Source organism: Arthrobacter sp. ISL-65, from assembly GCF_018613795.1.
In the GTDB taxonomy this organism is placed as follows: Bacteria; Actinomycetota; Actinomycetes; order Actinomycetales; family Micrococcaceae; genus Arthrobacter.
On sequence record NZ_JAGGPN010000038.1, the window covers coordinates 115,344 to 173,014 of the forward strand.

Here is a 57,671-nt window from a genome sequence, read left to right on the forward strand (position 1 = left end):
CCTGCTGGACGTACTGCTGGCTGCGGCACTGCAACAGGTCTCAGTGGAAAGGTCCGCGCCCGCCAACGTCACGCTTGGGGGCACGGCGGACTCCGTGCTGACGCTGCATAACCGTGGCACGCGCAAGCTCAGGGCCGTGGTGCGTGACGCCTGGCAGCCCTCCGCCGGGGCGGAAAACCCGGTCCAGGCGGCAGAAGTTCCGGCCGGTGAACGACGCCGCCTGGGCGTCAGGCTCAAGCCCGTCCGGCGGGGTGACCTCAAGGCGCCCCACGTCACCGTCCGCTCCTTCGGCCCGCTCCGGCTGGCCGCCCGCCAGAAAACGGTACACGCTCCCGGGTCGCTTCGGGTGCTGCCGCCCTTTAATTCCCGGCGGCACCTGCCGTCAAAACTGCGTCGGCTGCGGGAACTCGACGGTAAGGCGGCAGTGCAGATCCGCGGCGCCGGAACCGAATTCGACTCCCTGCGCGACTATGTGCGGGGCGATGACGTCCGCTCCATCGACTGGCGCGCGACGGCGAGACGGTCCGCCGTCGTCGTCCGCACCTGGCGGCCGGAGCGCGACCGCCGCGTGGTAATCATGCTGGACACATCGCGGACCGCCGCTGCGCGCGTGAACGATGAACCCCGGCTGGATACCGGCATCGAGGCCGCACTGCTGCTGGGTGTCCTTGCCGAACGCGGCGGTGACCGCGTCGATTTTTTCGCCTTCGACCGGAGGATGCGCGCCCGGGCAGGCACAACGGCGGGCGGCAACCTGCTGGGGCAGCTGGTCCAGGCGGCGGCGCCGCTGCAGGCAGAACTCATCGAGCTGGACTGGGCACAGGTGCCTGCCCAGGTCCGTGCGGTTTCGGCGCACCGTTCGCTCGTGGTCCTGCTGACCTCACTGGATGGCGGCGCGCCGGAGGAAGGCCTCATTCCGATGGCGGCGCGCCTCGCCCGGCAGCACGTGGTTGTGGTGGCGTCGGTCCGGGACCCCCTGCTTGGCGAGATGCTCCAGGACAGGTCGACGGCGGCCCAGGTGTTCCGCGCGGCGGCCGCGGAACGAGCCCTGCTCGGGCGGGAAGCCGTGAGTGCCCAGCTCCGCCAATTCGGCGTCGAAGTGGTGGACGCCGAACCGCACCAGCTGCCGCCAGCGCTGGCTGATGCCTATATCCGGCTCAAGGCGGCAGGGCGGCTGTGAGTGTCAGCTGGAATGCAGAATCATCAGACCAGATATCAGGAGCCGCCGTGAACGCCCCGATCTACCGCCAGGCGCTGGGCGCCGCCTTCTTCCGGCTGCAGCCGGAACTGCAAGAGTACTTTTCGCTTGCCCCGGGTTCCGGCAGCTTTGGCGTCGGCGAGGGCGTTTTCGACGTGGTGGGCTGCAGGCAGCAGTGGTTGCGGCCGATGCTTCGGCTGACCGCCGGTGAGCAGGCCTTCTTTCCGGAGTACGGCGAGGGCGTGCCGTTCCGGATCGAAAACCATGCGCATCTCGATCCTTTCGGCCGCTCCAGCCTGACTGCCCGGCGCGAGATATTCTTTCCCGGCAGAACCAGGATCTTCCAGGACACCACCAGCGCGAAAGTAGGCGGCGCCGGTGACCAGGCATGCCTCGTGGACTATGTGGGCCGGTACCGCCGGCTGGTCACGGACCTGAACCTCGGCGTGACGGCCGAGGGCCGGTTGCGGGGAGTCTCCGAATTTTCGCGGCTGTTCCTCGGCCCGCTCCGGTTGCCGCTGCCGGCCGCCCTTGACGCGAAAGCGTACGCGGAGCAGTGGTGGGATCCGGCCGCGGGGGAAACCGGGCGGCACAGGATCCAGGTCAAGGTGATCCAGCCGCAGCTCGGCCTCGTCCTGGTTTATGCGGGGCACTTCGACTACCGGCTGGAACCGTATCCGCCCGGATGTTCTTCGGCTGGCTTCATTCCGGCGCGTGCCAGGCCGGACCGTTGGGAGCGACGAAGCTAAGGCAGCTCCAGCTTCCTCAACCGGGCGCTGATCAGCCGAGCGCCAGCTGGTTCAGTCCATCGGCAACCTGGGTCAGGCGGGTGAGGACTTCCGTCGCGGCGGCGGGTGACTGGCTTTCAAGGCCGCCCGACGGCGTGACCCGCACCGTGGCGAGCGCCGCGATCGGCAGTCCCAGCTGCTGCCACGGACGCCGGACAGATTCAACGACGTCGGATGCCTTCGGCACGCCGCCCGGCCCGTCAGCCTGCAGGGCCCCGGCCCAGAGCCGCTTGCCGGCTTCGACTGCCTCCGCGAGCTGTTCCCACTGCCGGGTGGTCAGGGCCCGCAGCGGAACCGCGATGGCGTCCGCGCCGGCAGACATGATCCTTTCGAACGGGGCCTCGATCTCCGGCACCGCAATGGCGATCTCGGCGGCGCCGGCCTCGCGAAGGGCGTCAACCACCACATGCCAGAGCTCCGTGACCTCGTGTCCGGGGATGGAGCGCAGGGTCCGGTAGCCGCTGGAGGTGGGAATGGTGCCGGCGAGGACCGAGGCTATGTCCGGTTCGTCGAGCTGCACCACGAGCCTGGCCCCGGGAACGGCGGCGGACACTTTGGCCAGGTGCGCGCCAACCCCGGCGGCGAGGGAGGCAGCGATATCGCGGCGGGCGCCATAGTCGATCAGGGCACGCTCGCCGTTGTGCAGGTGCAGGCCGGCAGCCAGGCTCAGGGGGCCCCGCAGCTGGACCTTGAATTCATCGGCGGCGCTCTCCTCTTCGCCGGCGACATCGGCCAGCACGTTGATGTCCGTGGACAGGGCAGACCTTGCCCGGACCAAGTCGCGCCCGGGCCGGTCAACGATCCGCCAGCCGTGCGGCTGGACGTCCACTGCCAGGTCCACCAGGAGTGAGGCGGTGCGGCCTATGGCGTCGGCACCGACGCCGCGATCGGGAAGTTCAGCCAGAAAAGGAAGGTGCGGGCTGCCGAGCTCACCGCGGATGATGCGGGTGGCCTCCACCGGGTCCTGGCCCGGCCAGGGTCCCAGGGCGGTTGCCGTTACCTGGGCCGGCAGCTGAAGGTTTGGGTCCGGCACGGCTTAGGCAGTAAGCGGTGCGGAGGGGCTGGCCGACCCATTGGCCGTTTCGCCACCGGCGTTGTGGTCCTCGGCGATCGCCTCGTGGTGCCGGATCACCTCGCCGATGATGAAGTTCAGGAACTTTTCCGCAAACGCCGGGTCCAGTTGCGCGTCCTCCGCGAGGCGGCGGAGCCTGGCGATCTGGGCAGTTTCACGGCCGGGATCCCCCGCGGGGAGGCGGTGGGCAGCCTTGAGGAAACCCACCTTCTGCGTCGCCTTGAACCGCTCCGCGAGAAGGTAGACGAGGGTTGCATCGATGTTGTCGATGCTTGACCGGATTGATAGCAGCTCCGCCATCACCGCAGGATCCACATGCCCGGCCAGGGAGCTGGCGGCAGGATTGTAGGAGTCGGTGTCAGGCAGATCATGGTTCAGCTCGGTCATGGTTCCAGTCTATGGGCACCGCAGGACTCTCTGCCCGTGTTAAGGATGCTGGCAGAGAATGTAAGTGTTCGCGCATATTGATGAGGGAGGATGCACATGAGGATCGCAGTTCTTGGTACCGGTGTGGCGGGCAGGACCCTGGCGGGAAAACTCGTGGAGTCCGGGCACGACGTCGTTCTCGGGTCTCGGACCGCCACCAACGAGGCCGCCGTGGGGTGGGCAGCGGCGGCGGGGCCGGGGGCCAAAGCCGCGACGTTCTTCGACGCCGCGGCGGACGCCGAGGTGGTCTTCAACGCGACTCCCGGCGCGGTTTCGCTGGAGGTGCTGGCTGCAGCCAGCACGAAGAACCTCGCCGGCAAGGTGCTGATCGATGTGGCCAACCCGCTGGACCATTCGGCCGGCTTCCCGCCTTCGCTCTCCATCTCGAACACCGACAGCCTGGCGGAAACCATCCAAAGGGCGTTTCCCACGGCCCGCGTGGTGAAGGCACTGAACACCATGCGCGCCGACGTCATGGTGGCGCCGGACCGGCTGGCAGGCGGGGATCACGACGTGTTCATGGCCGGGGACGACGCGGAGGCCAAGGAAGTGGTGGCCGGACTCCTGCGGGAATTCGGGTGGCGGACCGAACACATCAGGGACCTGGGCCCGCTCGAGGCGGCACGGGGCATGGAGATGTGGCTGCCGCTGTGGCTGCGGATTTTCCTCAAGCAGGGGGACAGCATATTCAACATCAAGGTGGTCTCTGACTAGAACAGCGCAAACTGGCGTCCCCGCCCTCTGCGGAGGGCGGGGACGCCAGTTTGCCGTGCCTTTTGTGCTCAGATGCCCAGCAGGGCGCGGTGGTCCTCCCGGCGCTTCGCCTGCTCGGCCGGATCCGGGACAGGCAGCGACGCGATCAGGCGCTTCGTGTAGTCATGCTGCGGAGAGCCCATGACGTGGTGACCGATTCCCTGCTCAACGAGTTTGCCCTTGTACAGCACCCCGACCCAGTGCGACAGCATATCCACCACCGCAAGGTCGTGGCTGATGAACAGCGCCGCGAACCCGAACTCCTGCTGGATCTCACGAAAGAGCTCCAGGACTTTCGCCTGCACCGAAACGTCCAGCGCCGACGTCGGCTCATCGGCGATGAGCAGTTTCGGGTTCAGGATCAGCGCCCGCGCCAGGGAGGCGCGCTGGCGCTGCCCGCCGGAGAGCTCATGCGGGAAACGGTCAGCGTACGACGCCGGCAGCTGGACTGACTCCAACAGCTCACCTACGCGCTGGCGCGCCTGCGCCGGTGAAGGGTTGGTGTGGATGACCAGCGGTTCGGCGACGCAGTCGCCGATGGTCAGCTGCGGGTTGAAGGACGCTGCCGGGTCCTGGAAGACGAACCCGATCTCCTTGCGGAGCGGCTTGAAGGTCCGTTCCTTGAAGTTCAGCATCTCGTAGCCCAGGACATTCAGGCTTCCGCCGGTAGTCCGGTTAAGGCCGGCGATGGCCCGGCCGATGGTGGTCTTCCCGGAGCCGGACTCGCCGACGAGTCCGAACACCTCGCCCTCGGACACCGTGAAGCTCACCCCGTCCACTGCCTTGAAGGCGGGGCTGCCAAGCCGTCCGGGATATTCGATGGTGAGGCCCTTGGCCTCCACCAGCACCTGCCCGCCCTGGTGCGCCCGCTCCGTCATACCTTCGGAGGCCGAATGCCGGCCAAGGTGCGGGACGGCGGCCAGCAGCTTCCGCGTGTAGTCCTGCCGCGGATCTGCGAAGAGGGATCTCGCGCTGGCTTCCTCGACGACGTTGCCCTGGTACATCACCACGACGCGGTCGGCGAGGTCTGCCACCACGCCCATATTGTGCGTGATCAGCACAATGGACGTCCCGTACTTGTCCCTCAGGTCCCGCAGGAGCTCCAAAATCTCCGCCTGCACAGTGACGTCCAGGGCGGTGGTGGGTTCGTCCGCGACGATCAGCCCCGGATTCAGGGCAAGCGCGGCGGCGATGACCACGCGCTGCTTCTGGCCGCCGGAGAACTGATGCGGGTAGTAGTTGACGCGCGTTTCAGGGTCCGGGATGCCCACTTTGCGCAGGGCCTCGATGGCCCGGGCCTTCGCCTCCTTCGCGGTGACCCGTTTGCCGCCGTCCCGGCCCGCGTGGGCGAGGATGCCTTCGGCGATCTGCCAGCCGACGGTGAACACCGGATTCAGTGCCGTGGACGGCTCCTGGAAGACCATGGCCACGTCCCGTCCGCGGATCTGGCGGAGCTTCCCCGGGCTGACGCTGATGACGTTACTGCCGTTGATCACCACCGCGCCGGAGCTGATGGCGGTTTCCGGCAGCAGGCCCAGGATGGTCTTGGCCGTCACGGTCTTGCCGGAACCGGATTCGCCGACGATGGCGAGCACTTCCCCCGCCTTCACTTCAAGGCTCACGTCCCTCACGGCGTGGACGTCCCCGGCGTCGGTGGCGAACGTGACCTTGAGATGGTCAATATCCAGCACCGGTCCGGTGCCGGCGGCGTGCCGGTCAGAAACAGATCCAATATTGATGGTCATGAGCTTCTCACATCTGCTGAAATGGCTGCCTGGGCCGCCGCGGTCGAGTCCGGTCCGCCCTTGTTTCCGGCGCGCTTGCGCCCGCGGAGGCGGGGATCGTTGAGGTCGTTGATGCTCTCCCCCACCAGCGTGAGGCCAAGCACCGTCCAGACGATGGCAAGGCCCGGGAACACGCCGGTCCACCAGATGCCTGACGTGGTGTCCGCCAGCGCCTTGTTGAGGTCGAAGCCCCATTCGGCGGCCGACGAGGGTTCGATGCCGAATCCCAGGAAACCCAGGCCGGCGAGGGTCAGGATCGCCTCGGACGCGTTCAGGGTGAAAATCAGCGGAAGGGTTCGGGTGGCATTCCGGTAGATGTGCCTGCCCATGATGCGGATGCTGGAGGCGCCCACTACCTTTGCCGATTCGACAAAGGGTTCGGCCTTGAGCCTGATGGTCTCCGCCCTAATGACCCGGAAGTACTGCGGAATGAACACCACCGTGATGGAGATCGCCGCGGCGAGCACGCCGCCGAGGAGGCTGGACTCGCCGCCGCTGATGACGATGGCCATGACGATGGCCACCAGCAGTGACGGGAACGCGTAGATGGCGTCTGCCACCACCACGAGGATGCGGTCGAGCCAGCCGCCGAGATACCCGCTCACCAGACCGAGGATGACGCCGGCGAAGATGGACAGCACCACGGCCACAAGGATCACGAGGATGGCGGTCTGGGAGCCCCAGATGACCCGGGACAGGACATCGTAGCCACCCACGGTGGTGCCCAGCAGATGCTTTCCGCCGGGAGCCTGCTGCGTGGGGAAGCTGCCGTCGGCGTCGGAAAGTTGCGCAAATCCATAGGGGGCGAGGAGCGGCGCGAAAATGGCGGTCAGGAGGAACGTGCCCGTCAGGACCAGGCCGACGACGAGCATGCCCCGCTGGAGTCCGACGCTTTTGTTGAAATGGGAAATGACGGGCAGCCGTTTGAGCAGCGGTGCTTTGCGGTGCACGGCGGCTTCCACTGGAGGGATGGTGCTCATTGTCAGTACCTCACACGGGGGTCGATCAGCGCGGCCACGATGTCCACGATGAAGTTGGTGATGGCGACGATGACGGCCAGGAGGACTACGATGCCCTGGACGGCCACAAAGTCGCGGGCCGTCAGGTAGTTGGCCAGCTGGAAGCCCAGCCCTTTCCACTCAAAGGTTTTTTCCGTAAGCACGGCGCCGCCGAGCATCACCGCTATCTGGAGGCCCATGACGGTGATGATGGGGATCAGGGCAGGCTTGTAGGCGTGCTTGGTGACCAGCCGAAATTCACTGACGCCCCGCGAGCGGCCCGCTTCGATGTAGTCGCGGCCCAGCGTGCCGATGAGATTGGTGCGCACCAGACGGAGGAAGATGCCTGCCGTCAGCAGGCCCAGGGCAACAGCGGGCAGGACGGCATGCGCCATCACGTCGCCGAGGGCGGCCATATTGCCGCTTCTGAGCGCGTCCAGCCAATAAATTCCGGTTGGTGCCTGGAGCCCGGTGAGGGCAAGTTCGCTGGAGGTTTTCGCCCGACCAGCCACGGGCAGCCAGCCCAGCCACACGGCGAAGGTCAGCTTCAGCAGCAAACCGGCAAAAAATACGGGTGTGGCATAGCAGAGAATGGCAAAAACGCGCAGTACCGCGTCGGGAAGATGGTCACGCCGGTGCGCGGCGATCATCCCGAATGGAATGCCCACCAGAAGCGCGACGATCAGTGCATTAATGGTGAGTTCGAGAGTGGCCGAACCATAGGTTGCCAGCATCTCAGTTACCTGGCGGTTGTCAGAGAGGGTGGTGCCGAAATTGCCGGTCACCAGCTGGCCCAGGTATTCGAAGTACTGGACGGGGAGCGGCCGGTCGTATCCGGCGTCGTGAATCCGCTGCTGCAGCTGTTCCGGAGGCAGGCGACCGCCCATGGCAGCCGTGATGGGGTCGCCGGTGATCCTCATGAGGAAGAACACCATGGTGACCAGGATAAAGATGGTTGGAAAGATCAGGAGGAACCTGATCAGAATGTACTGGCCCAGTCCCCCGCCGGACTTCTTTTTCTTTGTCGGCAAAAGGCCGTCTGCGTCGCTTGGCGGCGCCTCAATGAGAGTTGTCATTACTGCCTGATTCTGTGTTTCCGGGTCCGTCACGGATCCGGAATCCGCTGTTCACCGGCCAGCAAGGAGGCGGAACGCCCGGAAGGCGTCCCGCCTCCTTGGCTGGTCAGGACCTGATGGGGTGGTGGAGCCTTACTTCGAGATCACTCCGAGGCGGGTCTTGAATGACGGGTCCAGCGTCTGTTCTACGCCCTTGACATCCGCGCCGGCCACCATCAGCTGGGCGCCCTGCAGCAGCGGTAACGTAGAAAGATCCTTGGCGACGGCCGTCTGCGCGTCGCCGAGAGACTGTTCGCGCTCGGTCTTGTCAACTGTGACCAGTTGCTTCTTGATGATGTCAGTGACCGCCGGGTTCTCGTAGTGGTTCTTGAGGAAGTTGCCCGGGATAAAGAACGGCGTGAGGTAGTTGTCCGCGTCGGAGTAGTCCGGGAACCAGCCAAGCTGGTAGACCGGGTAGGCGTCCGCGGTGCGCGCCTTGGAGTAGGTCACCCACTCCGTGGACTGCAGGTCCACCTTGAACAGGCCAGACTTTTCCAGCTGTTCCTTGATCATGGCGTATTCATCGCCGGAAGACTTGCCGTAGTGGTCCGGGTTGTACTGCAGTTTGATGTTGACCGCGCCGGTGATGCCGGCGTCGGCGAACGCCTTCTTGGCCTTGTCAAGGTCGGGCTTGCCGTTGCCGTCGCCGTACATCTCCTTGAGGGGCTGCGCTGCACCTGGCAGTCCATCGGGAACGACGGAGAACGCAGGAAGGTAGGTGCCTTTGTAGACCTGGGTTGCGATGGCGTCTCGGTCCACAATGTCGGCCATGGCCTGGCGAACGGCGAGCGCCTTCTTGGCGTCGGCGTTGGCAGTCTTGGCGCCGAAGGGCATGGTGTCGAAATTGAAGACGATGTAGCGCAGTTCGCCGCCGGGGCCCTTGTGCACCTTGACCTTCGAGTCCTTTTCAAGGTCCGCGGCGTCGGTGGCTGTCAGGCTGCGGCCGGCAACGTCGATGTTGCCCTGCTGCACGTCCAGCTTCAGATTGTTGGAGTCGGCGTAGTACTTGATGTTGGCGCCGTCGTTGGCGGGTTTGCCGAGCAAGCCGTTGTAGTCCGGGTTGGCCTTGAGGCTGACAAGCTCGTTCTTCTTGTAGCTCTCGATCGTGTACTGGCCCGCAAAGGGCTTGCCCTTGACGATCTCGTCATCGCTCATGATCTTGTTCGCCGGAAAGACTTCTTCATCGACGATGGGACCGGTGTTGGTACCGAGGACGCTCGGGAAGACCTGGTCGTTCGCCGCCTTAAGCGTAAAGACGACTGTGGAATCATCCTTGGCTGCCACCGATTTCAGGTTCGCGAGCAGTGACGCCGGCCCGTTGGGGTCCGCGATTTTGACGACGCGGTCGATGGAGAATTTGACGTCCGAGGACGTTAGCGTATGGCCGTTGGCGAACTTGAGGCCCGGCTTAAGCTTCACGGTGTATTCCGTGGGGCTCGTGAAGGAGGCGGATTCCGCGATGTCCGGGCTGGCCTCGGCTGATCCGGGCTTGGAGTTCATGAGGAACGGATAGATCTGGTTCATGACCATGAACGAGCCGGCGTCGTAGGAGCCGGCAGGGTCAAGGGTGACAACTTTGTCCGTGGTCCCGTAGGTGATGGTCCCTCCGCCGGCGCCGCCGGTGGATGTTCCCCCGCCTCCGGACGGGCCTGTGCAGGCCGTGAGTGCGAAAGCGGAAACGCCTGCCAGCGCGATAGCGCTCCGCAAGGCCCTCTGATTCTTTGCCATCTGTGAACTTTCTGTTCGATGAGTACGCGCGGGGTGCCCGATCTGACTCGTATGCGGGCAGCCCGCTGATGCCTCTGATTCAACCAGAAGGTTGCCCGGTGAAACATTGCATCGTGTGAGTTGAGACACAAAATTTATCAGACGGGGTTGCGCTCGGCTGACCACACGGGCCGGGAACGGGAAACGCCGAACAAAAAACGGCCGGCGGATCATCCGCCGGCCGTTCCTACTCCGAGAACCGGAGCACGGTTAGAGCTGCGCCCGCTGCAGGGACCGCGCAGCGTCGATGGTCGCCTGGCCGAGGACCCTGCTGCCCTGGTAGAGCACCACGGTCTGGCCCGGCGAAACACCGCGCAGCGGATCGGTCAGGGTCACCACAAGGCTGCCCCGCTCGATCCCGGCGTCGTCGGCAATACGCTCCATCCGCGCAATGGCAGGAACGGGGTCACCGTGTGCGCGCACCTGCGCATGGCAGTCAAAGTCGGCGCCGGAATCAACCTCATCGATGGGCAGGCCGGCCCAGGAAACCTTGATGCCGCGGATCTCGTCGATGGCCAGTAGGGCCTCGGGGCCCACCACCACCCTGTTTTCCTTAGGCCGGATCTCCAGCACGAACCGCGGCTTGCCGTCCGCCGCCGGCCGGCCAAGCTTCAGCCCCCGCCGCTGCCCGACGGTGAACGCGTTCGCTCCGCCGTGTTCGCCCACCTTGGCGCCGGTCTCATCCACGATGTCGCCGGTGGTCATGTCGATCTTTTCCGCGAGCCATCCGGCGGTGTCGCCGTCCGGGATGAAGCAGATGTCGTGGCTGTCCGGCTTGTTGGCCACTGACAGTCCGCGCCGTTCGGCCTCCGCGCGCACCTCCGCCTTTGACGGGGTGTCCGCGAGCGGGAACATGGAGTGCTTCAGCTGCTCATGGGTGAGCACGCCCAGGACGTAGCTCTGGTCCTTCGCCCAGTCGGCGGCACGGTGCAGCTCGGGGTTTCCGTCGGCGTCCTCGATGACCTTGGCATAGTGGCCCGTGCACACGGCATCGAACCCGAGGGCGATCGCCTTTTCGAGCAGGGCGGCAAACTTAATGCGCTCGTTGCAGCGCATGCAGGGATTGGGGGTGCGGCCGGCGGCGTACTCGTCGATGAAATCCTGGACCACATCCTCCTTGAACCGCTCCGAGAAGTCCCACACGTAGTAGGGAATCCCCAGGACGTCGCAGGCCCGCCAGGCATCGCGCGAATCTTCAATGGTGCAGCAGCCCCTGCTGCCGGTGCGCAGGGTGCCCGGCATCCTCGACAGCGCGAGGTGAACGCCAACGACGTCGTGACCCGCCTCGACGGCGCGGGCGGCGGCAACGGCGGAGTCAACTCCGCCGCTCATGGCTGCTAGAACTCGCATTATGGCTTTCTGTTGGATTTGGACCCATGACGCACGGGTTGCCGAACTATTCTACTTGCTGCCGGAATCAAGGCCTAAATTTCCTTGACGGTTCCGGTCGGCCCTTCTAAAGTCAAGAGTACCATTTTTAGAATGCGGGCCTTTGGCCTGCCGGCTGAATCGAGTAGCGCCATGGCCCCTGAAAGCATTGTCATCGCCGGCGCAGGGCTGGCCGGAGCGACGGCGGCCCGCACCCTGCGCGCCGAAGGGTACGCCGGGAACATCACCATCGTGGGGACCGAGCCGCACCCTCCCTATCTCAGGCCGCCGCTGTCCAAGGAATACCTGCTCGGCAAAGCCGGGGAGGATGCCGTCGAGGTCGCGCCGGAGAGCTGGTACGCCGAGAACAACGTCAGCCTCCGGCTGGACACACCGGTGGCATCGGTTGATCCGGCAGCCCACACTGTCCGCTTCGCAGACGGAACAATCCAGGGATACGGGGCGCTGCTGCTGGCGCCCGGCGCGACGCCCCGGACGCTGCCGTTGATCGGCAAGGAACTGGACGGCGTCACCACCTTCCGTACGCTCGATGACAGCCGCCGCCTGCGGGACCAGTTGTCGCCAGGCGGACGGAACGTTGTGCTCGTCGGTTCCGGCTGGATCGGGATGGAACTGGCCGCGGCGGCACGCACCTACGGCAACCAGGTCACGCTGCTCGGGCTTGAGGACATCCCACTTGCCGCGGCGATCGGCCCAGAGCTTGGCAGCTTTTTCCGCACCCTGCACGAGGACAACGGAGTCCACTTCCAGCTCCCCGCCTCCGCCAGGGAGATCACCGGACAGAACGGAATGGTGACCGGCGTGGTGACCGACGCCGGCGAGCGCCTGCCCGCGGACATCGTGGTCATCGCTGTGGGAGTGGTTCCGGAAACGGCACTCGCCACCGCGGCCGGGCTGGAGGTCCGCAACGGTATCCTCACGGACGCTTCGCTGCGCACCAGCGCTCCGGATATTTTTGCCGCCGGCGACGCCGCCAATGCACTGCATCCATTTACCGGCGAGCACCACCGCAGCGAACACTGGTCCAACGCGCTTAACGGCGGCAAGGTGGCGGCCAGGGCCATGCTCGGCCAGGACGTTGTGCTGGACACGGTTCCCTACTTCTATACCGACCAGTTCGACGTCAGCATGGAGTACTCGGGCTTCCCGTCGCTCGCAGCAAAGGCGGCTCCAGTCATCCGCGGCACGCTGGACAGCAAGGAGTTCGTGGCCTTCTGGCAGCAGGACGGGCGGGTTGTGGCCGGCATGAGCGTTAATTGGCCGCGGTCCGTCAAACCAAGTGCCCAGAAGACCATCAAGGCGCTCATCACCGGCCGGACCGAGGTGCCTGCCGAGCGGCTGGCGGACGTGACGGTTCCGCTCGACCAGCTGATGCCCGGGATCAGGTGATGGCAGGGACCAGCTGATACCAGATCAGCTGATGCCGGACCCCTGCCGGGCAACGGTGGCAGCCGTCTGAATGGAGGATTCATGTCCGGCCATTCCGGCCTGCCGCGCCCGGGCATAGGCACCTGGCAGGGCCGCGAGGAGTGCATCGACGTCCGCTTCCGTCGAAGGATGCCCCAGGGTGAAGCGCTGTGCACCGCGCGCCGTCTCCTCGTCCAGGCCCATGGCAAGGAGGACATGCGACGGACGCGGAACACCTGCCGTGCACGCGGAGCCGGTGGACGATTCGACGCCGGCCAGGTCCAGGAGGAACAGCAGGGAGTCGCCCTCGCAGCCGGGGAACGTGAAATGGGCGTTGCCGGGCAGTCGACCCTCGCCCTCCGTGCCGCGCAGCAACGCCGCTGGAACTGCGTCACGGACCCCCGTGATGAGTCGGTCGCGCAGCCCGGAAATCCGCGCCGCCTCGGCCTCGAGGTTCCTCGCGGCCGAGTCAGCAGCGGCGGCGAAGGCCGCTATGGACGCCGTGTCGAGCGTCCCCGAGCGGACGTCGCGCTCCTGGCCGCCGCCGTGCTGTACCGGGGTGAGCTTCACCGACCGCCCAAGGATGAGCGCACCGACGCCGACCGGCCCGCCGATCTTGTGTCCCGAGATGGACATGGCATCCAGCCCGGAGGTCCGGAAATCCAAAGGAATCGAGCCAAACGCCTGGACCGCGTCGGAATGCACCGGCACGCCGGCGGCATGCGCGAGCTCCACCACCCGGTGGACGGGCTGGATGCTGCCCACCTCGTTGTTGGCCCACATGACGGTCACCAGGGCAATAGACTCGGGCTCACGCACCAGTTCGGCCTGCAGCGCTTCGAGGTCCAGCACGCCGTCCTGGTTGACGGGCAGCCACGAAACTTCCGCCCCTTCGTGGCGTTCCAGCCAATCCACGGTGTCCAGCACGGCATGGTGCTCGACGGCGGAGCACAGGATCCGGCGCCGGCGCGGGTCTTCCGCCAGCCGGCACCAATACAGGCCTTTGACGGCCAGGTTGTCCGCTTCGGTGCCGCCCGAGGTGAAGATAACCTCCGAGGGATGGGCGCCTGCCGCGGCGGCGAGGGTTTCCCGCGCATCCTCCACGGAGCGTCTCGCCCGGCGGCCGGAGCCGTGGAGGGACGACGGATTTCCGGTCCGGGACAGCTCGCGCGTCAGTGCAGCCAGGGCTTCGGCGGCGATGGGTGTGGTGGCGGCATGGTCCAGGTAAACAGGCACGCTTAAATTCTAGACGCCGCGGGGTTTCCGCCGCCGCCGGGCATCAGTCAGGGCCTGATCCTGGCGCAGCAGCGCCCGGCCGTCCTGTCCTCCACTATTTTCTCCTCCGGCACCCCGCAGGCAGCGGCGGCACCACTCAAAAACGCCCCGTTCATGGCGCACACCACGTCCGCGTGCCCGTCAGCGAGCCGGTGGAAAGGACAGTTCATCAGGATGGTGCCGCCCTCGGCGTCCTGTTCGGGCATGTAGCCGATGCTCCCGAGCACTTCATCCAGGGATGATCCGCTCCCACCCAGGGCACGGCCCCGGGAGTAGGACGCGTCAGCCAGTGCCTCGCGCACCCCTCCCCCGCCGGCCATGGAGGATCCAATCGCGGTGGCCATCAGCTCTCCGGCCAGGTCGTAGCTCCGGTCCGGTACCGACGCTCCCACTTCTTCCAGCGCCGGGCGGTACAGCTTCGCCGGACGGCCCGACCCCGGGCCGGCTTTTTCGCCGAGCTTGCGGAACTCGACGGCGAGCAGCCCGTCGCGGACCAGCCTGTCCAGGTGGAAGGACACTGTAGACCTGGGCATGCCCAGCGCAGCCGCAGCGTCGTCCCGCCCCACTGACGACGACTGCCCGGCGACGTACTCAAAAAGGCGCCGCCTGCTGGCGTCACCGAGCGAGGCCAGGGCGGCCAGGCGACCGGTCCACGAAAGAGCGGTCTTTGACTCGCGGCTCTCAACTGGTCGGCTCATGAATCCAGCGTAACTCTAAAATCAAGATCCGTTGCTAAAGAAGGAGCGGTGGTTCTAAAATCAGGTTATCTACTTTTAGAAGGGAGTCCGTCATGAAAACCACGGCACTGAAGGAGACCGGAAGCCCGCACACGCTCGCAGCGGATCCGGCCCGCCAGGCGTTCCTGGTCCTGCGCACCGTCTTCACTGTGGCGCCCATCCTGTTCGGCCTGGACAAGTTCACCAACCTCCTGACCGACTGGACCGGCTACCTCGCACCGATGGTTCCGGCAACGGTTCATCTGCCCGCGCAGACGGTGATGTATGCCGTCGGCGTCGTGGAGATAATTGCGGGAATCCTGGTAGCCGTCCGGCCGCGGATCGGTTCGCTCGTGGTAGCTGCCTGGCTCCTCGGGATCATCGTGAACCTGGTCATCCTCGGCGCCTATTACGACGTCGCGCTGCGCGACTTCGGACTATTTGTGGGGGCACTGGCCCTCAACCGGCTGGCCACCGCCCCAGCACCTCATCAGCCGGGCGGAACCACCGTCAGCCACTGAGCAATGTCTGCCCGGGCGGCGGCGAGCGCCGCCGCCGTCGGGCACGACGCCGACACATACACGGACGAGCCGGCCGTACCGAAAACGCGGGCCAGCACCGCGGTGGCCCTCTCGGCTTTCTGACCTGTTGGTTTGGCGGCACGTTCCAGAACCAGTACATCCGCGGCCGGCCCGGGCTTGCCCCGCTCACCGCCCCACCGCAGCGATGCCGGCTTCAAATAAGCGGGCAGGACAGTGGGGTCCAGATAGGCAAAAAGCGCCGCCGTCGATTCCCTGTCATCGGCCGCCACCAGGGGCCACTGGTTCTGGCGTACCTCGGCCGCCACCTTGCAGCCGTCGGATTTTTGATAGCGGCTTGCGCCACCCGCATTACTGACCACCTGTTTCCATTGCGGCGCTTCGCCCAGGTCCTCCGACAGCCCGACGGGAACCCCGTGCGCCAGCGTGGCCCCTGCCGAGAACGGCATGTCGCGGGCGGCCACGGCACCGGCGTCGTGTCCGGGGGTAATAGTCGGCGTGCCCGGTCCACTGCTGAGAGGCGGGTTACTCGGGGCAGCCGGATCCGGGACACCAACACTGCAACCGCCGAGAAAGGCAGCGGCCGCAACGGCTGCCATCACCACGCGTGTACCGCGGGCATCACCGCGACCTGTCCGAACTCCCATTCGGAAAAGTCTAGATGTATTGACCACGGACGTTAGTGACGCTCGGCGTAGTTTGGTAACATGAAGAAGACCTCCGGGTGGAGTGGGGCTTGTCTAGAGTCCAATTCCACGCACGGAGGTCTTCGTGTCCCGCCCTAACGCTCTTCTGACGCCTCGTGGCCGGCTGCAGCGCGCGCAATGTGTCCGTTGACCAGTGCTGGAGTTGCGCCGGGCCGCCGAGCGGTTTCAGGTGTCGGTGCCAACTGCTGCGCGTTGGGCCCTGCGCTACCGCCAGCACGGCCCGGATGGGATGGAGGACCGCTCCAGCCGCCCGCATTCTTCTCCCCGGCGGATGGCAGCTTGTGCGGAGCGGCGGATCATCGCCGTGCGCGTGAACCGCCGGTGGGGCCTGCACCGGGCGGGTGATCCGCCGCTACGAACACGACGAGCCCGGGGACCTGATCCATGTCGACATCAAGAAACTCGGCCGGATCCCGGACGGCGGCGGACAACGGGAACTGCTACCGGTGCCGGGCCTTCGCTCAGGCCCTGGGCCCGGACATCAAGCACAAACGCACCCGCCCCTACCGCCCACAGACCAACGGCAAGGACCGAGCGTGTCGCAGCTTTCCCCGAATGGCTCCACGCCCACAATCACCATCGAGCCCACACTGCCCTCAAAGGTCAGACACCGGCCAGCCGCGTCACCAACTTCTCAGGTCAATACGACTAGCGGGAGGGTTGCCCCGACTGACCTGCACAACTCACGCAGCCTTGGGAAACACCCCGGCACCTGCCAGTCCTGAACGAGGCGCCGTCTCCACCTTGGCGCAGATCCAGCGGCCGAGTTCGGTGGCCGCCACAGGATCGATGGAGGTGCTGAACCCTGCGCGTTCCAGCATCCACACCAGGTCCTCCGTGGAGATGTTGCCGGCCGCACCCGGTGCAAAGGGGCAACCGCCCAGGCCTCCTACCGCGCTGTCGAAAACGCCGACGCCGGCCGCCATGGCCGCGTAAGTGTTAGCCAGCGCGGTGTGGCGTGTTTCATGCAGATGCGCCCGCAACTGCACGTCCGTTTCCGAGCGCAGCTCGCCGAACACATCACCGACCTGCCAGGGGACGGCACAGCCGATGGTGTCCGCCAGGGCAATCTCCGCCAGCGCTCCGCGCTGCAGCGCTGAGCGGACCACAGCAAGAGTCTGCTCCTTGGGCACGTCGCCCTGGTAGGGGCAGCCGAAGGCGACGGCAGCAGTCACGGTGAGGGGAATCGAAGCCTCGGCGGCGATCGAGGATACTTCCTCGAGTGAATCGAGGGCTGCGGCCACGGTGGTCTTCTGGTTCGCGGCGGCGAAGGCGTCTGTCACCGGCAGCACGTAGTTCATTTCGTCCACCCCCGCATCCACGGCACGGACGGCACCCTTAGTGTTCAGCACCAGCCCGATGAAACTGGCCCCGGCCTCCCGGGGCACGCCTGCCATGACCGCATCTGCGTCTGCCATCTGCGGGACCTTCCGGGGGTTCACAAAGCTGACCGCCTCAATCCTCCTCGCGCCCAGAAAGATGAGCTCATTGATGAGCCGCAGCTTGTCCTCGGTGCTGACCGGCACCTTTTCGTTCTGGAGCCCGTCCCGCGGACTGACGTCCACGATGGAAATTGGTCTCGAAGCCTGTACGTGATTCATCAGATTGCACCTTCATCCCTGGCGTCCTGCAGTTCCTTGGCGGAGAGCTTGAGCAGCCCCCCGTAAATTTCCCGGTTGTGGGAGCCCGGTGCCAAGGGCCCGCTCCAGCCGATCTCCCCTGTGCTGCGGGTCAGCCTGGGAATGATTCCGGGTTGCACCACGGTGCCCAGCTGCTCGTCCGGCACATCGACCAGCATTCCCCGGGCGCGCAGCTGGGGGTCCTGGAAAATGTCCTCGATGCTGCTGACCGGGCTGTTCGGCACGGAGTAGCCGTCCAACAGCGAGGTCAGCTCCTCATGGCTGAAACCGGCAGCCCATTGGGCAATCAGTGACTCCAGCTCATCCTGATGGGCGCCCCGGGCCGCGTGGTTGCTGTACCGTACGTCTGACGCCAGCTCCGGCCTACCCATGGCGGCAGCCAGCCGCACGAACACCGAGTCCTGGTTGGCTGCGATGACCACCCACTTGCTGTCCTTGGAACGGAAGATGTTCGACGGCGCGATCCCTTTGAGGCCGGAACCGCTGGGACCCGGGACCACCCCGGTTGCCGCATAATCAGGCACGGCACTCTCCAGGAGCGAGAAGCAGGCTTCCACGAGGGACACATCCACCACCTGCCCCGTTCCCCCGCGGGCGTCCCGCCAGTACAGGGCCAGCAGGATTCCCTGCAGCGCATAGAGCGACGCTAGGCTGTCCCCCAGCGAAATGCCGGTCCGCGGAGGCGCCTGATCGGGATAGCCGTTCAGGTACCGCAGGCCTCCGCGCGCCTCGGCAACGGACGCGTAGCCGGGTTTTTGTGCATCGGGTCCGGTCTGGCCGTAGCCGGACACCCGGGCAATAACGAGCCCGGGATTGACCTTCCAGAGTTCCTCGGGTGCAAGTCCCAACTTCTCGAGGGTCCCGGGGCGGAAATTCTCGAGGATGACGTCCGCCTCCTTGCAGAGCTCCAAGAACAGCCCGTGGCCGCGGGGGGACTTGAGGTCCAGCGTGACGCATTTCTTGCCGCGCGACTGCACCGACCACCAGAGAGTGTGCCCCTGGACCCTGGCCCGGCCCCACTCCCGCATTGGGTCCGGCTGCTCCGGCGACTCAATCTTGATGACCTCCGCACCGAAGTCGGCAAGCTGACGGCCGGCGAAGGGGCCCGCGATCAGGGATCCAAGTTCAAGGACGCGCACGCCTGCCAACGGACCGGCGGTGTGGGGAGGGCCCGGTCGGGGGTCAGAGCCCGGCTCGCCGCCTCGCGCGGTGGTCTCGGAAACCTTCGCCATCTTTGGAACTCCTGTTCTGCCAGCGTCGGCAATCCGGGACAGAGTCCACGGATTCGGTTAGCGGGAGCCTATTGAGCCGTTCCTCTTTGGCGCCAGACTCTTTCACATTGTGGACCTAAATCCACGATGCGGATAGTCCTTCCTGCGGAATTGCTCCTCCGATGACCCGGGTTGATTCCTCGGCCGCGGCGAGGACGGGTTCCACCCAGGAGGCGCACACGTCGTAGGGCATCCTCATCGCGGGACCCATGACGGTCAGGGCGCCGAAGAGTTCACCTTGCGGCCCAAAGATCGGTGCCGAGATTCCGCTCGCACCCGAAACGCGTTCACCTGTGGTGATGGCGAACCCCTCCACCCTGGTTTTGGCCACGGCCGCTTCAAGGCTGGAGGCATCCGTGATTGTCTGCTCCGTCAGCGAGTGCAGCCCCGAGCGGTAAACCTGTTCGGCCACATCCGGGTTCCACGCCAGGAGGACACGGCCGGCGGCACCGACGTGCAGCGGCATGATCTCCCCCACCTGCACCACTCGCCTCAGCATTCGGCGGGTTTCCGCAAGGGCAATGCACACCCGCTTCCCCTGGGACTCACGGAAAATGCAAGCCGTCTCTTCGAGTTCATCACGCAGCCGCCGCAGCACCGGCGTGAGCAATTCGAGGAAGTCGAGCCCCTGCGTTGCCGGGGCGGCCCAGTGGGCCATGCGGACTCCGACGCGGAACCGGTCCCCATGCCGGTCCAGGATGCCCTCCTGAACCATATTGGCAACCAGGCGCTGGACCGTGGAGTGGGGTACGCCCGTGGCCGAGCGGATTTCGGCCAGTGAAAGCTCAGGCTGGGTGAGCGAAAAGGCATCCAGGATGGACGTGATCTTCCGAAGAACCAGCAGCGGCGTAGCCGCGGTTTCGTTGGAACTCATGGACAAAGTGTATGAGCCTTCAGCCCGTTGAGTGTGACCCGGGTTACTGCTACCATCATGTCCACATCATGATGGAGAACCCACGATGTGGCAAAAGTCCAAGGCCTCGGAGAAGAGGCCAAGGACATCGGGGGCGACAACACGCACTCGCCCCACCAAGAGAATTAGCAGCGACAAGAAGCGGCCAGCGCCGGCCGGGAAGAGTGCAATGATGCCAGCTGCAAAGGCAGACACCCCGACGTACGCGGTGGAGCTCAACGGGTGTACTAAGCAATTCCCCACGCCAGGGGGTGAGACTTACTTCGCCGTCCGCGATATCGACCTCAAGGTCGAGCCCGGCCGCTTCGTCTCGATTGTCGGCCCCACCGGCTCCGGTAAATCCACCATCCTCAACATGGCGGCCGGACTTCTGAATCCCAGCGCGGGCACCGTGCAGAGCTTCGGCGAACCGGTGAGCGGCGTGAACCGGCGTGCCTCTTACATGTTCCAGCAGGACCCCCTTCTGCCGTGGAAGACGGTAATCGACAACGTGAGCCTCGGACTGACGATGGCCGGCGCATCGAAGGCGGAAGCCCATTCAGAGGCACGGCGCTGGCTCGAGAAGGTTGGACTCAAGAATTTCGCGGACCGCTACCCGCACCAGCTCAGCGGAGGCATGCGCAAGCGCACAGCCATCGCGCAGGCCTGGATCGTCAACCCGGACGTCCTGCTCATGGACGAACCATTTTCAGCACTCGACGTGCAGACCCGCCAGATCATGGAGAACGAACTCCTTCAGCTTTGGCAGGAATCCGGTAAGGCAGTCGTCTTCATCACTCATGACCTGGATGAAGCCATCGCCCTCTCCGACGAGGTGGTAATCCTCGGGGCGGGGCCGGGCAGCACCGTGGTGGGCAGCTACGAGATAGACATTCCGCGCCCGCGCGATCTGCTCGACATCCGCGATGACCCGAAGTTCGTGACCCTCCACCGCGAGATCTGGGGCAGGCTGAAGATCGAAGTTTCAAAGACGTACGAAACGGCAATGGCGGAAGAAGGCGAAGTCGCATGACGCTCGTGGGATCCAAGAAAAGCGGGCTCTCCGCGGCATTGGACGGCGGCACGCGCCGGCGTACCCGCAGGACGGAGATGTCCCCGCTGGCGATGCGAAGCACGCAACTCCTCCTCACCATCGCGGTCCTTGGCGTCTGGGAGCTTTCCGTGCGCGCCGGGATCGTTGACGAATTCTTCTTCCCGCTTCCCTCCGACATCTTCCAGACAGTCTGGCTGTGGGTGTCGTCGGGGTTCGTGTTCCCGCACCTATGGGTCACGATGCAGGAGGCCATTCTGGCTTTTCTCGTGGGTGCCGCCGCCGGCCTTCTCCTGGGCTTCCTCCTTGCGAGGGTCCGTTTTCTTGAGAGGCTCCTTGATCCGTTCCTGCAGATGTTCAACGCCCTTCCCCGCGTGGTCCTGGCACCGATCTTCCTGCTCTGGTTTGGACTGGGCATCTGGTCCAAGGTCGCATTCGGCTTCACGCTGGTGTTCTTTATCGTCTTCTTCAACACCCTGGAGGGCGTCAAGAGCGTTGACCGCGTGCTGGTGGACAATGCCCGGATGCTGGGCGCATCAGAGAAGCAGCTCCTGCGCCACGTGTTCATCCCCAGCGCACTGACCTGGATCTTCTCCAGCCTGCACATCAGCGTGGGTTTCGCCATCACAGGCGCCGTGGTGGGCGAGTACCTCGGCGCTTCAGCCGGGGTGGGCTACGCCATTGCTCAGGCTCAGGGCGTCTTCGACACCAAGGGCGTTTTCGCGGGCATGTTCATCCTGATGATCGTGGTCCTCATCATCGACCTCCTCGTCAACCGGCTGGAGCGGCACCTCCTCCGGTGGCGCCCAACCCAGTCGTCCTAAACGGCCAACTACCAGCACCACGAGCACTACTGCAGCCTGAGGCCTTCGGCCCCTGACCAACCAACACCACAGCCCAAGAAGGGACCCCCGATGACTCACAACGTAAACCGGCAAAGGCACCGCCGCCTTGTCCGGCCGCTCACCATCATCGCATCCGTAGCCCTGGCCCTTTCAGCCTGCGGCGCTCCGTCCGCTGCGCCACCCGGCCAGACCGGAACCGGCGCAGCGGGTGGTGACGGCGGAGGCTCCAAGGTGATTATCGGCATCGGCGGTCAAACACTCCTGACTTACCTTCCCACCACCCTTGCCCAGGAGCTTGGCTACTACCAGGAGGAGGGCGTGAACGTCGAGCTGCAGGACCTCCAGGGCGGATCGAAAGCCCTGACGGCCATGATCGGCGGCAGCACGCATGTGACCAGCGGATACTACGAGCACACCATCCAGATGCAGGCGAAGAACCAGAAGGTCAAGGCCTTCGTCGATATGGGTGAGTCCTCCGGTCTTGCCTTGCTGGTGGCGCCGAAGAATGAGGGCCAGATCAAGTCGATCGCGGATCTCAAGGGCAAGAACGTCGGCGTGACCTCACCTGGGTCGTCCACGGACATGTTCGTCAAGTTCCTGCTGGCCAAGAACGGCATGCGGCAGACAGATGCCGCGGTGTCCGCGATTGGCGCCGGCTCCTCGGCCGTTGCCGCCATGGAGCAGGGCCAGGTGGATGCCGCAGTGATGCTAGAACCGGACATCTCCGTGCTGACCAAGCGGATCGGCCACGAACCTGTGCTTCTGGAGGACGTCCGCACTGCCGAGGGGCTGAAAGAGGTGTTCCAGACCGCCGCCTGGCCGTCGTCGAGCCTCTATGCCAAGACCGAATGGCTGGACCAGAACAAAGAGACAGCCGGCAAGCTCGCCAGGGCCATCAAGCGCACCCTGGAATTCATCGCCGGGCATTCCGGTGAGGAGATCGCAGCGAAGATGCCGGAGAAGTTCTCGGGCGGAGACAAGGCCCTGTACGCCAAGGTGATCGAGGACCTGAAGCTGACGCTGAGCAAAAATGGCGCCTTCGCCGAGGAAGGCGTCCAGGCGGTGCTGAAGACCCAGCAGGTGGCAAACCCTGAAGTCGGGGACAAGGCCATTAAGCTCGAGGAAACTTACACGAATGAATTCGTGAAGTAGAACCGTGGCTGGCGGGCCCGGCATCCACAGCGGATGCCGGGCCCGCACCACATAACCGCGTCCCACTTATCAGCGCCCACTTATCACCGGAACGCACGCCTTAACACTGAACGCGGTCCCGCCAGCTGCAAACAACAGCAGGTGGGCGTCACGCCTCCGGCGTGTCGCGCCGTCGGAAGTCCCCGGGCCACTCGGCCTTGCGGATCCGCGCCAGCTCCTCAACTGGTCCGAGGTGCCCCCATTCGTCCCGCCCCAGCCGCGCAAGGGGCCCGAGGAGGTCGATCCGGGGGTGGCTGCCTTCCAGAACCCCGGTGGAGACGGCGGCATGGGTGACCTCGCCGAACACCAGGACGCAGTCGCCGATCTCCAGAGTGGAATGCAACCGGCATTCAAGGGCTACCGGAGACTCTGCAACCCGCGGCACAGTGACCGTCAATCCCGGTTCGCGGGTAACTCCGGCAGCGTCGAACTCGCTGACGTCGGGCGGAAAGCTGGTGCCGGTTGCATTGACCTCGGCCATGAATTCAGCCGGCGCGAGGTTCACGACGAACTCCCCGCGTTCGGTGATGTTCCGCAGGGAATCCTTCCTGCCCACGGAAGTGAACTGGATGATCGGCGGCGTCACCGAGGCAACAGTGAAGAAGGAATGGGGAGCGAGATTGTCCACGCCCTCCGCGGACGTGCTGGACACCCAAGCGATGGGGCGGGGCACCACAACGGCCGTGAGTAGCCGGTAGAACTCCGCCGAGGACAATTCAGCAGGCCTGGAAATCCTTGCGCATGGCCCCAGCCTAGCTGTATTGACCACGGACGTTTCCGCCGGCGGGAACCGGCAACCCTGCTGCGGTCGTTGTTCCAGAAGAGCGTCAAGACCGGCTTATATGCTTGGCACACCGGACAGCGCATGCACGCCGGCAACAACGACTTAAGGACCATGCTTGACCAAGGGCAGCAGTTCCCACTACGAAGTGCTCCGCGTGGCGGTGACCGCGACGGAGAGGGAGATCAAGGTGGCGTACCGCAAGGCTGCCCGCGCTTCGCATCCCGACCACGGCGGCGACGCCGCGACGTTCCGGCAGGTGACCCTTGCATATGAAACGCTCATTGATCCCCAGCGACGGGCCGCCTACGACCGCTCCTACGCGACCGGCCCGCGCAGGAGCCGCGCAGACGACGAAGCGCACTTCGACGCCCCGGCCGCCGGCAGCCACGCCTCGGCGACAATCCACAAACCGGGAACGCCCCGGAACACCTCCGGCGATGCCCCTGTCTACGTGCCGCCCTTCGACACGCCGGGCGCCGTTCCGCTCCTCCCGCCGGAGCTGGCCAGCCAGCAGGTCCACGGCATGCCCAGGAAGCGGGGCATCTTCGGCGCCGAAGCCAGGATCCAGCGCGAGCTGCGCACGGTACAGCTGATCAGCAGGCAAGTCCTGCCGGCGATCCCGGCGGCGCGCCTGATCAATGGGCTGCAGTCGCCGGCGGACAACAGCCACATCGACCACGCGCTGCTCTCGGGCTACCGGCTTGCGCTGATCGGCTCCATGCTGCTGCCCAAAGGCGCCTACGCCTGGGACGGAAACACGCTCAATCACGGCGGCAGGTCAGTCGCCCCGCCACAGCTGGCCCACGTGGTCCGGCGGATGCAGGACATTTTTCCCGAGCTCAACGTGACCGGGTGGACCGTGGTCCACAGCCCGGACGGCAACCTCCACGAACCCGTCATCGACCGCCACCGCCGTTCCCGCGGCGGCTCCGACGTCGTCCAGGTGGTCAATGCCGCCGGCCTGGCCCGCGGGCTCAAGGATTTCCTGGCCTCCGGTCCTGCGCCGAACACCGTCAATGTCCAGGTGCTGGCCAGGCTGCTCAGGGGCATGCACTAAGCCATGCACTGAGGTCCTGCCCGAAGAGTGCCGGATTTTCCGACGCTAGGATTGAATCGTGTTCCGCATCCTCTTCCACACGCCCGAAATTCCCGGCAATACGGGCAACGCCATCCGTCTCGCCGCCATCACCGGCGCCGAACTCCACCTCGTGGAGCCGTTGGGCTTTGACTTCTCCGATGCCAAACTCCGCCGCGCCGGCCTGGACTACCACGACCTTGCGGTGGTCACCGTCCACCCCAATATCGAGGCCGCCTGGGAGGCGCTGCAGCCGGAGCGCGTCTTCGCCTTCACCTCCGACGGCGAGGTGTCCTACACGGACATTGCCTACCGGCCCGGTGATGTCCTGCTGTTCGGCCCGGAGTCGGTGGGCCTGCCGGACGACCTGAAGCGCGACCCCCACATCACGTCCCGGGTCCGCCTGCCCATGCTGCCGTCGCTGCGGTCACTGAACCTGGCGAATGCGGCATCCATCGCCGTCTACGAGGCCTGGCGCCAGCAGGGTTTCACCGGCGCGCAGCTCTGAGCGCAGCCCATGGCACGGGCACCCATCCGAAGCCCGTTCCGCGCCGAATCCCTCCTGAGCACGTCCAAAGGGCGCGCACATCCACAGGGCGTAAGGAGCGGCAGGTGAAAACACTCCAACCGGGCAACGCGGCCTTCCGTTTTGCCCGGCATGATGCTGCCATAGCCCAAACCCGTGTGCAGCACCCGCCGGCAGGCAACCTATGCTTGAGAGTGATGGAAACTCCCAACGCGCCGAACTTTGACGCTCCCGCGCCGCCCGGCACCGCCGTCGACCTTAACCAGCAGCTGGCACGGCTGCTGGCGCGGATTGCCGACGGCGACCAGGCGTCCTTCGCCGAGTTCTACCGGCTGACGTCGCGGCGGGTGTTCGGCATGGCGCGCCGGGTGCTGATCGACCCGGAGCTCAGCGAGGACACCACGCAGGAGGTCTTCCTGCAGGTCTGGCAAAACGCCGGCAAGTTCGATCCGGCGAGCGGAAGTTCCCTGGCCTGGCTCATGACCATCTCGCACCGCAGGGCCGTGGACAGGGTCCGGTCCTCGCAGTCCGCGAGCGACCGTGAGGCGAGGTACGGCGCCAACAGCCAGGACATCGACCATGACTCGGTGTCCGACGAGGTGGACACCCGGCTGGAGGCCGAAGCTGTGGTGCGCTGCCTGGAGACCCTGACCGAGACGCAGCAGGAATCCGTGCGGCTCGCCTATTACGGCGGCCTCACCTACCGCGAAGTGGCTGAAAAGCTGAATGCGGCCATTCCGACCATTAAGTCCCGCATCCGCGACGGACTGATCCGACTCAAGACCTGCCTGGGGGTGAGCTGACAATGACCGATACGAATGATTCCCGCGGGCGCCAGCTGCCCAGGGCATTTGCTGCCGATATTTCCACCGACCTTGCGGCCGGCCGGGCAGTCGAGCTCGCTGAAATCTACGCTCTGGACGCCATCAGCGACGCAGAGCGCGAGGCCATCGATGCCTACGTCAGCGGTGCTCCCGAAGCTGAACGCGCGTCCTTCAACGACCGCGTCCGCCAGGCCAGGGAGACTCTGGCGTTGTCCTTTACGGCCGAGGAGGAGCCGCCTGCGGACCTGTTCGCCCGAATCGTCGCGCAGCTTCCCGCTGCTGCACCGGCGGCGGGGCCGGCCAGGGCACATGCCGCTACGGCAGAAACCGTCGCAGGTGCGCCGGAGGCCCTACCCACGGCGGAGCCGGCCCCCGCTGCTGACGAACTCTCCGCTGCGCGCCAGCGCCGTGAAGTACGACGCCGGACGTCCGGGCTCCGTAACTGGCTGATCGGTGTTGCGGCTGCTGCTGTGATCGCGCTCGGCGGTGTTGGGGTCGGGGCCTACCTGGCCAACCAGAACGATCCCTTCAACCAGGTCATCGAGGCACAGGACGCGCGGCAGGCGACTGTCGACGTCAATGGCGGAGGGACGGCAACGGTTTCGATCTCGCAGTCGCATGATGCGCTGGTGGTGCGGATGAAGGATGTGCCGCCGCCGCCCGCGGGCAAGGTCTACCAGATGTGGCTGATTCCCAAGGATGGTTCCACCCCTGTTTCACAGGGCCTGATGGACGCGGAGGCACTGTCGAAGCCGGCCCTGGTCAAGGGCATCGGCTCCGCGGCCGCGCTCGGCATCACGGTCGAGCCCGTCGGCGGGTCCGCTACGCCTACGCTCCCCACTGTGGCTGCCGCCCCGCTGAACACCTGAGCCTGGCTGACACCTGGACCAGAGCTACTTGTTGCAGGCTTGACGTTGACGTTGCGTCAACTTCTACGCTGTAGGGATGAAGCAGGAAGAACACCCGAGCTGGTCCATCGCCGAGCTGGCGAAGCTGAGCCGGGTCTCATCCAGGACCCTCCGGCATTACGACCAGGTGGGGTTGCTGCAGCCTGCCTACACCGGGCACAACGGCTACCGCTACTACACGCAGCCTGAACTGCTGCGTCTTCAGCGGATCCTGCTTCTGCGCGAACTTGGCCTGGGCCTGGAAACCATAGGCCAGGTTCTGGACGGCCAGGCAGACCAGCTGGATGCACTGAGCGTGCACCGGAAATGGCTGCTGGCCGAGCGCGACCGCCTGGACCGGATGGCCAGGACTGTCGGCGCCACCATATCGGCACTGCAGCGAGGAGACGCCATGTCAGGCGAGGAAATTTTCAAGGACTTTAACACCAACCCCTACGAGGAGGAAGCCCGCCAGCGGTGGGGCGACCGGGCCGTTGAGGACAGCAAGGCCCGGCACGCAGCGCTCAGCGCGGCCGACAAGCAGGCCTTCATGGCGGAGGCCGGGGCGGTCAACGAGGAGCTGGCCCGGTGCCTGGACTCCGGTCTGCCGGCGGACGACTCCCGGGTGCAGGCCGCCGTCGAACGCCACTACCGCTGGGTCTGCGTCAGCTGGACGCCGGACGCGGACAGCTACGTTGGCCTGGGCCGGATGTACGTCGAGGATCCGCGGTTCACCGCCTCCTACGACAAGAGCCGCGCAGGCCTCGCCTCCTACCTGCTGGAGGGGATCAAGGTCTACGCGGCGTCGCAGCTTAGGTAGCTAGAAGCCGGCGATGGTCCCCGGGCCATTGACCATGACCACGTGGAACGCCTCGGCGCTCCGGCCGGCGGGCAGGCCGGAGCGCTCGGCGTTCACCTGCATGCCGCGCCGGACGGTGGCCTCCATGGCCTCGGCATCGGGATGTTGGCTGACGTGCACGTGGATAGCCTCAAGCTTGCTCTCCACATGCTTCGTGACGTCCACAAAGTGGTTCTCCCGCTCCTCCGGACCGGCGTAGAGCCACAGCCACGGAAGCTTGAAGGCCTCAAGGCCGGCCTCGGCGAGGTCAGGGTACGCGAACGGGTTTTCCACTGCCGGGTAGATGGCACGGGTGACCGCCTCCCCCACCGCCAGATGGTCCGGATGGCTCTTCTGGATGCGCTTCCAGTTGCGCTCCGGATGCATGGAAAGCACGACGTCGGGCCGGAGTTCGCGGATCAGCTTCACCACACCGCGCATCACCTCGTGGTTCGGTTCAAGGTAACCGTCCCGCTGGTGCAGGTAGTGGATGTCCGTGACGCCGACGAGAGCCGCGGCGCGTTCCTGCTCGGCCGCCCTGAGGGCGATGATTTCGGCGCGCTGCGCAGGGTCGAAGCCGCCGGCGTCGCCGTCGGTCATGATGCAGTAGCTGACCTGGACGCCGGCCGCGGTCCACGCGGCGATGGTGCCGGCGGCGCCGAAATCGATGTCGTCCGGATGGGCTGAGAAACAGAGCACCCGCTCAATCCGGTGCTGTTCCGGATTGAACGGGCTCTGCGCTGGTGCAGCGTTTGGGGTCAAGGATTCAGCCCTTGCGCTTCTTGATCTCTTCAGTCGCCTGCGGCAGCACCTGGAAGAGATCGCCGATGATGCCAAAGTCCGCGATTTCGAACACGGGTGATTCCGCGTCCTTGTTCACGGCGACGATCACCTTGGCGGTCTGCATGCCCGCCTTCTGCTGGATGGCGCCGGAGATGCCGGCGGAAATGTAGAGCTGCGGCGAGACGGTCTTGCCGGTCTGGCCGACCTGGGCGTCGTGGTTGATCCAGCCGGCGTCCGTTGCCGCGCGGGAGGCGCCCACAGCCGCACCCAGTGCGTCAGCAAGTTCCTCCACGGGACCGAAGTCGCCGTCGAGGCCGCGTCCGCCGGCCACCACGATGCGCGCGTCGGTGAGGTCCGGGCGGCCGCTGGCGACCTTCTGTTCCCGGGAAGTGATGCGGGCTGCCGCGGCGGCTGCGTCGGCGGGGACATCAACAGTGAGGGTTTCCGCTGCGCCGGGAGCCGTCGCGGGTTCGGGGTCCACGGTGTTGGCCTTCACGGACAGCACGGTGACCGCGGTGGTGGCCTTCGCCGTCGTGGTGTACGAACCGGCGAGCACCGACTTATGGGCGGTGCCGTCGGCGTCAACCGCGACGACGTCGGTGATCACGCCGGCGCTCAGCCGGATGCCGAGTCGGGCAGCGATTTCCTTGCCCTCAGGCGAGTTTTCGAGCAGGACGGTGGTGGCACCGGACTTGTCCGCCACGGCAGCCAGGAAGGCGGCCTTCGGTGCGACCAGGTAATCGTCGAGGTCCGCCGCGGACGGACGGAAGACGGTGGCTGCGCCGTAGGCACCCAAAGTGCCGGCGACGTCGTCGGACAGTTCGCCGTTGACCGCCACGGCAGTTTCCCCGAGGGAGCGGGCGATGGTGAGGAGTTCCAGGCTGCTCTTCTTGAGAGCCTGCCCGGGGTTGTCAATGAATACCAGTACGTTTGCCATGTTTGTGGAGTCCTCTTAGAGCAGCTTCTGGGCGGCCAGGAAGTCAACCAGCTTGATGCCGGCGTCGCCTTCGTCCGTGATGATGGTGCCGGCAGTGCGCGGCGGGCGTTCCTCGGCCGCCGTCACGCGGGTCCAGGATCCGGCGTGGCCCACCTGGGAGGAATCCACTCCGATGTCAGCCAGGGACAGGGTAGTGATGCTCTTGCGCTTGGCCGCGATGATGCCCTTGAAGTTCGGGTAGCGCGGTTCATTGATCTGGTCGGTCACGGAAACCACTGCGGGCAGCGACGCCTCAACCGTCTCCGAGTGGGTGTCCGCATCGCGGCGTGCCGAGACGCGTCCGCCGTCGACCTCCAGGGAGGAGGCGAACGTAACCTGCGGAAGCCCCAGACGCTCGGCGAGCTGCGCGGGCACCAGGGACGTCTCGCCGTCGGTGGAGGCCATGCCGGTCAGGACGAGGTCCACGGGGGTGTCGGCGCCGAGGTGGCGGACGGCGGCTGCGAGCGCCAGGGAGGTGGCGGCCGCATCAGAGCCGGCGAGGGCCCCATCGGTGAGGTGCACGCCTTCGGTGGCACCGATCTGCAGGGACTTCTTGATGGCGTTCACGGCGCCGGCCGGTCCCATGCTCAAAGCGATCACCTTGTTGCCGGCCTTGGCACCGCCGCGCGCTTCGGCCAGCTGCAGCGCGGCCTCCAGGGCGTACTCATCCAGTTCAGACAGGATGCTTTCGTCGCGGTCCGTGGTGTGGCCCTCGCCGCTGAGGTGCCGGTCGAACTGGGCGTCCGGCACATGCTTGACCAGGACGACGATCTTCAATGTCTCTTCCACTGTATTTACAGCAGCCTTCCGTGCTTGTGGATAGCCAGCCGGGTGAGGTCGTGGCCGTGGAACGCCCGGGATACGGGTAGCTCCTAGCTAACCATATTGGGCCCGTCATATGACGTCCCGTTAACGCCTGTGTCAAAGGCCGGAGCCACAGGCAGGGACAACGACGGCGGGCCGCGCCCCAGGGGCGGCCCGCCGTCGTGCTGGGCGCAGTTATGCTCTGCGGCCGCCTATTGCTCTGCCGCTGCGCCGAGCGTGACGTCCAGTTGCTGCTCACGGTTGTTGCGCAGGACCGTGATCTTCACTGACGAGTTCGATGGCTGCTCGCGGACGGCTGCCGTCAGCTGGTTCGGGTCACTGATCGCCAGGTCGTTGAAGCGCGTCACCACGTCGCCCACCTTGATCCCTGCCTTGGCCGCCGCCGAGCCCTGCTCCACCGAGGCCACATCGGCACCCGTCGAGAACCCGGCGTCCGATGCCGACTTCGGCTGGACGCTCACGCCCAGCTGGCCGTGTGTGGCCTTGCCGTTGTCGATGATTTCCTGCGCCACGCGCCTTGCATTGTTGATCGGTATGCTGAAGCCCACGCCGATGTTGCCTGTTCCGCTTGCAGCGGAGCTGCCGCCGGCGGAGGCGATCGCGACGTTGACGCCGATTACTTCACCCTTGCTGTTCACCAGGGCACCACCGGAGTTGCCCGGGTTGATAGCCGCATCCGTCTGGATGACATTGATGGCGATCGATCCCTTGCTGGCCGAGCTCTGGCCCTGCCCCTGGCCCGGAGGAGCGAACTCGAAGCCCTGGTCGCCGCCCTGGGAGTTGTCCGTCCCCTGCTTCGGAGCTGCCGAGGACGCGACACTGATGGTCCGGTTCAGCGTGGAGACGATGCCGTCCGTCACCGTGCCGGTGAGGCCCAGCGGCGAACCGATGGCCACGGCCGTGTCCCCGACGTTCAGCTTGCTGGAATCACCCAGGGCTGCCGGCGTGAGCCCGGATGGGTTGTCCACCTTGATGACCGCGAGGTCGGAGAGCGGGTCGGTGCCAACGACCTTGGCGGTGAGGACGCGGCCGTCGTTCGTGCGGATTTGAATGTCTGCGTTCGCGGTGGAGCCGTCCAGCGTCACAACGTGGGTGTTGGTGAGGATGTGGCCCTGGTCGTCGAGGATAACGCCGGAGCCGGTGCCGCCTTCGCTGCCGCTGGTGGCTTTGATGGTCACGACGCTCGGTGACGCCTTGACGGCCGCGGCCGTGATCTCGTTGACCGAGTCCTGGTTGTTGACGATCACGGTGCCGGGCTGGCTGCCGGAGCTGACGGCCGGCGCGGTGCCGCCGGCATCGAACAGGTTGCCGGAGCCAACGGTTGCAACTCCGCCACCCACGAGGCCTGCCGCGAGGATGCTGGCCACGAGGGTGCCGACGCCGAACGTCGCCTTGCGCTTGGGCTGGCTGGAACGGTGGTCCTGGAACGCGGAATGCGAGTTGTGCTGGGAGTATTGGGTACCGATCGGCTGGGTAGCCGGTGCCGACTGCTGCCCGTAGAAGGGGGCGCGCTGGGGATAATCGGGATGCGGGCCGCCGGTCCCCTGCTGCTGGTTTGGGTCGTGCGCGGGCCGGTACAGCGGCATGGTGGGGTTCCTATCGGAGTCCAGGCGCACCGTGGGGTTCTCGGAAGCGTTGGCGGTGCGATGCTCGCCGTCCTGCTGCGCAGGAGGCTGGAGACCCTCGGCGGGCTCAGGCCGAGGGGTCGGATCAACAGGCCGCCCTGAAGGATCTCGGTTCTCAGGTGCTGCGCCCGGTACTGGGTGCTCAGTCATTGGACTTCCTTTCATCCTCGTCTGTATTAACTATGGACGATCCGACTGAAACTAAAACGGACGTTTGCTGGGAGGTTCCTGAATGGCCTCCGAGATGGTATTCCTGACCAGTGTTCTGGACAGCCACCAAGGTCTCCAGCGCTTTTCGCTGGTGGCATATTCCCCGCCGTGGACGCTCCCGCTGGTGCACCATAGAATCAAGAAGAATTGCCACAGCGACCTGCGGCTTTACACCCGGCGTGGGGGCGCTGCTGCATTCTACGACGGCTGTTCGTCCCGAACCAGCCGCGGCGTGCTGAAGGGTTGCCATGCGGTCAATGTTGAAACGTGTTCTCGCCGTGATCGGCCTGACGGGAATGCTGGCGGTTCCGGCCGCGGCAGCCTGGGCGGACGATCCGGTAACCATCCCCTCCGGCCAGAACATCGTCGACGACGCCAACGTCCTCGGCAGCCGCAAGGGCGAAGTTGAGGACTCCATCCAGAAACTCCTCAAGGACCACAAGTACAACCTGTACGTGGTCACCGTGAAGTCATTCGAAAATCCCACTGATGGCAAATCATGGGGACAGGCCGTGGCCACCAAAAAGGGCATGGGCAGGGCGGACGTTCTGCTGGCGATCTCCACCGATGGGCACTATTACTTCGCCCCCAACACGGCGAGCTCCATAGCGTCGAAGACGGGGAACATCACGCAGAACGCCATCGCGGCCAACCTCGGCGGCGGCAAGAGAGACTTTGCGCAGGCCGCCATTGATACTGCGGCCGCCATCGGCGACGCAGCAGGCGGCGGAAGCGGCACAGTCCCCTCGGGCGCCGGTGCGGGCACGGCCGTCCTCGTGGGCGCCGGCGTCGTGGCCGCCGGTGGCGCGGGCACATATCTATACCTGCGCAACAGGCGCAAGAAGGCAGGACAAGCGTCCAGCGCAAGCTACGGCCCGCAGGGCGCCGAACTCGATCCCCTGGCCGGCATGAGCATCGACGATCTGCGCAGGAAGAGCGGCTCCCTGCTCATCGAAGCCGACGACGCGATCAAATCGAGCGAACAGGAACTGGGCTTCGCGGAGGCGCAATACGGGGAAGCGGCCGTGGGCAACTTCACCAAGGCGCTCCAGGAAGCAAAGGCGCACATGTCCGAGTCGTTCAAGCTGCAGCAGCAGCTGGACGACCACATCCCCGACACCGAAGAACAGCAGCGCAGCTGGCTCGGCGAAATCATCAGGCGGTCCGAAGCGGCTCTGGCGTCGCTGCAGGAGCAGAAGGCCGACTTCGACTCGCTGCGCGAACTCGAGAAGAACGCACCCCGGGCACTCGCGGCCGTGGACGCGGGCGCCGCGGAGGCAGACGCGAAGATCGCCCGGGCGGAGCAGACCTTGGCGGAACTGCGCGGCAAGTATGCGGACAGCGCTCTCGCCCAGATCTCGGACAACATTCTGCAGGCCAAAGAGCGGCTGACCTTCGTGCAGAATGCCAGCGCCACCGCGCGTGAAAAGCTCGCATCCGGAGAGAGCAGTCTCGCCGCCGTGGCCGTCCGGGCGTCGGAGGAGAGCCTGCACCAGACGAACGTGCTACTGGACGCAATCTCCAAGGTCGCTGGCAACCTGGACTCGGCCCGTCAGGGACTGGAGTCCGCTGTTGTGGACACATCCCAGGACCTTGCCCAAGCGCGGGCCATGATCCAATCCGGTGCCCACCCGGAGCTCGAGGGGCCGGTGGCCGGGGTCGAAGCGGCCCTCGCCCGCGTGAAGAGCGAAATCCAGAGCGGCAAGATTGACCCCATCGCCACTCTGGAGCGGGTCGAATCGGCCCACCAGACCCTCGACCAGGCCCTGGGCGGGATCCGGGACCAACAGGAGCAGGCCCGCAGGGCACAGGCCTCGCTGCAGCAGACCATCATGTCCGCCCAGGCCCAGATCAGTGCCACGTCGGATTACATCACCGCCCGCCGCGGCGGTGTGGGCACCGAGGCGCGGACCCGCCTGGCAGAGGCCCAGCGCAACCTCGATTACGCGCTGTCCATCTCACGCAACGACCCCGTGACCGCGCTGACCTACGCGCAGCAAGCGCATGCGCTGGCTGCCCAGGCAGCCCAGCTGGCCCAGTCCGACGTCGACAGCTTTGGGTACGCCAACCAGGGGTACGGCCAGGGATACGGGCGCGGCGGCATGTTCGGCGGCGGCGGCGGAGGCGGCGGCCTGGGCGGCGCCATCCTTGGCGGCATCCTCATCAACTCAATCCTCAACGGCGGCAGCGGCGGCGGCTGGGGCGGCGGCCACAGCGACGGCGGCGGCTGGGGCGGCGACTCCGGCGACTCCGGCGGCTTCGGCGGCGGCGACTTCGGCGGCGGCGACTCGGGCAGTTTCTAGCCGGCAAGACTCAGCGACGGCCGGTGCATCGGGGCCGGCGGGTGGAAGCAGTACATCAACAGTTCACTGAAATCAGTGGCACATACGGAGCAGGACGAAAGGTAACACCATGGTTAAGCAGTCCATTTTCGGCCGCATGGCGCAGCTCGCTAAAGCGAACATCAATTCCTTGCTGGACCAGGCCGAGGACCCGCAGAAGATGCTCGACCAGATGGTGCGGGACTACACCAACAACATCGCCGAGGCCGAGTCCGCAGTGGCGCAGACCATCGGTAACCTCCGGATGCTGCAGGACGACTACAACGAGGACGTGAAGAACGCCCAGGACTGGGGCAACAAGGCTCTTGCGGCTTCACGCAAGGCCGATGAGTACCGCGGCAACGGCAACGCCTCCGATGCCCAAAAGTTCGATAACTTGGCAAAAGTTGCCCTGCAGCGCCAGATGGCTTCCGAAAGCGAGGCCAAGGCCGCTGAACCGAGCATCGCATCACAGACGGACGTGGTGGACCGCCTTAAGACCGGACTCGACCAGATGAAGGGCAAGCTGAACCAGCTCACGAGTAAGCGCAATGAACTGGTCGCCCGCTCCAAGACTGCGGCTGCCCAATCCCAGGTCCACGATGCCCTGAAGAGCATCGACATCATGGACCCGACAAGCGAGGTTGGCCGATTCGAAGAGAAGATCCGGCGCGAGGAAGCCAAAGTCCGCGGCCAGCAGGAGCTCGCGGAGTCGAGCCTTGACGCCCAGTTCAACCAGCTTGAGGACCTCGGTGAGCAGACGGAAATCGAGGCCCGCCTGGCGGCACTGAAGTCCGGGAACGCGAAGCCGGCCATTGGGGCAGGAGGCACCGCGGCGGCCGCGTCCGCGAACACGGTGGACGAGGAAGACTTCGACAAGCTGTAAGGCTGCGGCCCGCACGGGCGCCACGGCAGGGGTCGGGATCCACATGGATCCCGGCCCCTGCCGTTTCCAGGACGTGTAGCGTGAATCCATGGCTTCCACCGTTGTCTGGCTCCGTGACGACCTGCGCCTCGACGACAACCCCGCTCTCGGCGCCGCGGCCGCACTGCCTGATCCGATGACGGTTGTGTACATCCTCGACGAGGACTCCGCCGGCATCCGCCCGCTGGGCGCCGCGGCGAGGTGGTGGCTCCATCACTCCCTGTCCGCCCTGGCCGCCGGCCTCGAAGAGCGCGGGGCACGGCTTCTGCTGCGCCGGGGCGACGCCGCTCAGGTCATCAAGGATCTGGCCCTTGAAACCGGCGCCGGAAGATTGTTCTGGAACCGGCTGTACGGTCAGCCGGAGCGGACCATCGACGCCGGCATCACCGACTGGGCTGCCGGGCAGGGCATCGAGGCCACCAGCTTCCAGGCAAACCTGCTGTTCGAGCCGTGGACGGTGCGCACCGGCTCGGGCGGGCCGTACAGGGTTTTCACACCGTTCTGGCGTTCCTGCCTTGCCGGAACCGAACCGCGGCTGCCGGCCGATGCCCCGGAGGAGTTGCCGCAGCCCGCGGCAGGAAGGTCCGGCCACCCGCCGGCCGGTGACCGCCTCGATAGCTGGCGGCTCCTCCCCCGCAAGCCGGACTGGAGTGGAGGCCTCGCCGGGACCTGGACCCCGGGCGAGGACGGCGCCCACGACCGGCTGGAAGATTTTCTCGACGGGCCCGTGGAGGACTACGGCAGGGGCCGCGACTTCCCGGGCGTTGAGGGCACCAGCCGCCTCTCACCGCACCTGCGCTTCGGCGAGATCAGTCCCTTCCGCGTCTGGCACTCCCTGCGGGAACGCTTCCCCCGCCACGCACCTGCCGACGTCGGGATCTTCCGGAGCGAATTGGGCTGGCGTGAATTCTGCTGGCAGCTGCTGTACGAGAATCCGGACCTGGCCACGAAAAACTACCGCCGGGAGTTCGACCACTTTGCCTGGCAAACGCCGTCGGACTCCGAACTGGATGCCTGGCAGCAGGGGCGCACCGGCTACCCCCTGGTGGATGCCGGCATGCGGCAGCTGTGGCAGACGGGCTGGATGCACAACAGGGTCCGCATGGCTGCGGCGTCGTTCCTGGTGAAGAACATGCTTGCGGACTGGCGCGTGGGAGAGGCCTGGTTCTGGGATACCCTGGTCGACGCCGACGCGGCGAACAACCCGGCCAACTGGCAATGGGTTGCAGGCTCAGGCGCGGACGCGTCCCCTTACTTCCGCATCTTCAACCCGGTGACGCAGAGCAAGAAGTTCGACGCCGGAGGCAGCTACCTGCGCGGCTACATACCGGAACTGGCTGACCTGGATGACCGGACGGTGCACGAGCCGTGGAAGGACCCGGCGGGAGCTCCCGGTTACCCCGAACCTCTGGTGAGCCTGCAGGAATCTCGGGAACGGGCGCTGGACACCTACCAGCGGCTTAAGGACAGCTAGACGCGAGGCCGGCGCAGGCTAGCGGCTGGTGACCTTGCCCATGAGGGACGCGATAGGGCGCAGGAACAGGGGCCGGGCCAGGAACCACGCCGCAACCATCACGGCGACTGAAGCCACGAAGAACCAGAAGCCGACCCAGCTCACGTCGTCGCTGCCGCCGTACATGTGGTTGAGGTTCCGGAGCGCGCCCGTGGCCAGGACCAGAAACACGTGCACCACAATGAAGGCCACGAAGTAGATCATCACCGGGAAGTGCACTGCGCGGGCGGCCTCGATCGGGAAGGCCTTGTTCAGCCCGGAGGCCTTTTTGGGCCACGCGGCGGACATGCGCACGCCCGTGATGAAGGCCAGCGGAGCCGCGATAAACACGGTGGCGAAGTAGGTCAGCAGCTGCAGGGCGTTGTAGTTGACCCAGCCGTTCTCCGTGGGCCAGTTCAGCGAAGCGTACTGCAGGGCGGCCGAGGCGGCGTTCGGGAAAACATCCCACGATGTGGGAACGATCCGCGTCCACTGGCCGGTCGCGAACAGCAGGATCACAAAGACGAGCCCGTTCAGGATCCACAGCGCATCGAGCGTGAGGTGGAACCAGAGTTCCAGGCTGATCTTCGTAGGGGCCGTCCTGGTCCTGATGAGCCCCTTGTTGTTACGGGTCCAGTAACCGCCGGGGCGTGTGGTGGTGCGGACCTGCCAGCCCGAACGGATGATGAGCAGCAGGAAGAAGGCGTTCAGGAAATGCTGCCAGGCCAGCCAGGCCGGGAAGCCGACGGGGGCGCCGGCGGGAAGTTCCGAATGCCCCGGGTAGTCCGCCACGAACGACCGAACGGCAGGCAGTCCGGTCATCCACTTTGCGAGGAGCACCACCAGCACGAGGGCCACGAGCGCCGCAGGCACCGCCCAGTACAGCCTGGCGCGCTTGCCCCTGGCGGTGCCGGACTTGTTCTTCGTTGTGGACATCGAACTACACATTCCTCTCGAGAATGACTGACCAGTGTGGACGCCGTGCGCCGGCCAGGAATTCCGGGCCCTGCGAAAGAGAATACTAGGAACCCGGAGCACATGAACAAATACTCCGGTAATGCAGGAAGCCCCGACCACACTGTGGTCAGGGCTTCCTTCTTGTTGCGGGGACAGGATTTGAACCTGTGACCTCTGGGTTATGAGCCCAGCGAGCTACCGAACTGCTCCACCCCGCGTCGCTTGGTTAACACTACCCTACTTTTGCGGGCGCTTTGACCACTGCTGTTTCGCCTGGGCTACGTACCGCCGACGCGCGGTCTTTCGAAGCGAAGCGCGCTCCCCCGGCAGCAAGTCTCCGGCAGGACAAATCCGGACAGGACAACTCCGGACAGGCAGGAATATTCCGGACAGCAAAAAACCCGGACCACCAAAACGGTGATCCGGGTTTTTTCTTCAGTTGCGGGGACAGGATTTGAACCTGTGACCTCTGGGTTATGAGCCCAGCGAGCTACCGAACTGCTCCACCCCGCGTCGCAAGAACTACTCTACCGGCCGGTGAACAGGAGGCCAAATCCAAACGACGTGATCTGCGTCTCGGGGAATCCGAAAGCTCTGATATGCCCAAGGCCGGCCCATCCCCGCATGGGGAGGGGCCGGCCTTGCGATTCAGCTGCCTGGATTTACCTGCTGGTTAGCTCAGCTACTGGCCGGTCAGCTGCTGGGTGTCGGCGTCGGCGTTGCGGACGGCGAGGTCGGGCTGCTGGCCGTGCCTGTACTGCCAATCCTGGCCTCGGCGTCGAGTGCTTTCTTCAGTGCCGCTGACAGCTTCTTCTGCTGCTCGCCGTACGCCGCAAAGTCGCCCTTGGCCAGCGCCTCCTGGCCGGCCTTGATGGCCGCGTTCGCTTCATCCAGCGCGGCCTTCAGCGCCGCCTTGGCGTCCGCCGCGGGGGCCGGAGTGGCGCCTCCGCCGCTGGGCGGTGCGGGCGTCTGCCCGTTGTTGTCGGAGTCACCGGCCGTCGCTCCGGACCGGCCACCAAACAGCTGGTTGAGAGCCTCGTCCAAGGTGGGCGCGAAACCGATCTTGTCGCCAAAGGCCACGAGCACCCTCTGCAGTGTCGGATAGGACGTTTCACCCGTGGACTTGAGGTACACCGGCTGGATGTAGAGCATGCCCCGGCCGGCAGGAAGCGTCAGCAGGTTGCCGTTGAGCACATCCGACGCGCCCTGCCGCAGCAGGTTCAGCGCCTGGGAGACGGTGGGATCCGAATTGAATTTGTTCTGTGCCTGCCCGGGGCCGGGTACTTGGGCTTCCGGCGGAACCTGCAGCAGCCGGAGCTGCCCGTAGCTGTCCGCCTTGACGCCCTTCTTCGAGCCCGCGTCGGAATCCGCCGCGAGGAAGCCGTAGAGGACGTTGCGGGCGTTGTTGTTCACCACCTGCGGAATGTAGGACGACGTCAGCTGGAACGCCGGGGCCTTCTGGTCCGGCATCTGCAGTGACATGTAGAACGGCGGCTGCTTGACCTCCTCGGACACAGTGGGATCGTTCGGAACGCTCCACGCGTCGTCGTTCTTGTAGAAGCTCACGGGGTCCGTCACGTGGTAGCGGCCCAGCAGCTCACGCTGCACCTTGAACAGGTCCTCCGGGTAGCGGACGTGGCTCATGACAGCGGCGGACATCTCCGAATAAGGCTTCAGGGTGGAAGGGAACACCTTCTGCCAGGCCTTCAGGAGCGGGTCCTGGTCGTCCCAGGCGTAGAGCGTGACGGAACCGTCGTAGGCGTCCACCGTGGCCTTGACCGAGTTGCGGATGTAGTTGACGGAGCTGTTGGGCAGCGCCACGTTGCGGCCGGCGGTGGTCTGCGAATCCGTGGTGGCGTCGGAGAGCTGCTCCTGCTGCGAGTACGGGTAGTACTGGCTGGTGGTGTAGCCGTCCACGATCCACTTGACCCGGCCATCAACGACGGCGGGGTAGGCGTTGCCGTCCACCGTCAGGTAGGGGGCCACCTTCTGCACGCGTTCCCGCGGGTTGCGTTCGTACATGATCTGGGAGGCGTCGTTCACGCCGTCGGACAGCAGCAGGTCCGAGGACTGGAACTTGATTGAGTACAGGACCTTGTTGAAGAAGCTTCCGACGTTCGGCCCGCCGTTGCCGGTGAAGGTGTACTGGGTCTCGCCGCCTTCCTTGGACGCCGGGCGGTCCTGCTCGCGGTGCGGTGCGCCTTCCGGGGCACCCACGATCGAGTACTCCGGGGAGTCCTCGCCGAAGTAGATCCGGGGTTCGTAGGTTGTGTCGTTGCCGAGGACGCCAGTGGACGGGATACCGGACTGCAGGAACTCCGGCTTTCCGTCGACCGTGAACTTGTTGCCCTTCGCGGCCACGACGCCGTAGCCGTGGGTGTAGACGATGTGGCGGTTCAGCCAGGACTGCTGGTCAGCGCTGAGGCCGTCCGGGTTCAGCTCGCGCACGGCGATGACGGTGTCCTGCATCTTGCCGTCCACCATGTACCGGTCGACGTTGAGCGCCTTGGGGAACTGGTAGTACGGGCGGAACTGCTCAAGCTGCGAGAAGGCGTCCGAGATCAGGTTCGGGTCCAGGAGCCGGATGTTGGCCGTGGTCTGGGCGTCCGGGGCCAGGGCGCCGGCGGTGGTGGTGGTGGTGGCGTTGTACCGCTCCACCTTCACCTGGTCCAGGCCGTAGGCTGCCCGGGTCATGCCGATGTTGCGCTCGATATATTTCCGTTCCAGGGTCTGCTCTGACGGGCGGACCTGGAACTGCTGGATGACCCACGGGTAGACGCCGCCGGCCAGGATGGAGGTGATGACCAGCATCGCCGTGCCGATGACCGGAAGCCGCCACTTGCCGATGACGGCAGCCACGATGAAGAGGATGGCGACGAGGGCCGCCGCCACGGCCAGGATCGCCTTCGTGGGGATCACGGCGTTGACGTCGGTGTACAGCGCGCCGGCCCACCGGCCGCCGCTGTTCTGCAGCGCGGAGTAGCGGTCCAGCCAAAAGTTGATGCCCAGCAGGATCAGGAAGGAAGCGCCGGTGACTGCGAGGTGGATCTGCGCGGCGCGGCTGGTGAAGATGCCGCGTTCCATGATCCTGATGCTGCCGTAGAGGTAGTGCGTAAGGATGCCCGCGATGCCGGCCACGATTGCCACGCTGATCAGGAACCCGGTGACAAAGCCCAGGAAGGGCAGCGTCATCAGGTAGAAACCGATGTCCAGTCCGAACTCCGGATCATTCTGACCGAAGGACTCCTGGTTGAAGAACAGCATGACCTTTTGCCACTGGCTGGAGGCGGCGCTGCCGGCGAAGAGCCCAAACAGCACAGGCAGCCCGATCATGACCACACGCCGGACGGGTTCCAGCTGCGCCTGGTAGCGGTTGAGGTTATCCCGGATTTCTGAGTCCGGCGCGTAGACGGGCCGGGCGTGGTAGGCGATGCGGATCGCGTAAAAAACGGCCGAGAACATGAGGAGGAAGCCGGCGGCAAAAATGCCGATCCGCGCCAGGTTCTCCGTCAGGAACACTTCGAAGTAGCCAAGCTGCTGGTACCACAGGACGTCCGTCCACACATTGGCGAAGAAGATGAACCCGACAACAACCAGCGCAACGACGATGAGCGTGGGCGTCAACGCACCTCGCCTTGTCTGGAGTTTTCCGGGCGGGGTGGGGCTGGCAGGACGGGACAAACTCGTACCTCATAGCTTTTGTCAGTTGCTGGTATTAATTTTAAGTTTTCAGTGGAAGGCCTGCATAGCGCCGGCGCCGGCTCTCAATTAGTGCCACGAGCGGACCGGAGCCTTAGTTCCTCGATTTAGTCTAGTTGTTGGTGCAGCCCGGAAGGCCCGATGTGTCGGCGCCCTTGGCGGCCAGCTCGACGGCCGATTTTGCCTCGTCCAGGTTTTCCACCTTGACCACCTGCAGCCCGTCCGGAATATGCCCCACAACCTCTGCGCAGTTCGCCGCCGGAGCCAGGAACATGGTGGCGCCATCGGCCCGGGCGCCGTGCATCTTCACCGCGATGCCGCCGATCGGGCCTACCACGCCGTCGGGGCTGATGGTGCCGGTCCCCGCGATGTGTTTTCCACCGGTGAGATCCCCGGGCGTCAGGGTGTCCATGATTCCCAGGGCGAACATCATCCCGGCGCTCGGGCCGCCCACTTTGTCCAGGGATATCTTCACGTCGAACGGGAAGGTGAAGCGGTACTGCAGCAGCACGCCCAGGATGTACCGTCCGGACGGGTTCCTCGCCGGCGTCACGGTTTCCGTGATCTGCTTGCCGTCCCGGCTTACGACGACGACGGCTGGCTTTCCCTTTCCGGCGGCCAGTTCGTCCTGGATCACCTCCAGTGAGGTGACAGGTTTGGCGTTGATGGAGGTGAAGATGTCACCCGCCTGCAGCTTGCCCTGCGCCGCCGACCCCTCGGACAGATCCGCCACTTCGAGCTTCTGCCCATAAGGAATGTCGAGCCCCTTCAGGGCCGCCGCCACGGCGTTCTCCTGCGACGTGGCCATGGCCACGGCACTCTCCTGCTGGGATTTTTCCTTGGTCACACCCGTCGGGAAAATCAGTTCCTCGGGATACACGGCCTTAGAGCCGTCCAGCCAGGCCGAGAACGCCTCAAAGACGCTGACGGGACCGTTGGGGCCCCCGTCGACGTAGACAGTGGTGAGATCGAGGTTCCCCTTGGCCGGGAACGTCTCGCGGCCGGAAACGCTGATCACTGGCGTCGCATTCTCCGTGCTTAGCGTGTTGAACGTCGGCCCGGGCGATTCCACCACATACGGGACCGGCAGGACGGCGGCCGTCACGCCCAGCCCGAGAGCCAGGAGCCCGGACAACGTCATCGCGGAGATGCGGGGATCCCTGCCCCGGGCACGGCGGGACCGGCGGGCATCCCCGGTTCCGTCGGGATTCCCGCCACCGGCGGCGGGCGCCGGGGACTCCTCTGCGGGCTGGCCGCCCTTGGTAATCGTCACTGAAGGACCTCTCCGCACCGCGTCGTTCAGCGCTGCACCGCGGCCGCAGCCCGGCGGACGGCCGGGGCGCAGCCTACATACGTTCCGGCTTCTAACAGTACGCGTCCGGGCCTGCCGTTAGCTCTTTGCCTACAGCGAACGTCCCCGCTTTCAGCAGACAGCCGCTCCCGCACAGGGGTAGCGTGAAGTTGATTAATAGTCACACCGACGATCGGCGGGATCATGACCTCCAATCCACTCAATCCGTCCAATGGCGACGAAAATCCAAAGGATCCGCTCGCGGAGATGCTGCAGAACCTCATGGGCGGCAAGGGCCTGGGTGACATTGACCCCGCAGAACTGGCCAAAGCCGCCGGACTGCCGAACGATCCCAACCTGCTGGCCCAGATGTTTTCCCAGGTGCAGGCCATGATGAGCGCGCCCTCGGAGGGCCCGGTCAACTGGAAGCTCGCCCATGACAACGCCCGCCGCGTGGCCGCCGGGAGCTCCGACCCCTCGGTCACGTCCGCCCAGTCACGCGAAGTAGATGAGGCGCTGCGGCTGGCCGAACTGTGGCTCGACCAGGTCACGGACCTGCCCGCTACAGGCCTCATCGGCAAGGCGTGGTCCCGCGCCGAATGGGTGGAGGAGACACTCGGCACCTGGAAGCGTCTGACGGAACCCGTGGCCAACAGTGTGGCCAACGCCCTCTCCACTGCCATGACGGAGCAGATGCCGGAGGAGATGAAGTCCATGATGGGCGGCGCCTCGTCCATGCTGCAGAACGTGGGCGGTGCCATCTTCGGCATGCAGCTGGGCCAGGCCATCGGAGCCCTGTCCACCGATGTGGTCAGCTCCACGGACATCGGAGTTCCGTTGGCCGATCTGGAGATGGCGCTGCTTCCCGGCAATGTTGCCAAGTTCGGCGAGGGGCTCAGCCTTCCCGAAAACGACATCAGGCTCTTCCTCGCCGTCCGAGAGGCCGCCCATGCCCGCCTGTTCGTCCAGGTTCCGTGGCTGCGCGGGCACCTGCTGGGTGCCATTGAGGCCTACGCCCGCGGCATTCACATCGACACGTCGCGGATCGAGGAGCTGGCGCGGGACCTTGATCCCAGCAACCCGGAGGGGATCCAGGAGGCCCTTTCGCAGGGCGTCTTCATGCCGCAGCGCACACCGGCGCAGGACCAGGCCCTGCAGAAGCTGGAGACGGCCCTTGCCCTCGTCGAGGGGTGGGTGGACGAGCTCACCGCTGCCGCCACGGACAAGGTCCTCCCCTCGGCTGCAGCGCTCCGCGAAACGGTCCGCCGCCGCCGGGCCACCGGCGGTCCCGCGGAACATGCGTTCGCTTCCCTCGTCGGACTGGAGCTGCGGCCCCGCCGCCTCCGTGAAGCCGCCACGCTGTGGGCGTCCCTCAAAGCCGAGCGCGGCATCGACGGCCGCGACGCCATCTGGAAGCATCCGGACCTGCTCCCCACCGCCGAGGATCTTGACGATCCCAAGGGATTCAGCGAACGCCGCAAGCTCGCCGAGGCCGGTGACAGCGAAGTGGACGATGCCCTTCAGAAGCTGCTGAACGGCGGTTTCGACAGCCCGGCCGAAAGCGCTGGGGACGGGCACGACGCCGAAACGACCGAAGGCGGGGACGGCGGCACCGAAAAGACCGACGACGACGAAGACGGCTCCGCTCCGAAGAGCTAGGCGTACCCCGCTGGTTGAGCCTGAGCCTACGACCGCCGGGTCCCCTGGCCGAGCTTGCCAGGTTAGGGACCGGTTGGGGAGCGCAACCCCGGTTTCGACAAGCTCAACCAGCGGACTACGAAGTACCGCTCAGTCGGCGTCCCCTGGTGTGGCTGCTTCGCCTGCCGGTAGGCCACGTGACGTGGCAAACGACACGCCCTCCAGGAAGGCCTTGGCACGCTCCGTTTCGGGGTAGGCCTCCAGCAGCTTCCAGAACGCCGCGTTATGCCCTGCCACCAGCAGGTGCGCGAGTTCATGCAGCAGCACGTAGTCGATGACCCACTGCGGCATGGGCCGGAGCTTATCTGAAAGCCGGATGGACCCGTCCGAGGGGGTGGCTGAACCCCAGCGGGAGTTCTGGTTGCTGACCCACCGGACCGATGTCGGGGCCGACCTGCCGCCGAAGTACCTGGCCGAAAGCTGCGCAGCGTGCGCGGCCAGCGCCGCGTCCGAGGAAGGCCGCCGCCCCGCACCGCTGGAACGCTTCTCCCCCTGGGTCCGGAGCTTCTCCAGCATCCGGTGAACCCAGTCCGCCTCCTGCGCCCGGCTGAAGTGGGCGGGGATGGCGACGACGGCGGTGCCGTTCTCCCAGAAGGCCGCGACTGTGCGGCGCCGCCGGGCGGAGCGGCGGACCTCCACGGGCGCGCCGTCGTGGGTGATCAATGGCGTGCCGGTCTCAAGTTTTCCGGGCATTACAGCGTGCTGCTTTCCGTCAGGACCGCGAGGACTGCCTCGCCGTACCGCTCCAGTTTGGACGGGCCGACGCCCGCGAGCTGGGCCAGTTCCTCCAGTGAGGACGGCCGGGCTTCGGCGATGGCGGTGAGGGTTGCGTCGGTGAAAACCACGAAGGCCGGGACGTCGGCGGAGTGCGCGACCTCCTTGCGCCATTCACGGAGGGCGTTGAACGTCTGCTCTTCATAGCTGGGCGGGCACTGGCTGCAGCGGCCGACCTTCCGCTCGGCTCCGCTGGCCAGCATGCTGCCGCAGACCCGGCAGGACGCCGGCGTGGCCGCCTTGCGGCGCGGCGCGGGCCCCCTCCCCCGTGCGGCCGAGCTGGCCACGGAGTCCGGGCGCAGCCCGTCGAGGAAGCGGGACGGCTTCCGGTTGGCACGCCCGCCAGGGGTCCGAGCGGTGGACCACGAGAGGGACAGGTGCTCGCGGGCCCGCGTGATGCCGACATAGAGCAGCCGGCGTTCCTCGTCCACCGCGGCGGGATCGTCCGCGAAGGAGATGGGCATGAGCCCTTCGCTCAGCCCGACGAGGAACACCGCGTCCCATTCAAGGCCTTTTGCCGCGTGCAGGGACGCCAGCGTAACCCCTTGGACGGTCGGGGCGTGCTGGGCAACGGAGCGCTCCTGAAGCTCGTTGACGAAGTCAGCCAGGCCGAACTGCGGCCCGCGGTTCTGCGCCAGCTCGTCCGCCAGAGCCACGAGGGCGGCCAGCGATTCCCAGCGTTCCCGCAAGGCACCGCCGCTGTGCGGGGCCGTGTCCGTGTAACCCAGCGACGCGACGATGTCGCGCACCAGCTGGCCCAGCGGCTGGGGATCGGACTCGGATACGGCACGGGTGGCCGCACGGAGCTGGAGGATCGCGTCGCGGACCTCCTTCCGGGCAAAGAACCGCTCGCCGCCGCGCAGCTGGTAGCCGATCCCGGCCGACGCCAGGGCCTGCTCGTAGGCCTCCGACTGGCCGTTGGTACGGAACAGGACAGCGACCTCACTCGCCGGCACGCCGTCGTCGAGGAGCGTGCGGATCTTGCCGGCGACCGTTGCAGCCTCGGCTTCGTCATCCGTGCATTCCGTGAATTGGGGCAGGGGTCCCGGGTTCCGCTGTGCCACGAGCTTCAGCGGCACGGCCCAGGCAGCATCGGCCGCCGGTCCGCCGCTCCGGCGCGAGGCGAGGAGATCGTTGGCCAGCTTGACCACCTGCGGCGTGGAGCGGTAGTCGCGGACCAGCTTGACCACGTTCGCGTCCGGGTACTGGGCCTTGAACCCGAGGAGGTGCTTCGGGGATGCTCCAGTGAACGAGTAAATGGTCTGGCTGGCGTCACCCACGACGCACAGTTCGTTGCGGCCGCCAAGCCAGAGCTCCAGGAGGCGCTGCTGCAACGGGGAAACGTCCTGGTATTCGTCCACCACGAAGTGCCGGTACTGTTCCCGGACCGTCGCCGCCACCTTGGGGTCCTCCTGCAGGATGCCCACAGTAATCAGAAGGACGTCCTCGAAGTCGATGACGTTGCGGTCAGTCTTGACGTCCTCGTAGGCCTGGAAGACGCGGGCCACGGCCGTGAGATCAAAGCCACCCGGCGCGCCCCTGTCCTGTGCGTTTTCCAGATAGTTGGCGGGCGTGAGCATGGATACCTTGGCCCATTCAATTTCCGACGCCAGGTCGCGGATGGAGGCGCGGTCGGTGCTCAGCCGGAGCCGGCGGGCGGCCTCGGCGATCATTTGTGCCTTGTGGTCCAGCAGGTTGGGCAGCGCCCCGCCCACCGCCTGCGGCCAGAAAAACTGCAGCTGCCGCAGCGCGGCCGCATGGAACGTCCTGGCCTGGACGTTCCCGACCCCAAGGTCGCGGAGCCGGCTGCGCATTTCCGCTGCCGCCCGCGCCGTAAACGTGACGGCCAGCAGCCGCTGCGGACTGTAGACCCCCGAGTGCACGCCGTAGGCGATCCTGTGGGTGATGGCGCGGGTTTTGCCGGTGCCGGCTCCGGCGAGCACGCAGAGGGGGCCGGTCAGGGTGGTGGCCACTTCCCGCTGCTCCGCGTCGAGGCCGCCAAGGATCCGGTCCTCCAGGGAGGCGTTGCCATCAGGATTTTCTGTCGTCACTTCTTGCTGCTTGCTTCATGTGGATGGATGGGCTGCTCCGCCAGGGTGGCGTCAACGGTAGGCATGTTGCCGGCCGGGCGTGCCGGTCAGTCGTCGGCCGGACGGTCCTGAATCACGCCGCCGTACCAGTGCTCGATGAGGGACCTGGCGATGGAGAGCCTGGTGGAGATGGTAATTTCGCCGCTGAGCACTGCCTCCTGGAGTTCCTCCCGGCTGAACCAGCGCGCCCTGGTGACCTCGACGCCGTCGGGCTTTGCTTCCGTGTCGTCGGTGACGGCTGTAAATCCGAGCATAAGGGACGCCGGGAACGGCCACGACTGGGAGCCGAGGTACTGGCACGCCCTGACCCGCACGCCCACCTCTTCCTGGATTTCCCGGACGACGGCCTGTTCGAGGGATTCCCCGGGCTCGACGAACCCGGCCAGCGTGGAGTAGTTCTTCGCATCCAGCGGACCGCCACCGCCCAGCAGAACGCGGCCGTCCGGGCCAACCACCGTGACGATGATGGCCGGATCCGTTCGCGGATAGTGTTCGGAGTTGTCAGCGGGGCAGCGCCGGACCCATCCGCCGGCCTCCACGGTGGTGACAGCGCCGCACCGGGGGCAGTGGGTGTGGGTGGCGTGCCAATTGGCAATGGCACTGGCCTCAACGAACAGGGCGGTGTGCGTCGCGTCCAGTTGCGCGGCGACGTCCCGGAAGCCTTCCCAGGCGGCACCGGCGGGCAGGCCGGCCGAACCGGGGTCCACCGGTTCCGGCAGGATGAACAGCAGGAGGCCGGTTCCGGCAGGCAGGTCCTCGGAGCCGAGGGCCGCGCCGAGATAGATGATGTGCGCCGGGCCGGCCGCCGACCCCTCAAGCCGGTCCAGCAGCGGTCCGGCCTCTGCCAGAACGAGCGCGTCCCCGTGCACCAGCGCATGCCGGCCGGACAGGAGCATGGCTTTGGCGGTTCCGGCGGCCAGCAGGTCCGGAACGAGGCCTGGCCTAATCCGTTCGACGGACCCCCTGTTGACCATTGCGGGCCGAACCGGCAGCACGGTGTCGAAGAGATGGTTGGCCGCCAGTTCACCTGCCCGCAGCTGATTTTCCGGGATGGCGCCCGCCGCTTGACCGACCGGCACAGCGGCCTCCGCATGACTCATGTATCCACCGTACTGACTCGCAGTGACAATTTACATTTCAGTAGGCACCGGCGGGCCTGGACGGTCCGCCGTTCCCTGGCCCCGCGGTACCCATATTTGTGCGGATCTCGAGACTCGCCGCGACACATCGCTGTCTTGGACGCCGCTCAATCTACCGTGGAACCGTGAGAAGAGAACCAATCGAACTGGCAGCTGTGGCCACCGCGGCAGTCCCCGGACTGAGCCCGACTGCTGTGAGCTCTGCCCCGGATGACCCGGCGGACTTTGATTCGGCTCTCCTTCTTGATGCAGAAGGCAAGCGCTGGCGCGTCCGCTCACCCCGCCACCCGGAAGCCAGCACCAGGCTGGAGACCGAGTTCCTGGTGCTGCGCGCCTTCGCGCCCGCCATCCGGGCCGAACTGCCGTTCCTCATGCCGACCGTGGCCGGCACCGTCCGGCAGCAGGACCTGACCACCTTCGTGTACTCGCACCTCCAAGGCACCACGCGCACCGTTGAAGAGCTAACGGCAGGCCCGCAGGAACTGGCGAAGGAGATCGGCAGCGCGCTGGCGGCCATTCATGACCTGCCCCGCGCGCTGGTTAGCAACGCCGACCTTCCCAGTTACACCCCGAACGAGTTTCGCCAGCGCAGGCTCAACGAACTCGACATGGCCGCGACCACAGGCAAAATTCCGGCCCTCCTGCTCCGCCGTTGGGAGCACGCCATGGAAGACGTCTCGCTCTGGCGCTTCAACCCCTGTGTGGTGCACGGTGACCTGCACGAGGACAACCTGCTGGTCGAGGACCACCGCGTCACGGCCGTCACCGGCTGGACCGACCTGCGCATCGGCGATCCCGCCGACGACCTCGCCTGGCTCGTGGCATCCAATGAGCACGAATTCGTCGACGCCGTGGTCAAGCACTACACCGCGAAGCGCCGCGATGCGCCGGACAACCACCTGCTGCGCCGGGCCGCGCTCTCGGCTGAATTTGCGCTCGCCCAGTACCTCGTCAAGGGCATCGCGGCGGCCGACGCCGACATGATCGCCGAGGCGGAAGGCATGCTTTCCACGCTGGCCGAGGACATCGCCGAATACGGCGGCCAGCCCATCAGCGTGGAACCCCTGCCTCCGGCCAAGCCCGACTCCCCGCCAACCGGCCAGGCACCGGCCGCTCCCGGTCTCGTGGATGCCCCTGCCGCCACCGACAACTCGGAGGCCATGCCCGCCGTCCACGTCACCCCCATCCCCGTTGACGTGACACCGGTCCCGGTCGAGGTGACGCCCATCCCGGTTGACGAGGAGAACGCCGAGGGCACCACCGACCAGCCGTCCGGCCAGGACGCGTCGCAGGGCACAGCGGATGATGAGGCAGCGGAGGATTCTGGCGCCTCTGACCAGGCCGAATCCACCGGTTCGGAAGACGGGACCCAGGAAGATGCCGCGGCCCGGAAGCCCTCGGGCGCCGACACCTCCACCGTTGCCCTCACGGTGGTCGACGCGAAAACGACCTAGCCGGCCAAGGCGACCTGGCCGGGCCACTGCGCTTCCTAGCCGGCCAGGGCGGCGGCCACGATCCCTTCCAGTTCGGTGCCTGACGCCAGGTCGTGCGGACGCACCACATGGTTGTCCGCCACGTAAAAGAAGGCAGCCCGGACCTCTTCCAGCGGCACGCCCTTGAGCCTGGCCCAGGCCAGCCGGTACACAGCCAGCTGGACGCTCTTGGTTTTCAGCTGCCCTGCCGACGGCCGGCGGCCGGTCTTCCAGTCCACCAGGTCCCAGCCGCCGTCGGCGTCCCGGAACACTGCGTCAATGCGGCCGCGGACAACGACGTCGCCGATCCGGGTCTCCACGGGGACCTCCACGTAAGCGGGCGATCTGTGTGCCCACCGGGATTCCTTGAAGGTAGCCACCATGTCGTCCAGGCCGTAGGCCTCGTCAATGTGGTTGTCAGAGCCGGGCGCTTCGCCGAGATCCAGCATGCCCGCCGTTCCAAAGTACTCTTCCACCCAGGCATGAAAGGCTGTGCCCTTGCGCGCGGACATGCCCGGTTCGCGCGGGACAGGCCTCCTGAGCCGCTGGACCACGGCCGCGGCGTCCTCCCCCAGGTCCACCAGGGTGGACGCTGAGATATGCCCGGGCAGATGAACGTCGCGGCTCCGGGCCCGCCTCAAGCGGCGTTCCAGAAGGAGTGCGGCTTCGCGTTCCCAGCCCGCCGCCTGGGGGCGGAGACCCTGGCCCGCAGGGAGCCCCGGCGTACCGGCTTCGACCGCGGCGATCTCGGTGAGCAGCCGCTCGGCGGCACGGTCCATGGCCTCCCGCCGTCCCGGCACAAGCCGCAACCGGTTCCCGCTGCGGGGGTCCACAGGTCCTTCCAGCGGATCATACGGCCAGGCCGCCACCTCCAGCTCCCGGGTCAGGGGACTCTCCTGTGGCAGGGATTCCTCATCGACAGAGCCAGGGTGGATTTCCGCAGTTTCCTGTTCTGCCAGCGGCGCCAGCTCGGCGAGGAACGGCGACATCTCCGCCATCCCGCCGCGCCCGCCCACCCAGGCTCCGCTGGAAACCCAGAGCACGTGCTTGGCCCGCGTGTAGGCAACGTAGGCCAGCCTCCGTTCCTCAGCCTCGCCGTGGGCCTGGACGTCAGCCTTGAACATCTTCTCGGCGTCCAGCCACCCCTTCTGGTCCGGCTGGTCCAGATCCCACTGCGGAAGATCGGCACGGTCGCCCCGCAAAGGCCAGGGCAGGGCGGCGGAACCGCTGCTCCACCTCGAGTCACGGTTGCTGGGGAACGCGCCCGAGTTCAGGCCCGGCACGAACACGACGTCCCATTCGAGACCCTTCGATGCGTGCACCGTCAGCAGCTGCACGGCCTCGTGATTGACGTCCGCGGGCGGCACATCCAGGCCGCCCTCCTCCGATGCCGCCGCCTCCAGCCACGAAAGGAAAGCCAGGACGTCCACCCGGTGGGATGTCTGCAGGAACCCGGCGGCCGCGTCCTGGAACGCATCCAGGTTCCGCCGCGCCTGGTGAATGCTGAACCCGGGCCTCGCAGCAACCTCAATGTCCAGCAGCATGGCCCGTTCGACCTCGCCCAGCAGGGTGGTCAGGTCCTCCCCCATCAGCGAACGAAGCTGCCGCAGCTCCGTGCCCAGGCGCTGCAGCCGCTCCAGTGCAGGAGGGGTCAGGCTGCGGCCGTGCGCGGACGTCCACCCTTCCTTGGGCAGCCAGTCAAGGGCTTCGACGAGGCTTGCGGCGTCGGTGATGTCGCCCTCGATAACGACGTCGGCGGCCTCAGCATCCTCGTCGCCGGACGGATCGTTTCCGCCCAGTCCGCGGCCGTTATCGACCATGCCGCGGCGCCTGGCCAGAAACGAGGACCAGTCCCGGAACGCCATGAGGTCGGCCGGACCGATCCGCCACCGGGCACCGGCCAGGAGCCGCATCAGTGAATCCGACCGGCCTGGATCGGCCAGTACCCGCAGCGTGGACACCAGGTCCACAATTTCGGGAGTGTCCAGCAGGCCCCCGAGGCCCACAATTTCGTACGGGATCCCAGTGGCCTCGAACTCCTTGCGGAGGCATTCCATCTGCGCGCGCCTGCGGCACAGGACGGCCATGGCAGGCTGGATGCGCGGTTCCGAGGAGGAACCGTCGAAATCCGTGGCCCGGAACCTCAGGAGATCCTTGGCGATCGCCGCTGCTTCATCTTCATCGGTGGCAAAACGGCCGATCAGCACCCGGCCCTGCACCGCGGCGGGGCTGGGCCGCAGCGCAGGCACCTCCACCGCCGCGCTGGAGGACCTTTGCCCCGCGGGTCCGGCCTGCGCCGCGGCAGCGCTGAGCGGAGCCGAGATCAGGTTGGCCGCGGCCAGGATGTTGCGGCCGTTCCGCCAGGCAGTGGTCAGGTACGAAACGGGGGCGGGACGCCGGGACGCCGTCCCTGACTGGCCGTCCTCGCAAACCGGAAACTCGTTGACGAAGTGGAACAGCTGTCCGGCGGACGCCCCGCGGAAGCCGTAGATGGACTGGTTCGGATCACCAACGGCCGTGACGGCGTGGCCGTCCCCGAAGAGCCTGGAGAACAGCACCAGCTGGGCGTGCGACGTGTCCTGGAATTCGTCCAGGAGCACCACCTTGTAGCGCTGGCGCTCCACCTCGGCGGCCAGGGGCACCTCTCGGGCCACGCGTGCCGCGAGCGCCACGAGGTCGCCGAAGTCCAAGGCTCCGCGTGCTCTTTTGGCTTCGGCGTACCGCCCCACGAGTTCCGCCACGCTTGCCCTCGTCCGGAGCATGGCTCCCAGCTCGCCGGCAGCCTGGCTTGGGTTCTTCTTTGCCCCTGCCACATATGGCAGGGCCTCGAACTCGGCGAGCCGCTGCATCAGCCAGCCCTGGACACCGTCCGGGTCCTGGAGGTGCTCCGCGCACTCCCCCGCGAGCTGGATAACGGCTTTGACGAGGGTGGACTTGGCCACCCTGAAGTGCGAGTACTCGCCGTCGAACGCTTCAACCACCTCACTGGCCAGCTGCCAGGCCTGCGCGCCCCCCAGCAACACGACATCCCGCTCGATCCCGAGCCGCAGGCCGTAGTCGGAGACGATGCCGCTGGCAAACGAGTGGTAGGTGGAAACCTTCGGCTCCAGGGCGTCGGCGCTGAGCAGCGTCCCTGCCACGGCGCCACCGGAGTCGCCGGTGGCGGTCCGCTGCAGCGCACTGAGCTTTGCGCGGATGCGGCTGGCCAGCTCGCCGGCAGCCTTGCGCGTGAAGGTGACACCGAGGACTTCCTCCGGCTTGACCCAGCCGTTCGCGACCAGCCAGACGACGCGGTCGGCCATGGTGGCGGTCTTGCCCGAGCCCGCGCCTGCGATGACGAGCCGGGGCGCAAGCGGCGAGGAGATAATGGCCGACTGTTCCGCGGTGGGCAGGTTCTTTTCACCCAGCAGGACGGTCAACTCTTCGGGACTGAACCTGGGCTCGGGAAGCTCCGCTGTCCGGCTCATTCGGTAACCTGCTTTCCCCGCGCACACAGCGGACATACCTCCGGCAGCCGGCAGCCGTGGCCGCCGAAACCGGCCTTGGCGGGATCGTGCCTTGCCTCAAATTCGTGGCCGGACATTACCGCGGCTGCGTCGTTCACCATTTCCATCGCCCAGTTGTCCGCCGGGTCCAGCGGATCCTGGTGCTGGATACCCGGGCTCTTGGTGGTGGTGCCCAGCTGGGCAAGCACGGCGCCGCCGGGCTGGGGCTCGGCCTCGGATGCCGCGGTGGCGCCAAAGCCGCCAGCCAGAACGGCCGCCTGGTAGGCGCCCAACTGCGGGTGCCTGCCCAGTTCGGCCTTGCCCGGCTGCCGTTTGCCCGTCTTGAGGTCGACGATTACCAGCCGCCCCTCGCCATCGATCTCGAGCCGGTCCACCTGCCCGCGCAGGACGGCTGACCGGGGGCCTTCATCGGTGGGAACGTTCCCACGGGGAACAGCGCCGGGCTCGGGCAGACTCACCTCGAAGTCCTGCTCGACCCCGGCAAGGCGGCGGCCCTCGCTGCGCATGACCAGGATGTACTGCGCGAGTTTCCGGACCATGGCTTCCGCCCTGCGGAAGTCGAGTTTGCCTTCCCAGTTGTCCTTCATGCCCAGGGCCGGCCAACGCCGGACGAGTTCGGCAAGGTATTCCGCTCCGCTGGCATCGGGAAGGTCCTGGGCGATGGCGTGCACCAGGGTGCCAAGGCTGCGGGCGAAGTCCGTGGCCGCTTCGCCTCCGGCGGCCTGGATGAACCAATCCAGCGGCGACTTCTGCACCGACTCCACCTTGGACGGCGAAACGTAGACGGTGCCGCCCGGAGGCACAACACGGTCCACGGACGTCAGCGGGGCCAGCCCCCACCAGGTGTTCGGATGGGCTCCGGGTACTGGCGGCTCCGCCGTGGCAAGTCGGGCGAGGACACGCACGGCCTCATCCGCCTCTGCGGCCAGCCTGCCGTCCAGCTGGGCGTACTGGCGGAGTTCGGCCACGAGCGCACGCAGCGTCAGGGGCCGTTCCACCGGGGTGTAGCCGCGCCCCTCCTGGTCCGGCAGCAGCGGCGCGACGTAGTCCAGGAAGGAGGACGGCTGCTCATCTTCCGAAGACACGGCGGTGCACAGCAGCACGTCCTTGGCCCGGGACACCGCCGTGGAAAAGCTGCGGAGTTCGTCGTAGCGGATCTCCCGCAGCCGGCTCAGCGGGCCGAGCTGGAGCGCATACTCCACGCCATGTTCTACGGCGTCCGCGAACAGTGTGCTGCCCAGGAGCTCGCCGCGGAGGCGGGTGTTGGGCCAGACGCCCTCCTGCAGTCCGGCGACGATGACGAACGGCCATTCCCGGCCGGCGGCGCTGGCAGGCGTCATGAGCTCGACGGCGTCGTCAACCTGGGCACGCGCCGCCAGGGTGTCCATGGGCAGTTCCTGATTGAGCAGGTATTCGAGGAACTGTTCGGGGCCGGATCCGGGCATCTGGTCCACGTAGCGCTCAGCCGTATGGAACAGCGCCATCATGGCGTCCAGGTCCCGGTCCGCCCGGGCTCCAACAAGCCCGCCTGCAAGGGCCGCGGCTGTCCATGCCGACGCGAGGCCGGTGGAGTGCCAGAGGGCCCACAGCACTGTCTCTGCGTTGGCTCCGGGTGCGGCAACGGCCGTCCGGCCGGCCTGGATCATCCGTGCGACCCTGCGGGCCGAGCGGCCCTCGATGCCGAGTGAGCCGAGCGCCCCGGGCTCAAGGAGCGCCTCCACCAGCAGGGAATCGCTGGAGCGGCCGCCGCCGCCCAGCAGTTCCTCCCGCCGGAGCGACTGGCGGAGCCGGCGCAGTTCGAGGGATGTCGCCCCGCCGATCCGGGAGGTCAGCAACGACACGGCGGATTCCGGCGTGAGGACTGCCGGGTCCAGGGCCGCCGCGTAAGCGTCGAGCAGCGGACGGACGGCCACTTCATCGCGCACGGCGGATTCAGCCACCGGAATCCGCACCGGAATCCCCTGACCCGAGAGATAGCGCTGCAGCTGGCTGAGCTGGCCGCCGTTCCGGACAATGACGGCAATGTCCTCCAGCGACCGCCCGTCCCTGAGATGCGCCTCGAGAATCCTTTGAGCCACGTACCGCAGCTCATGCACCGCCGAGGGCAGAAGATGCGCTTCCACGGTGCCTCTTGCCGGCTGGGTGGCGTCACCCGGTTCCCCGGCAATATAAGCAGGGTCGGGGCCAACCGGGTCCAGACGGCGGGCGAGCTGGCCGCCGGCCCGGAGGGAAATCCGGTCCGCCACCCCGAGCCAGGCCCGGGCCACTGCCGGCTGATGGCGGTGGGCACGGGACAGCGGCTTCTCAACGGCCGTCCGTTCCCCGCCGCCTAGCAGGCCCGGAAGCTCAGCCACAAGGTCCGGCCGCGCTCCCCGGAACCCCTGCACCACCGTGTCCGGTGCGGACGTCACGTAGACATCCTTGCCGGCGGCCACATCGGCCAGGAGTTCGAAGACGGCGGGGTTGGCCTCCTGGATGTCGTCCACAAGAATCAGCTGGAGACGGTCGCGTTCGGCCGCCAGGAAGTCCGGGAAATCCTGAAAGAGCTGGCGGGCTGCGGTGATGATGCCCGCAGGATCGAACGCCTCCGGCATGCGAAGGTCGAGGACATCGCGGTACTCGGCGTAGAGGGCCGCAGCAGCAATCCAGTCCGGCCGTCCGCAGGCGTGGCCCAGGCCGGCGAGGTCCTCGGCGGTGCGGCCCGTCTCTGTAATCCGGTCGAAGAGCTGGCGGACCTCGTGCCGGAACCCGCGGGTAGGCAGGGCGGCCGTGAGGTCATCGGGCCAGGGCAGCCCGAGGCCCGGCAGGGCGTGGCCCTCCAGCAGTTCCTTGATGATGAGGTCCTGCTCGGGCCCTGACAGGAGCCGAGGCGCCTTCGACAGCGGCAGGAGCCCTTCCGCCTTGGCACGGCGGATGAGGTCAAAGGCATACGCGGCCCAGGTGCGGGCCGGAGTGGTGCTCAGGCTCCGGTTCAGCCTGGCAGTAAACCGGTCCCGCAGGGTGTCGGCCGCAAGCCGTCCGGGGGCGAGAATGAGGATCCGCTCAGGGTCCACCCCTTCCGCTTCCACCCGGCGGATTGCCGCTTCGATGAGCACGGTGGATTTGCCGGTACCCGGCGCTCCTGGGACCAGTACGGGGCCAGCTCCCCGGGGCACGTCGACGGCGGCCCGCTGGTCCGCTGTGAGGACCGGAACGCGCGAGTGCACCTGGCGAGGGGGCAGCAAACGAAGACCCGCAGGGCGAAACGGCGCGGCAGAGAAAGAGTCCGCGTGGTCCCGCTCCGAAATGCGTGCGGATGCCTGATCGGCTGAAGTCTGATCGGCGGAAGTTTGATCGGGGGAGGTCTGATCGAGTGTTGCGGTCACACGGACATTCCATCACCCGGGGCTGACAAACTTCGCAGCGACGCTTCCAGCCGCCCGGCAACCACGTCCAGGGCGTCAAAATCGGCGTCCGACGGCGACCACCGCGCAGCGGTCAGATCCACCCGCCACCGTCCTTCGCCCGTCCTGGCAAACTCGCTATAGTCCCCGCGCAAGGGCGTGCCCTCCTGCAGGTAGTGGTCGAGGGCCTCGGATTCATGGCCGTCCGGGGCCAGTCCGCTTGCGCGCAGCACGCGCCACCATGGCACGCCGCTGCCGTAATGGCTCAGCACGGACCCCACCTGCCGCGGCCCTCCGGCGCCAAGAAGCTCAGCGACGTCGCCATAAGCCACCGCCGAACCGGCCGGAATGAGGTCAACCACCGCCAAAACCGCCTCCACGTACTCCGCCCGCATGCCTTCAGACTATCGGCCGGCGCGCATCAGCAGCGGTCAGGACGGGCGCCGTGTGCGTCTTCCCACAGCGTGTCTTCCCACACCCTGCCGGACACGCGCGGGACAAGCACCTTGACTGTCGGTGCCTCCGGGTAATTTGGAGCAATGAGCACTTGGAACACTCTCCCCCGGGCCGCATTCGACCTCGAAACCACGGGACGCAACTCCCGTGCCGCCCGGATCGTGACGGCTTCCGTCACCGTGGTGGACAGTTCCGGGAACGTGATTCGGGAGCATGAGTGGCTGGCTGATCCGGGGGTTGAGATTCCGGCGGAGGCCAGCGAGGTCCACGGGATCACCACCGAACACGCGC

Annotated in this window: 46 protein-coding genes, 2 tRNA genes and 1 pseudogene (2 of these 49 cut by a window edge); 20 read left to right on the plus strand and 29 right to left on the minus strand. The window is 66.4% G+C overall.

Annotation, left to right across the window (positions count from 1 at the left end; all coding sequences use genetic code 11):
- Together J7I85_RS16305 and J7I85_RS16310 are read left to right on the plus strand one after the other, a co-directional pair.
- Positions 1–1,180, plus strand: partial view of a DUF58 domain-containing protein gene (locus J7I85_RS16305; protein WP_214853583.1) — the 3' portion only. 113 nt of this gene lie to the left of the window's left edge; only the last 1,180 of its 1,293 coding nucleotides appear in the window; its start codon lies off the left edge, out of view; its stop codon occupies positions 1,178–1,180.
- A gap of 47 nt (positions 1,181–1,227) precedes the next feature.
- The gene (locus tag J7I85_RS16310; RefSeq protein WP_214853586.1) at positions 1,228–1,947 is read left to right on the plus strand and encodes a DUF4166 domain-containing protein; all 720 of its coding nucleotides are present in this window, start codon (positions 1,228–1,230) and stop codon (positions 1,945–1,947) included.
- Positions 1,948–1,978: 31 nt separating this feature from the next.
- On the opposite strand, the gene J7I85_RS16315 is transcribed toward J7I85_RS16310, so the two are convergent.
- Together J7I85_RS16315 and J7I85_RS16320 are read right to left on the minus strand one after the other, a co-directional pair.
- A complete protein-coding gene (locus J7I85_RS16315) occupies positions 1,979–3,019 on the minus strand; it encodes a hypothetical protein (RefSeq protein WP_214853589.1) in 1,041 nt (346 codons plus the stop codon).
- 3 nt (positions 3,020–3,022) lie between these two features.
- Positions 3,023–3,445 carry a chorismate mutase gene (locus J7I85_RS16320; RefSeq protein ID WP_214853592.1) on the minus strand — a complete coding sequence of 141 codons (423 nt, stop codon included), beginning with the start codon at positions 3,443–3,445 and terminating at the stop codon, positions 3,023–3,025.
- 96 nt (positions 3,446–3,541) lie between these two features.
- Between J7I85_RS16320 and J7I85_RS16325 the strand changes: the two genes are divergently transcribed.
- Positions 3,542–4,198 (plus strand): NADPH-dependent F420 reductase, encoded by a 657-nt coding sequence (locus J7I85_RS16325; protein WP_214853595.1) that lies wholly within the window; start codon positions 3,542–3,544, stop codon positions 4,196–4,198.
- Positions 4,199–4,266: 68 nt separating this feature from the next.
- On the opposite strand, the gene J7I85_RS16330 is transcribed toward J7I85_RS16325, so the two are convergent.
- The 5 genes from J7I85_RS16330 to mnmA form a co-directional block, all read right to left on the minus strand.
- Positions 4,267–5,982, minus strand: a complete 1,716-nt coding sequence (locus J7I85_RS16330) for an ABC transporter ATP-binding protein (RefSeq protein ID WP_214853597.1) — start codon at positions 5,980–5,982, stop codon at positions 4,267–4,269.
- The gene (locus J7I85_RS16335) at positions 5,979–7,001 is read right to left on the minus strand and encodes an ABC transporter permease (RefSeq protein WP_214853599.1); all 1,023 of its coding nucleotides are present in this window, start codon (positions 6,999–7,001) and stop codon (positions 5,979–5,981) included. Before J7I85_RS16335 ends, J7I85_RS16330 begins: the two co-directional genes overlap by 4 nt.
- A 2-nt stretch (positions 7,002–7,003) precedes the next feature.
- Positions 7,004–8,095, minus strand: a complete 1,092-nt coding sequence (locus tag J7I85_RS16340; RefSeq protein WP_214853600.1) for an ABC transporter permease — start codon at positions 8,093–8,095, stop codon at positions 7,004–7,006.
- A 132-nt stretch (positions 8,096–8,227) separates the two neighbouring features.
- The gene (locus J7I85_RS16345; protein ID WP_214853601.1) at positions 8,228–9,862 is read right to left on the minus strand and encodes an ABC transporter substrate-binding protein; all 1,635 of its coding nucleotides are present in this window, start codon (positions 9,860–9,862) and stop codon (positions 8,228–8,230) included.
- Between the two features lie 249 nt (positions 9,863–10,111).
- The gene (gene mnmA, locus J7I85_RS16350) at positions 10,112–11,251 is read right to left on the minus strand and encodes a tRNA 2-thiouridine(34) synthase MnmA (RefSeq protein ID WP_214853602.1); all 1,140 of its coding nucleotides are present in this window, start codon (positions 11,249–11,251) and stop codon (positions 10,112–10,114) included.
- Positions 11,252–11,422: 171 nt separating this feature from the next.
- On the opposite strand from mnmA, the gene J7I85_RS16355 reads away from it, so the two are divergent.
- Positions 11,423–12,679 carry an NAD(P)/FAD-dependent oxidoreductase gene (locus J7I85_RS16355; RefSeq protein ID WP_214853603.1) on the plus strand — a complete coding sequence of 419 codons (1,257 nt, stop codon included), beginning with the start codon at positions 11,423–11,425 and terminating at the stop codon, positions 12,677–12,679.
- A 24-nt stretch (positions 12,680–12,703) separates the two neighbouring features.
- Here J7I85_RS16355 and J7I85_RS16360 read toward each other — a convergent pair whose 3' ends face one another.
- Both J7I85_RS16360 and J7I85_RS16365 read right to left on the minus strand, forming a co-directional pair.
- The gene (locus J7I85_RS16360) at positions 12,704–13,933 is read right to left on the minus strand and encodes a cysteine desulfurase family protein (RefSeq protein ID WP_214853604.1); all 1,230 of its coding nucleotides are present in this window, start codon (positions 13,931–13,933) and stop codon (positions 12,704–12,706) included.
- A 47-nt stretch (positions 13,934–13,980) separates the two neighbouring features.
- Positions 13,981–14,670: a metalloregulator ArsR/SmtB family transcription factor gene (locus J7I85_RS16365; protein WP_214853607.1), complete on the minus strand. Its 690-nt coding sequence runs from the start codon at positions 14,668–14,670 to the stop codon at positions 13,981–13,983.
- Positions 14,671–14,762: 92 nt separating this feature from the next.
- On the opposite strand from J7I85_RS16365, the gene J7I85_RS16370 reads away from it, so the two are divergent.
- Positions 14,763–15,209, plus strand: coding sequence for a hypothetical protein (locus tag J7I85_RS16370; RefSeq protein WP_214853613.1), 447 nt, complete (start codon positions 14,763–14,765; stop codon positions 15,207–15,209).
- Here J7I85_RS16370 and J7I85_RS16375 read toward each other — a convergent pair.
- Positions 15,179–15,874, minus strand: a complete 696-nt coding sequence (locus tag J7I85_RS16375; RefSeq protein WP_251024428.1) for a hypothetical protein — start codon at positions 15,872–15,874, stop codon at positions 15,179–15,181. The genes J7I85_RS16370 and J7I85_RS16375 overlap by 31 nt on opposite strands.
- A gap of 124 nt (positions 15,875–15,998) precedes the next feature.
- Between J7I85_RS16375 and J7I85_RS16380 the strand changes: the two are divergent.
- Positions 15,999–16,586 (plus strand): annotated as a pseudogene (locus tag J7I85_RS16380) (leucine zipper domain-containing protein).
- Positions 16,587–16,617: 31 nt separating this feature from the next.
- Here the strand turns inward: J7I85_RS16380 and J7I85_RS16385 are convergent.
- The 3 genes from J7I85_RS16385 to J7I85_RS16395 form a co-directional block, all read right to left on the minus strand.
- Positions 16,618–17,535 (minus strand): hydroxymethylglutaryl-CoA lyase, encoded by a 918-nt coding sequence (locus J7I85_RS16385; RefSeq protein WP_214853614.1) that lies wholly within the window; start codon positions 17,533–17,535, stop codon positions 16,618–16,620.
- A complete protein-coding gene (locus tag J7I85_RS16390; RefSeq protein WP_214853616.1) occupies positions 17,535–18,806 on the minus strand; it encodes a CaiB/BaiF CoA-transferase family protein in 1,272 nt (423 codons plus the stop codon). The genes J7I85_RS16385 and J7I85_RS16390 overlap by 1 nt, the downstream gene beginning before the upstream one ends.
- A gap of 115 nt (positions 18,807–18,921) precedes the next feature.
- Positions 18,922–19,719 carry an IclR family transcriptional regulator gene (locus J7I85_RS16395; protein WP_214853619.1) on the minus strand — a complete coding sequence of 266 codons (798 nt, stop codon included), beginning with the start codon at positions 19,717–19,719 and terminating at the stop codon, positions 18,922–18,924.
- Positions 19,720–19,930: 211 nt separating this feature from the next.
- Between J7I85_RS16395 and J7I85_RS16400 the strand changes: the two genes are divergently transcribed.
- The 3 genes from J7I85_RS16400 to J7I85_RS16410 all read left to right on the plus strand — a co-directional run bounded on the left by J7I85_RS16400 (position 19,931) and on the right by J7I85_RS16410 (position 22,785).
- Positions 19,931–20,770, plus strand: a complete 840-nt coding sequence (locus tag J7I85_RS16400; protein ID WP_214853621.1) for an ABC transporter ATP-binding protein — start codon at positions 19,931–19,933, stop codon at positions 20,768–20,770.
- Positions 20,767–21,612: an ABC transporter permease gene (locus tag J7I85_RS16405; protein WP_214853624.1), complete on the plus strand. Its 846-nt coding sequence runs from the start codon at positions 20,767–20,769 to the stop codon at positions 21,610–21,612. Before J7I85_RS16400 ends, J7I85_RS16405 begins: the two co-directional genes overlap by 4 nt.
- A gap of 90 nt (positions 21,613–21,702) precedes the next feature.
- Positions 21,703–22,785 carry an ABC transporter substrate-binding protein gene (locus tag J7I85_RS16410; protein ID WP_214853627.1) on the plus strand — a complete coding sequence of 361 codons (1,083 nt, stop codon included), beginning with the start codon at positions 21,703–21,705 and terminating at the stop codon, positions 22,783–22,785.
- 148 nt (positions 22,786–22,933) lie between these two features.
- Here the strand turns inward: J7I85_RS16410 and J7I85_RS16415 are convergent, their stop codons facing one another.
- The gene (locus J7I85_RS16415; protein WP_308159526.1) at positions 22,934–23,476 is read right to left on the minus strand and encodes a flavin reductase family protein; all 543 of its coding nucleotides are present in this window, start codon (positions 23,474–23,476) and stop codon (positions 22,934–22,936) included.
- 247 nt (positions 23,477–23,723) lie between these two features.
- On the opposite strand from J7I85_RS16415, the gene J7I85_RS16420 reads away from it, so the two are divergent.
- The 5 genes from J7I85_RS16420 to J7I85_RS16440 all read left to right on the plus strand — a co-directional run bounded on the left by J7I85_RS16420 (position 23,724) and on the right by J7I85_RS16440 (position 27,740).
- The gene (locus J7I85_RS16420) at positions 23,724–24,665 is read left to right on the plus strand and encodes a J domain-containing protein (protein ID WP_214853630.1); all 942 of its coding nucleotides are present in this window, start codon (positions 23,724–23,726) and stop codon (positions 24,663–24,665) included.
- Between the two features lie 58 nt (positions 24,666–24,723).
- Positions 24,724–25,191 carry a tRNA (cytidine(34)-2'-O)-methyltransferase gene (locus tag J7I85_RS16425; RefSeq protein WP_214853633.1) on the plus strand — a complete coding sequence of 156 codons (468 nt, stop codon included), beginning with the start codon at positions 24,724–24,726 and terminating at the stop codon, positions 25,189–25,191.
- 215 nt (positions 25,192–25,406) lie between these two features.
- Complete coding sequence (locus tag J7I85_RS16430) at positions 25,407–26,012, plus strand: sigma-70 family RNA polymerase sigma factor (protein ID WP_214853636.1); 606 nt, start codon at positions 25,407–25,409, stop codon at positions 26,010–26,012.
- Positions 26,013–26,014: 2 nt separating this feature from the next.
- Positions 26,015–26,902: an anti-sigma factor domain-containing protein gene (locus J7I85_RS16435; RefSeq protein WP_214853639.1), complete on the plus strand. Its 888-nt coding sequence runs from the start codon at positions 26,015–26,017 to the stop codon at positions 26,900–26,902.
- 76 nt (positions 26,903–26,978) lie between these two features.
- Positions 26,979–27,740 (plus strand): MerR family transcriptional regulator, encoded by a 762-nt coding sequence (locus tag J7I85_RS16440; RefSeq protein WP_214853642.1) that lies wholly within the window; start codon positions 26,979–26,981, stop codon positions 27,738–27,740.
- Here J7I85_RS16440 and J7I85_RS16445 read toward each other — a convergent pair whose 3' ends face one another.
- The 4 genes from J7I85_RS16445 to J7I85_RS16460 form a co-directional block, all read right to left on the minus strand.
- Positions 27,741–28,520: a PIG-L deacetylase family protein gene (locus tag J7I85_RS16445; RefSeq protein ID WP_214853645.1), complete on the minus strand. Its 780-nt coding sequence runs from the start codon at positions 28,518–28,520 to the stop codon at positions 27,741–27,743.
- A gap of 4 nt (positions 28,521–28,524) precedes the next feature.
- The gene (locus J7I85_RS16450; RefSeq protein ID WP_214853648.1) at positions 28,525–29,478 is read right to left on the minus strand and encodes an electron transfer flavoprotein subunit alpha/FixB family protein; all 954 of its coding nucleotides are present in this window, start codon (positions 29,476–29,478) and stop codon (positions 28,525–28,527) included.
- A 15-nt stretch (positions 29,479–29,493) separates the two neighbouring features.
- The gene (locus J7I85_RS16455; RefSeq protein ID WP_214853940.1) at positions 29,494–30,294 is read right to left on the minus strand and encodes an electron transfer flavoprotein subunit beta/FixA family protein; all 801 of its coding nucleotides are present in this window, start codon (positions 30,292–30,294) and stop codon (positions 29,494–29,496) included.
- A gap of 239 nt (positions 30,295–30,533) precedes the next feature.
- Positions 30,534–32,117: a S1C family serine protease gene (locus tag J7I85_RS16460; protein WP_214853650.1), complete on the minus strand. Its 1,584-nt coding sequence runs from the start codon at positions 32,115–32,117 to the stop codon at positions 30,534–30,536.
- A 308-nt stretch (positions 32,118–32,425) separates the two neighbouring features.
- On the opposite strand from J7I85_RS16460, the gene J7I85_RS16465 reads away from it, so the two are divergent.
- From J7I85_RS16465 to J7I85_RS16475, 3 genes are all read left to right on the plus strand, one after another.
- Entirely contained in the window at positions 32,426–34,480 is a 2,055-nt protein-coding gene (locus J7I85_RS16465) for a TPM domain-containing protein (RefSeq protein WP_214853652.1), read from the plus strand.
- Positions 34,481–34,589: 109 nt separating this feature from the next.
- Entirely contained in the window at positions 34,590–35,384 is a 795-nt protein-coding gene (locus J7I85_RS16470) for a PspA/IM30 family protein (RefSeq protein WP_214853655.1), read from the plus strand.
- 88 nt (positions 35,385–35,472) lie between these two features.
- A complete protein-coding gene (locus J7I85_RS16475; RefSeq protein ID WP_214853657.1) occupies positions 35,473–36,897 on the plus strand; it encodes a deoxyribodipyrimidine photo-lyase in 1,425 nt (474 codons plus the stop codon).
- An 18-nt stretch (positions 36,898–36,915) separates the two neighbouring features.
- On the opposite strand, the gene J7I85_RS16480 is transcribed toward J7I85_RS16475, so the two are convergent.
- The 5 genes from J7I85_RS16480 to J7I85_RS16500 form a co-directional block, all read right to left on the minus strand.
- Positions 36,916–37,851 carry a cytochrome b/b6 domain-containing protein gene (locus J7I85_RS16480; protein ID WP_214853659.1) on the minus strand — a complete coding sequence of 312 codons (936 nt, stop codon included), beginning with the start codon at positions 37,849–37,851 and terminating at the stop codon, positions 36,916–36,918.
- A 165-nt stretch (positions 37,852–38,016) separates the two neighbouring features.
- A tRNA-Met gene (locus J7I85_RS16485) sits at positions 38,017–38,090 on the minus strand.
- Between the two features lie 221 nt (positions 38,091–38,311).
- Positions 38,312–38,385: transfer RNA gene (locus tag J7I85_RS16490), tRNA-Met, on the minus strand.
- Positions 38,386–38,565: 180 nt separating this feature from the next.
- On the minus strand, positions 38,566–41,553 hold the full coding sequence (locus J7I85_RS16495) for a UPF0182 family protein (RefSeq protein ID WP_214853662.1): 2,988 nt from the start codon (positions 41,551–41,553) through the stop codon (positions 38,566–38,568).
- Between the two features lie 130 nt (positions 41,554–41,683).
- On the minus strand, positions 41,684–42,844 hold the full coding sequence (locus J7I85_RS16500; protein ID WP_214853665.1) for a S16 family serine protease: 1,161 nt from the start codon (positions 42,842–42,844) through the stop codon (positions 41,684–41,686).
- A 222-nt stretch (positions 42,845–43,066) separates the two neighbouring features.
- Here J7I85_RS16500 and J7I85_RS16505 point away from each other — a divergent pair, with 222 nt between their 5' ends.
- Positions 43,067–44,521, plus strand: a complete 1,455-nt coding sequence (locus J7I85_RS16505; protein WP_214853669.1) for a zinc-dependent metalloprotease — start codon at positions 43,067–43,069, stop codon at positions 44,519–44,521.
- 129 nt (positions 44,522–44,650) lie between these two features.
- Here the strand turns inward: J7I85_RS16505 and J7I85_RS16510 are convergent, their stop codons facing one another.
- From J7I85_RS16510 to nudC, 3 genes are all read right to left on the minus strand, one after another.
- Positions 44,651–45,253, minus strand: coding sequence for a M48 family metallopeptidase (locus J7I85_RS16510; RefSeq protein WP_214853671.1), 603 nt, complete (start codon positions 45,251–45,253; stop codon positions 44,651–44,653).
- Positions 45,253–47,385, minus strand: coding sequence for an ATP-dependent helicase (locus J7I85_RS16515; protein ID WP_214853673.1), 2,133 nt, complete (start codon positions 47,383–47,385; stop codon positions 45,253–45,255). Before J7I85_RS16515 ends, J7I85_RS16510 begins: the two co-directional genes overlap by 1 nt.
- An 86-nt stretch (positions 47,386–47,471) precedes the next feature.
- Positions 47,472–48,524 carry an NAD(+) diphosphatase gene (nudC, locus tag J7I85_RS16520; RefSeq protein ID WP_214853676.1) on the minus strand — a complete coding sequence of 351 codons (1,053 nt, stop codon included), beginning with the start codon at positions 48,522–48,524 and terminating at the stop codon, positions 47,472–47,474.
- 164 nt (positions 48,525–48,688) lie between these two features.
- Between nudC and J7I85_RS16525 the strand changes: the two genes are divergently transcribed.
- Positions 48,689–50,017: a macrolide 2'-phosphotransferase gene (locus tag J7I85_RS16525; RefSeq protein ID WP_214853679.1), complete on the plus strand. Its 1,329-nt coding sequence runs from the start codon at positions 48,689–48,691 to the stop codon at positions 50,015–50,017.
- Positions 50,018–50,052: 35 nt separating this feature from the next.
- On the opposite strand, the gene J7I85_RS16530 is transcribed toward J7I85_RS16525, so the two are convergent.
- From J7I85_RS16530 to J7I85_RS16540, 3 genes are all read right to left on the minus strand, one after another.
- The gene (locus tag J7I85_RS16530) at positions 50,053–53,502 is read right to left on the minus strand and encodes an ATP-dependent DNA helicase (protein WP_214853681.1); all 3,450 of its coding nucleotides are present in this window, start codon (positions 53,500–53,502) and stop codon (positions 50,053–50,055) included.
- Complete coding sequence (locus J7I85_RS16535; RefSeq protein ID WP_214853943.1) at positions 53,499–56,828, minus strand: ATP-dependent DNA helicase; 3,330 nt, start codon at positions 56,826–56,828, stop codon at positions 53,499–53,501. The genes J7I85_RS16530 and J7I85_RS16535 overlap by 4 nt, the downstream gene beginning before the upstream one ends.
- 74 nt (positions 56,829–56,902) lie before the next feature.
- Positions 56,903–57,319, minus strand: coding sequence for an MGMT family protein (locus J7I85_RS16540; RefSeq protein WP_214853684.1), 417 nt, complete (start codon positions 57,317–57,319; stop codon positions 56,903–56,905).
- Positions 57,320–57,463: 144 nt separating this feature from the next.
- Here J7I85_RS16540 and J7I85_RS16545 point away from each other — a divergent pair, with 144 nt between their 5' ends.
- Positions 57,464–57,671 carry the 5' end (the start) of a 3'-5' exonuclease gene (locus J7I85_RS16545; protein ID WP_214853687.1) on the plus strand. Its footprint extends 503 nt past the window's final position, so the window shows 208 of its 711 coding nt (coding positions 1–208); the start codon lies at positions 57,464–57,466; its stop codon lies off the right edge, out of view.

Coding starts and splice junctions, on each gene's coding strand:
- J7I85_RS16320 (WP_214853592.1), bottom strand. CDS start 3,445: ATGACCGAGCTGAACCATGATCTGCCTGACACCGACTCCTACAATCCT.
- J7I85_RS16325 (WP_214853595.1), top strand. CDS start 3,542: ATGAGGATCGCAGTTCTTGGTACCGGTGTGGCGGGCAGGACCCTGGCG.
- J7I85_RS16330 (WP_214853597.1), bottom strand. CDS start 5,982: ATGACCATCAATATTGGATCTGTTTCTGACCGGCACGCCGCCGGCACC.
- J7I85_RS16335 (WP_214853599.1), bottom strand. CDS start 7,001: ATGAGCACCATCCCTCCAGTGGAAGCCGCCGTGCACCGCAAAGCACCG.
- J7I85_RS16340 (WP_214853600.1), bottom strand. CDS start 8,095: ATGACAACTCTCATTGAGGCGCCGCCAAGCGACGCAGACGGCCTTTTG.
- J7I85_RS16345 (WP_214853601.1), bottom strand. CDS start 9,862: ATGGCAAAGAATCAGAGGGCCTTGCGGAGCGCTATCGCGCTGGCAGGC.
- mnmA (WP_214853602.1), bottom strand. CDS start 11,251: ATGCGAGTTCTAGCAGCCATGAGCGGCGGAGTTGACTCCGCCGTTGCC.
- J7I85_RS16355 (WP_214853603.1), top strand. CDS start 11,423: ATGGCCCCTGAAAGCATTGTCATCGCCGGCGCAGGGCTGGCCGGAGCG.
- J7I85_RS16365 (WP_214853607.1), bottom strand. CDS start 14,670: ATGAGCCGACCAGTTGAGAGCCGCGAGTCAAAGACCGCTCTTTCGTGG.
- J7I85_RS16370 (WP_214853613.1), top strand. CDS start 14,763: ATGAAAACCACGGCACTGAAGGAGACCGGAAGCCCGCACACGCTCGCA.
- J7I85_RS16375 (WP_251024428.1), bottom strand. CDS start 15,874: ATGGGAGTTCGGACAGGTCGCGGTGATGCCCGCGGTACACGCGTGGTG.
- J7I85_RS16385 (WP_214853614.1), bottom strand. CDS start 17,535: ATGAATCACGTACAGGCTTCGAGACCAATTTCCATCGTGGACGTCAGT.
- J7I85_RS16390 (WP_214853616.1), bottom strand. CDS start 18,806: ATGGCGAAGGTTTCCGAGACCACCGCGCGAGGCGGCGAGCCGGGCTCT.
- J7I85_RS16395 (WP_214853619.1), bottom strand. CDS start 19,719: ATGAGTTCCAACGAAACCGCGGCTACGCCGCTGCTGGTTCTTCGGAAG.
- J7I85_RS16400 (WP_214853621.1), top strand. CDS start 19,931: ATGCCAGCTGCAAAGGCAGACACCCCGACGTACGCGGTGGAGCTCAAC.
- J7I85_RS16405 (WP_214853624.1), top strand. CDS start 20,767: ATGACGCTCGTGGGATCCAAGAAAAGCGGGCTCTCCGCGGCATTGGAC.
- J7I85_RS16410 (WP_214853627.1), top strand. CDS start 21,703: ATGACTCACAACGTAAACCGGCAAAGGCACCGCCGCCTTGTCCGGCCG.
- J7I85_RS16430 (WP_214853636.1), top strand. CDS start 25,407: ATGGAAACTCCCAACGCGCCGAACTTTGACGCTCCCGCGCCGCCCGGC.
- J7I85_RS16435 (WP_214853639.1), top strand. CDS start 26,015: ATGACCGATACGAATGATTCCCGCGGGCGCCAGCTGCCCAGGGCATTT.
- J7I85_RS16440 (WP_214853642.1), top strand. CDS start 26,979: ATGAAGCAGGAAGAACACCCGAGCTGGTCCATCGCCGAGCTGGCGAAG.
- J7I85_RS16450 (WP_214853648.1), bottom strand. CDS start 29,478: ATGGCAAACGTACTGGTATTCATTGACAACCCCGGGCAGGCTCTCAAG.
- J7I85_RS16460 (WP_214853650.1), bottom strand. CDS start 32,117: ATGACTGAGCACCCAGTACCGGGCGCAGCACCTGAGAACCGAGATCCT.
- J7I85_RS16465 (WP_214853652.1), top strand. CDS start 32,426: ATGCGGTCAATGTTGAAACGTGTTCTCGCCGTGATCGGCCTGACGGGA.
- J7I85_RS16470 (WP_214853655.1), top strand. CDS start 34,590: ATGGTTAAGCAGTCCATTTTCGGCCGCATGGCGCAGCTCGCTAAAGCG.
- J7I85_RS16475 (WP_214853657.1), top strand. CDS start 35,473: ATGGCTTCCACCGTTGTCTGGCTCCGTGACGACCTGCGCCTCGACGAC.
- J7I85_RS16480 (WP_214853659.1), bottom strand. CDS start 37,851: ATGTCCACAACGAAGAACAAGTCCGGCACCGCCAGGGGCAAGCGCGCC.
- J7I85_RS16505 (WP_214853669.1), top strand. CDS start 43,067: ATGACCTCCAATCCACTCAATCCGTCCAATGGCGACGAAAATCCAAAG.
- J7I85_RS16510 (WP_214853671.1), bottom strand. CDS start 45,253: ATGCCCGGAAAACTTGAGACCGGCACGCCATTGATCACCCACGACGGC.
- nudC (WP_214853676.1), bottom strand. CDS start 48,524: ATGAGTCATGCGGAGGCCGCTGTGCCGGTCGGTCAAGCGGCGGGCGCC.
- J7I85_RS16530 (WP_214853681.1), bottom strand. CDS start 53,502: ATGAGCCGGACAGCGGAGCTTCCCGAGCCCAGGTTCAGTCCCGAAGAG.
- J7I85_RS16540 (WP_214853684.1), bottom strand. CDS start 57,319: ATGCGGGCGGAGTACGTGGAGGCGGTTTTGGCGGTGGTTGACCTCATT.